This is a genomic window from Clostridium liquoris, from assembly GCF_002995785.1.
Lineage (GTDB): Bacteria > Bacillota > Clostridia > Clostridiales > Clostridiaceae > Clostridium_AO > Clostridium_AO liquoris.
Window position 1 is genome coordinate 1 of the sequence record NZ_PVXO01000058.1, and the last position, 52,346, is coordinate 52,346.

Annotated in this window: 48 protein-coding genes and 2 pseudogenes; 41 read left to right on the plus strand and 9 right to left on the minus strand. The window is 31.3% G+C overall.

What is annotated here, in order from left to right; translation table 11 throughout:
- A partial coding sequence (locus CLLI_RS10770; RefSeq protein WP_479723246.1) for a ferritin family protein occupies positions 1–223 on the plus strand: 223 nt, incomplete at its 5' end.
- Between the two features lie 484 nt (positions 224–707).
- Here the strand turns inward: CLLI_RS10770 and CLLI_RS10775 are convergent.
- Together CLLI_RS10775 and CLLI_RS15190 are read right to left on the minus strand one after the other, a co-directional pair.
- Positions 708–1,433: an RNA-guided endonuclease InsQ/TnpB family protein gene (locus tag CLLI_RS10775; protein WP_106064220.1), complete on the minus strand. Its 726-nt coding sequence runs from the start codon at positions 1,431–1,433 to the stop codon at positions 708–710.
- 614 nt (positions 1,434–2,047) lie between these two features.
- Positions 2,048–2,158: an iron-sulfur cluster assembly accessory protein gene (locus CLLI_RS15190; RefSeq protein WP_479723247.1), complete on the minus strand. Its 111-nt coding sequence runs from the start codon at positions 2,156–2,158 to the stop codon at positions 2,048–2,050.
- Between the two features lie 154 nt (positions 2,159–2,312).
- Between CLLI_RS15190 and CLLI_RS10780 the strand changes: the two genes are divergently transcribed.
- The 6 genes from CLLI_RS10780 to hypF all read left to right on the plus strand — a co-directional run bounded on the left by CLLI_RS10780 (position 2,313) and on the right by hypF (position 9,073).
- Positions 2,313–3,002: a Crp/Fnr family transcriptional regulator gene (locus CLLI_RS10780; RefSeq protein ID WP_106064221.1), complete on the plus strand. Its 690-nt coding sequence runs from the start codon at positions 2,313–2,315 to the stop codon at positions 3,000–3,002.
- 68 nt (positions 3,003–3,070) lie between these two features.
- Positions 3,071–3,844 carry a formate/nitrite transporter family protein gene (locus CLLI_RS10785; RefSeq protein WP_106064222.1) on the plus strand — a complete coding sequence of 258 codons (774 nt, stop codon included), beginning with the start codon at positions 3,071–3,073 and terminating at the stop codon, positions 3,842–3,844.
- Between the two features lie 27 nt (positions 3,845–3,871).
- Positions 3,872–4,861, plus strand: a complete 990-nt coding sequence (asrA, locus tag CLLI_RS10790) for an anaerobic sulfite reductase subunit AsrA (RefSeq protein WP_207655105.1) — start codon at positions 3,872–3,874, stop codon at positions 4,859–4,861.
- Positions 4,862–5,656, plus strand: a complete 795-nt coding sequence (gene asrB / locus CLLI_RS10795) for an anaerobic sulfite reductase subunit AsrB (RefSeq protein WP_106064224.1) — start codon at positions 4,862–4,864, stop codon at positions 5,654–5,656.
- Positions 5,657–5,667: 11 nt separating this feature from the next.
- Positions 5,668–6,618, plus strand: a complete 951-nt coding sequence (gene asrC, locus CLLI_RS10800) for a sulfite reductase subunit C (protein ID WP_106064225.1) — start codon at positions 5,668–5,670, stop codon at positions 6,616–6,618.
- A gap of 193 nt (positions 6,619–6,811) precedes the next feature.
- Positions 6,812–9,073: a carbamoyltransferase HypF gene (gene hypF / locus CLLI_RS10805; RefSeq protein ID WP_106064226.1), complete on the plus strand. Its 2,262-nt coding sequence runs from the start codon at positions 6,812–6,814 to the stop codon at positions 9,071–9,073.
- Between the two features lie 66 nt (positions 9,074–9,139).
- Here hypF and CLLI_RS14555 read toward each other — a convergent pair whose 3' ends face one another.
- A complete protein-coding gene (locus CLLI_RS14555; protein ID WP_170063710.1) occupies positions 9,140–9,310 on the minus strand; it encodes a hypothetical protein in 171 nt (56 codons plus the stop codon).
- Positions 9,311–9,561: 251 nt separating this feature from the next.
- On the opposite strand from CLLI_RS14555, the gene tnpA reads away from it, so the two are divergent.
- The 7 genes and pseudogenes from tnpA (at position 9,562) to CLLI_RS10840 (ending at position 15,702) form a co-directional block, all read left to right on the plus strand.
- Positions 9,562–9,960, plus strand: a complete 399-nt coding sequence (gene tnpA / locus CLLI_RS10810; RefSeq protein ID WP_106064227.1) for an IS200/IS605 family transposase — start codon at positions 9,562–9,564, stop codon at positions 9,958–9,960.
- 9 nt (positions 9,961–9,969) lie between these two features.
- Positions 9,970–11,055: an IS200/IS605 family element RNA-guided endonuclease TnpB gene (tnpB, locus tag CLLI_RS10815; RefSeq protein ID WP_106064228.1), complete on the plus strand. Its 1,086-nt coding sequence runs from the start codon at positions 9,970–9,972 to the stop codon at positions 11,053–11,055.
- 184 nt (positions 11,056–11,239) lie between these two features.
- Positions 11,240–12,037, plus strand: coding sequence for an inositol monophosphatase family protein (locus CLLI_RS10820; RefSeq protein ID WP_106064229.1), 798 nt, complete (start codon positions 11,240–11,242; stop codon positions 12,035–12,037).
- 14 nt (positions 12,038–12,051) lie between these two features.
- A pseudogene (locus tag CLLI_RS10825) lies at positions 12,052–12,557 on the plus strand (GAF domain-containing protein).
- Positions 12,558–12,691: 134 nt separating this feature from the next.
- Complete coding sequence (locus CLLI_RS10830) at positions 12,692–13,591, plus strand: HD domain-containing protein (protein ID WP_106064230.1); 900 nt, start codon at positions 12,692–12,694, stop codon at positions 13,589–13,591.
- A 253-nt stretch (positions 13,592–13,844) separates the two neighbouring features.
- Positions 13,845–14,465, plus strand: a complete 621-nt coding sequence (locus tag CLLI_RS10835; RefSeq protein WP_106064231.1) for a hypothetical protein — start codon at positions 13,845–13,847, stop codon at positions 14,463–14,465.
- 364 nt (positions 14,466–14,829) lie between these two features.
- Complete coding sequence (locus CLLI_RS10840; RefSeq protein WP_106064232.1) at positions 14,830–15,702, plus strand: tetratricopeptide repeat protein; 873 nt, start codon at positions 14,830–14,832, stop codon at positions 15,700–15,702.
- Positions 15,703–15,834: 132 nt separating this feature from the next.
- Here the strand turns inward: CLLI_RS10840 and CLLI_RS10845 are convergent, their stop codons facing one another.
- On the minus strand, positions 15,835–17,199 hold the full coding sequence (locus CLLI_RS10845; protein ID WP_146127092.1) for a PQQ-dependent sugar dehydrogenase: 1,365 nt from the start codon (positions 17,197–17,199) through the stop codon (positions 15,835–15,837).
- 141 nt (positions 17,200–17,340) lie between these two features.
- On the opposite strand from CLLI_RS10845, the gene CLLI_RS10850 reads away from it, so the two are divergent.
- Entirely contained in the window at positions 17,341–17,841 is a 501-nt protein-coding gene (locus CLLI_RS10850; RefSeq protein ID WP_106064233.1) for a hypothetical protein, read from the plus strand.
- A gap of 41 nt (positions 17,842–17,882) precedes the next feature.
- Here the strand turns inward: CLLI_RS10850 and CLLI_RS10855 are convergent, their stop codons facing one another.
- Both CLLI_RS10855 and CLLI_RS10860 read right to left on the minus strand, forming a co-directional pair.
- Positions 17,883–19,946: a penicillin-binding transpeptidase domain-containing protein gene (locus tag CLLI_RS10855; protein ID WP_106064234.1), complete on the minus strand. Its 2,064-nt coding sequence runs from the start codon at positions 19,944–19,946 to the stop codon at positions 17,883–17,885.
- Between the two features lie 355 nt (positions 19,947–20,301).
- A complete protein-coding gene (locus tag CLLI_RS10860; protein ID WP_242975586.1) occupies positions 20,302–21,234 on the minus strand; it encodes a transposase in 933 nt (310 codons plus the stop codon).
- 278 nt (positions 21,235–21,512) lie between these two features.
- Between CLLI_RS10860 and CLLI_RS10865 the strand changes: the two genes are divergently transcribed.
- From CLLI_RS10865 to CLLI_RS10915, 11 genes and pseudogenes are all read left to right on the plus strand, one after another.
- The gene (locus CLLI_RS10865) at positions 21,513–22,220 is read left to right on the plus strand and encodes a L,D-transpeptidase family protein (protein ID WP_106064236.1); all 708 of its coding nucleotides are present in this window, start codon (positions 21,513–21,515) and stop codon (positions 22,218–22,220) included.
- A 153-nt stretch (positions 22,221–22,373) separates the two neighbouring features.
- Positions 22,374–22,610: a hypothetical protein gene (locus CLLI_RS10870; RefSeq protein ID WP_207655103.1), complete on the plus strand. Its 237-nt coding sequence runs from the start codon at positions 22,374–22,376 to the stop codon at positions 22,608–22,610.
- Between the two features lie 26 nt (positions 22,611–22,636).
- The gene (locus CLLI_RS14735) at positions 22,637–23,017 is read left to right on the plus strand and encodes a hypothetical protein (RefSeq protein ID WP_207655104.1); all 381 of its coding nucleotides are present in this window, start codon (positions 22,637–22,639) and stop codon (positions 23,015–23,017) included.
- A 418-nt stretch (positions 23,018–23,435) separates the two neighbouring features.
- A pseudogene (locus tag CLLI_RS10880) lies at positions 23,436–25,035 on the plus strand (WG repeat-containing protein); the annotation flags it as partial.
- Between the two features lie 280 nt (positions 25,036–25,315).
- The gene (locus CLLI_RS10885) at positions 25,316–26,881 is read left to right on the plus strand and encodes a sigma 54-interacting transcriptional regulator (protein WP_106064237.1); all 1,566 of its coding nucleotides are present in this window, start codon (positions 25,316–25,318) and stop codon (positions 26,879–26,881) included.
- A gap of 239 nt (positions 26,882–27,120) precedes the next feature.
- Entirely contained in the window at positions 27,121–28,326 is a 1,206-nt protein-coding gene (gene megL / locus CLLI_RS10890) for a methionine gamma-lyase (protein ID WP_106064238.1), read from the plus strand.
- Positions 28,327–28,454: 128 nt separating this feature from the next.
- Positions 28,455–29,819, plus strand: coding sequence for a Na+/H+ antiporter NhaC family protein (locus CLLI_RS10895; protein WP_106064239.1), 1,365 nt, complete (start codon positions 28,455–28,457; stop codon positions 29,817–29,819).
- A gap of 129 nt (positions 29,820–29,948) precedes the next feature.
- The gene (locus CLLI_RS10900) at positions 29,949–30,533 is read left to right on the plus strand and encodes a 2-oxoacid:acceptor oxidoreductase family protein (RefSeq protein ID WP_106064240.1); all 585 of its coding nucleotides are present in this window, start codon (positions 29,949–29,951) and stop codon (positions 30,531–30,533) included.
- Positions 30,526–30,825 carry a 4Fe-4S binding protein gene (locus CLLI_RS10905; RefSeq protein ID WP_106064241.1) on the plus strand — a complete coding sequence of 100 codons (300 nt, stop codon included), beginning with the start codon at positions 30,526–30,528 and terminating at the stop codon, positions 30,823–30,825. The genes CLLI_RS10900 and CLLI_RS10905 overlap by 8 nt, the downstream gene beginning before the upstream one ends.
- Positions 30,826–30,840: 15 nt before the next feature.
- The gene (locus CLLI_RS10910) at positions 30,841–32,034 is read left to right on the plus strand and encodes a transketolase C-terminal domain-containing protein (RefSeq protein WP_106064242.1); all 1,194 of its coding nucleotides are present in this window, start codon (positions 30,841–30,843) and stop codon (positions 32,032–32,034) included.
- 12 nt (positions 32,035–32,046) lie between these two features.
- Positions 32,047–32,997 (plus strand): thiamine pyrophosphate-dependent enzyme, encoded by a 951-nt coding sequence (locus CLLI_RS10915; RefSeq protein ID WP_106064243.1) that lies wholly within the window; start codon positions 32,047–32,049, stop codon positions 32,995–32,997.
- A 66-nt stretch (positions 32,998–33,063) separates the two neighbouring features.
- Here CLLI_RS10915 and CLLI_RS10920 read toward each other — a convergent pair whose 3' ends face one another.
- Positions 33,064–33,792, minus strand: a complete 729-nt coding sequence (locus CLLI_RS10920) for a hypothetical protein (protein WP_106064244.1) — start codon at positions 33,790–33,792, stop codon at positions 33,064–33,066.
- Between the two features lie 142 nt (positions 33,793–33,934).
- Between CLLI_RS10920 and CLLI_RS10925 the strand changes: the two genes are divergently transcribed.
- The 8 genes from CLLI_RS10925 to CLLI_RS10960 all read left to right on the plus strand — a co-directional run bounded on the left by CLLI_RS10925 (position 33,935) and on the right by CLLI_RS10960 (position 40,257).
- Entirely contained in the window at positions 33,935–34,303 is a 369-nt protein-coding gene (locus CLLI_RS10925; protein WP_106064245.1) for a VOC family protein, read from the plus strand.
- 16 nt (positions 34,304–34,319) lie between these two features.
- Positions 34,320–34,805 carry an HD domain-containing protein gene (locus tag CLLI_RS10930; RefSeq protein ID WP_106064246.1) on the plus strand — a complete coding sequence of 162 codons (486 nt, stop codon included), beginning with the start codon at positions 34,320–34,322 and terminating at the stop codon, positions 34,803–34,805.
- 15 nt (positions 34,806–34,820) lie between these two features.
- Positions 34,821–35,630, plus strand: coding sequence for a dihydropteroate synthase (folP, locus tag CLLI_RS10935; RefSeq protein WP_106064247.1), 810 nt, complete (start codon positions 34,821–34,823; stop codon positions 35,628–35,630).
- A gap of 9 nt (positions 35,631–35,639) precedes the next feature.
- Entirely contained in the window at positions 35,640–36,503 is an 864-nt protein-coding gene (folK, locus tag CLLI_RS10940) for a 2-amino-4-hydroxy-6-hydroxymethyldihydropteridine diphosphokinase (protein ID WP_106064260.1), read from the plus strand.
- Positions 36,478–36,732 (plus strand): DUF1653 domain-containing protein, encoded by a 255-nt coding sequence (locus CLLI_RS10945; RefSeq protein WP_106064248.1) that lies wholly within the window; start codon positions 36,478–36,480, stop codon positions 36,730–36,732. Before folK ends, CLLI_RS10945 begins: the two co-directional genes overlap by 26 nt.
- A gap of 274 nt (positions 36,733–37,006) precedes the next feature.
- Positions 37,007–37,570 carry a hypothetical protein gene (locus tag CLLI_RS10950; protein ID WP_106064249.1) on the plus strand — a complete coding sequence of 188 codons (564 nt, stop codon included), beginning with the start codon at positions 37,007–37,009 and terminating at the stop codon, positions 37,568–37,570.
- A gap of 64 nt (positions 37,571–37,634) precedes the next feature.
- A complete protein-coding gene (locus CLLI_RS10955) occupies positions 37,635–38,324 on the plus strand; it encodes a response regulator transcription factor (protein ID WP_106064250.1) in 690 nt (229 codons plus the stop codon).
- Entirely contained in the window at positions 38,302–40,257 is a 1,956-nt protein-coding gene (locus CLLI_RS10960) for a sensor histidine kinase (protein ID WP_242975587.1), read from the plus strand. The genes CLLI_RS10955 and CLLI_RS10960 overlap by 23 nt, the downstream gene beginning before the upstream one ends.
- Positions 40,258–40,480: 223 nt before the next feature.
- On the opposite strand, the gene CLLI_RS10965 is transcribed toward CLLI_RS10960, so the two are convergent.
- The gene (locus CLLI_RS10965) at positions 40,481–42,040 is read right to left on the minus strand and encodes an AbgT family transporter (RefSeq protein ID WP_106064251.1); all 1,560 of its coding nucleotides are present in this window, start codon (positions 42,038–42,040) and stop codon (positions 40,481–40,483) included.
- A gap of 382 nt (positions 42,041–42,422) precedes the next feature.
- Here CLLI_RS10965 and CLLI_RS10970 point away from each other — a divergent pair, with 382 nt between their 5' ends.
- From CLLI_RS10970 to CLLI_RS10995, 6 genes are all read left to right on the plus strand, one after another.
- Positions 42,423–42,791: a DUF6483 family protein gene (locus CLLI_RS10970; protein ID WP_106064252.1), complete on the plus strand. Its 369-nt coding sequence runs from the start codon at positions 42,423–42,425 to the stop codon at positions 42,789–42,791.
- Between the two features lie 257 nt (positions 42,792–43,048).
- A complete protein-coding gene (locus tag CLLI_RS10975) occupies positions 43,049–44,059 on the plus strand; it encodes a LacI family DNA-binding transcriptional regulator (protein ID WP_106064253.1) in 1,011 nt (336 codons plus the stop codon).
- Positions 44,060–44,128: 69 nt separating this feature from the next.
- Positions 44,129–45,466: an ABC transporter substrate-binding protein gene (locus CLLI_RS10980; RefSeq protein ID WP_106064254.1), complete on the plus strand. Its 1,338-nt coding sequence runs from the start codon at positions 44,129–44,131 to the stop codon at positions 45,464–45,466.
- A 95-nt stretch (positions 45,467–45,561) separates the two neighbouring features.
- Positions 45,562–46,431, plus strand: coding sequence for a carbohydrate ABC transporter permease (locus tag CLLI_RS10985; RefSeq protein WP_106064255.1), 870 nt, complete (start codon positions 45,562–45,564; stop codon positions 46,429–46,431).
- Entirely contained in the window at positions 46,431–47,249 is an 819-nt protein-coding gene (locus CLLI_RS10990; RefSeq protein WP_106064256.1) for a carbohydrate ABC transporter permease, read from the plus strand. The genes CLLI_RS10985 and CLLI_RS10990 overlap by 1 nt, the downstream gene beginning before the upstream one ends.
- 14 nt (positions 47,250–47,263) lie before the next feature.
- Positions 47,264–49,378 (plus strand): TIM-barrel domain-containing protein, encoded by a 2,115-nt coding sequence (locus tag CLLI_RS10995; RefSeq protein ID WP_106064257.1) that lies wholly within the window; start codon positions 47,264–47,266, stop codon positions 49,376–49,378.
- An 89-nt stretch (positions 49,379–49,467) separates the two neighbouring features.
- Here CLLI_RS10995 and CLLI_RS11000 read toward each other — a convergent pair whose 3' ends face one another.
- Positions 49,468–50,991, minus strand: coding sequence for a methyl-accepting chemotaxis protein (locus tag CLLI_RS11000; protein ID WP_106064258.1), 1,524 nt, complete (start codon positions 50,989–50,991; stop codon positions 49,468–49,470).
- Positions 50,992–51,306: 315 nt separating this feature from the next.
- Here CLLI_RS11000 and CLLI_RS11005 point away from each other — a divergent pair, with 315 nt between their 5' ends.
- Positions 51,307–52,200, plus strand: coding sequence for a DMT family transporter (locus CLLI_RS11005; RefSeq protein WP_106064262.1), 894 nt, complete (start codon positions 51,307–51,309; stop codon positions 52,198–52,200).
- The last annotated feature ends 146 nt before the right edge of the window (positions 52,201–52,346 follow it).

Consider the following 52,346-nt stretch of genomic DNA (forward strand, 5'->3'; position numbering starts at 1 on the left):
ATTTGCAGAATTATTAGGAGAAGTAGTTACAGCAGATACAAAGAAGAATCTAGAAATGAGAGTAGAAGCTGAACAGGGAGCATGCCAGGGAAAGAAGGATTTAGCAACTTTAGCTAAGAAATTAAACCTAGATGCAATTCATGATACAGTACATGAAATGTGCAAAGATGAAGCAAGACATGGTGCAGCTTTCAAAGGTTTATTAAACAGATATTTCAAATAAAATATATTCCAACAAAAACACCTTCATTGGAGATTTCCAATGAAGGTGTTTTTTTATATAAATATTTTAGTGGCATCCAGAACAAGTTGAACAGCCATCTTCATCATCATTGTTTTGTATCATTGGTTGAAGTGAGAAACCACCCATACCATTTTCTTCAGCACAGGTTAAAGTGAATCCGCCATACTGTGCTATTAAGTCTTTATCTACTAGAAAAGTTGTATCTTCTATTTTAGTAACTTCATCATTAGCCTTTTGTTCATCCAGAACAAGATTAAAAACTGGGCCGCCGTTGCATAAAACTTATAAAAAGTTATAAATATATAAATTTTACTTGTGCTATTCATTGCTAAATAACATTTCCTATTCATAGAATTCTATTTCAAATAATTGCTTATTCTACTCTAGTTTGGTGTAATTCTCCAAGGACTTAAATTCCCCTACAACGCAGGGTACATATAACATAATTTTTTTAAATCACCAATTATGCTATTTTATAATTACCAAGATTAATTGAAGCATTTTTATCTCTATCTATTTCTAAACCACATTTATCACATACATAAATTCTATCTTTCAGCCTTAAATCTTCTTTTTTACTGCCACAACAGCTACAAATTTTACTTGAAGGATAAAACCTATTCGCTGTAACAAACTCTATTCCGTTAAACTCACATTTATATTTTATCTGCCTAATAAATTCGTAAAATTTTTGTTCCTGTATGCTTTCTGATAAATATTTATTTTTCATCATCCCGCTAATATTTAAATTCTCCATAATAACTCTATATGGATGTAATTTAGCTATCATATTTGTAGCTTGATGTATATGATTAAGTCTTATATTGTTTAATTTTCTATGGATAAGCTTAATTTGTTTTTCTAACTTTATTATATTTTTAGTTTTAAACTTAGGATATTTTGATAAAACTTTAAAGAAATTATTATAAGCATTATCTAAATCTTCAAAAGCATGCTGTGTAACTTGAGCAGATACCTCCTTTAACCATACATAATTGCTATCATTTTTAATTGTATTGTTAAATTCAGCTCTTATTTTTGCTTTCGAAGGCTTACCGCCCTGCTTATAGATTTCATCCCATTTTGAAAGTCCCCAGTTGTAAGCAAATCTTGCACAACCTATGGATTTAAACATTAATACTTCCTGCTCATTAGTTGGCTTTAACCTTATTTTTATTGCCTTTATCACATTCTCACCTCCCTTCCATTATCATTATCCCCTAATTACTAGAGGATATAATGAAATTGAGGTAAACTAAAAAGACTACTGAGTGTTTTATATACTTATAACTTCTTACAAGTTTTATGCCTCATTCACTTAGTATCGCTATCACTAAGCAGTTCTCAAAGTCTTGTAAAACTTATGAACTTCTCATACTTTCATATGAGCGTAGACTATATCATCACCTAATCGGTGTCCTTCACTTCCACTACCAATAGCTTGTAGTGTACTCCCATTACAGGATAGTCGTTGAAGTTTCCTCTTTTCGAGGCTTACCTGCTGATTGCCCATTATCGCAACCTAACGGTTTTTAACCATAAAGTCAGTGCACTTAGGATTTAACCTTATGCCATCTAACTAATTTTTTCTACTTTCGTAACTATCACGCTTAGGCTTATTTCATCCTTACGTTGTAGTTTAGTTAGCTTTAGGGGTTTCCAGCAATTCAAAGGATTTTGGATGTATTTCATACATCACTCCATGCTCTTTATGAACATGGGAGGCTGTCAACAATTTTCTAAGTTATAAATTTTATTAATGTTTTATAACCTTTTATAACTTATTTGTAACTGTTAGTTACCTCACCCAACACCTGCTAAATTAATTCTAATTATGTTGGTAGTAACATTGTTTTCTTTTAAGAACTTTTTAAATTCTTCATAAGCAACTGAACTCATATTTACTGCTTCCATCTAAATTTCCTCCTTTTATAAAAAATATATTTTAATTATAGTATTCTCATTTTAATATATAATATGGTTTTTTTCAAATAAATATTGAAGTAAATATGCTTATAAAGATTAAAATATGTTAATATTATTAAAAGGAATAGTTTGGGGCGAGCTAATGGATAAAATATTAAAAGGGGATATTTGTGGTTTAAGTTTATTTGAGGATTTAAAGGAAGAAGAAATAGAAGTTTTAGTGGAAAAAGGAAGTAAGGAAAAATTAAAAAAAGGGGAGAAATTATTTTCTGAAAAGGATTTGGTAAATAGAATTTATATTGTATTGCAGGGGAAAGTAACTCTTTTTAGATATTCTGAAGTTGGTCAAAAAAGAGTAATTTATATATTAAATAGAGATGAGATAATAAATGAAGTAATATTTGATGGTTTACCTGCATCCATAAATTGTGAAGCTTTTGAGGATAGTATTATATTATCTTTTAAAAAAGAAGATTTGTTAAAAGTTATGGAAAAGAATTTCTCCTTCAATAAAAGAGTATTAAACTCTATGGGAAGAAAAATTAGAAGACTTTATAGACAATTAAAAAATGTAGTACCTATAAAAGTTGATAAAAAGTTGGCAGCCAAGCTTTGGAAGCTTAGCAAAGATTATGGAGTGGAAATAGAAGAAGGTACTTTAATTGATTTAAATATAACTATAACTTATATTGCAGATATGTTAGGATCTACTAGAGAAACAGTTTCCAGATCTATGAATAAACTTCAAAAAGAAGGACTTATAGAGTATAGGAATAAAAAAATAATAGTAAAGAGTAAAGAAAAATTATCCATGTATTTTAGAGGAGTGTGATATATATCACATTCCTTTTTCATATTTTATGGTATTCTTTTTAGAGATGATTATAAGGGGGTTATATTTTGTTTAGTGAAGAAATTAACAAACTTTCAATCTTAGGTGAGAAAAAAGTATCTTTATTGAAAAGCAGTAGAGGAAAATATTTAATATCATCAATGTTGGCTGGAATATATGTTGGTTTTGGAATACTTCTTATTTTTACTATTGGTGGATTGTTTCAGGCAGTAAATTCACCGGCTACAAAAATTCTTATGGGGGTATCCTTTGGAATTGCTTTAAGTTTAGTTCTTGTAGCAGGTTCAGAATTATTTACGGGAAATAATATGATTATGACTGTAGCTTCACTAGAAAAAAAGGTTTCATGGAAAGATTCAATTAGTATTTGGGTTTATAGCTACATAGGAAATTTTATAGGATCAATTTTGCTTGGAATATTATATTTTTATTCAGGGCTTTCAAAGGGAAGTGCGGGAGAATTTATAGTAAAGACTGCAGGAAGTAAAATGACAGCACCTACTAGTGAACTTTTTATAAGAGGAATTCTTTGTAATATTCTAGTTTGTTTAGCAGTATGGTGTTTCTTTAAGCTTAAGGATGAAGCTGCAAAGCTTATAATGGTTTTCTGGTGTTTGTTTGCTTTTATAACCACTGGTTTTGAGCATAGTGTGGCTAATATGACATTATTTACTATAGCTTTATTACTCCCTCACAAAGCAGCAGTTTCAATGAGTGGACTAGCTCATAATTTAATACCAGTTACTTTAGGAAACATTATAGGAGGAGCATTGTTTGTAGGTTGGACATATTGGTATATTTCAAGTAAAAAGGAAAAATAAAAGGAGGTAATCTGGTTGGGATTTTCAATGAATACATATGATTTTAATATGGTATTAAAAGAACTTAAAAAGAAGTATAAAATATATGCACCAAAGCTCTTAAAAGGAAAAGGAACTTTTTCAGATACAGACATGGTGAGATATGGAGAAATAGGTAGAATAGAAGAAATAGAGTTTAATAAGAAATCTTATTTTTCACCCAAGGAGGTCATATTTCCAATAACCCAAACTTTATTTTACTTTACAGAAGATGAAATAATAGAGCCTAAAGTGGATGAAAAGGGTATATTAATTTTTTTGAGAAGTTGCGATATACATGCAGTAAAGAGATTAGATGAAATATATTTAAAAAATGGACAAGAAGATCCTTATTATAAAAGGCTAAGAGAAAAAGTAAAATTTGTTCTTATGGAATGTGAAAATAGTTTTGAGAATTGCTTTTGCGTAAGTATGGGCACAAATAAAACAGATAATTATTCCTTATTTGTGAAAACACGGGATGAAAATGTATTGGTTCAATGTAAGGATGAAACTTTTAAAAAGTATTTCAAAAATGAAAATAGTGAAAGAGTGTCCCCTAGATTTGTGGAGAGCAATGAAACTAAAGTAACTATACCTAAAGGATTAGATACAAGCATATTTAAATCAGAAATGTGGAAGGAATATTCCTCAAGATGTATTGCATGTGGAAGATGCAATACGGTATGCGGAACCTGTTCCTGTTTTACTATGCAAGATATATTCTATAAAGATAATAAGAACACAGGGGAAAGAAGAAGGGTTTGGGCATCCTGCCAAATAGATGGTTTTACTACTGTAGCAGGAGGTCATGAGTTTAGAGAAAATAAGGGACAAAGAATGAGATTTAAAGTAATGCACAAGGTATATGATTATAAAAAAAGATTTGGATATTATATGTGCGTAGGCTGTGGAAGATGCGATGATGCATGTCCTGAATATATTTCCTTTTCAAACTGTGTAAATAAATTAAATGATGAGGTTAAGGAGGTAAGATAAATGGAAGACAATATATATTTACCTTTTAAATCAAAAATTATGGGTATAACTCCTCAAACAGATATAGATTACACCTTTAGAATGGAATTTATAGGTGAAGTGAAACCAGGACAGTTTTTTGAAGTGTCTATTCCAAAGTATGGGGAGGCTCCAATTTCAGTATGTGAAATAGGGGACGGTTATGTAGATTTAACTATTAGAAGAGTGGGAGTAGTTACGGATGTAATTCACACATTCTTCCCTGGGGACACTCTATTTATGAGGGGACCTTATGGCAATGGTTTTGATATAAATTTATATAAAGGAAAAGAGCTTATTGTAGCAGCAGGGGGGACAGGACTTGCTCCTGTAAAGGGAATAGTGGATTACTTTTCAAGTAATGTGGATGAAGTAGAAAACTTCACACTTCTATCTGGATTTAAGTCTCCACAGGATATTTTATTTAAAGATGATTTCAAGAAATGGAGTAAAACTATAAAAACTATAGTGACTGTTGATAAGGCTGAGGAAGGCTACGGGGGGAACACAGGTCTTATAACAAACTATGTAAAAGATATCTATATTGAAAATGCAGATAATACTGACGTAATAATAGTAGGACCTCCTATAATGATGAAGTTTACTGTGGCTGAGTTTATGAAAAATGGAATAAAAGAAGAAAATATATGGGTTTCTTATGAAAGAAAGATGTGCTGCGGACTAGGAAAATGCGGGCATTGTAAAGTTAATGATACCTATATTTGCTTAGAAGGACCAGTATTTAACTATACAAAGGGAAAAGAACTTATAGATTAGGGGGTGTAAGTATGGATATAAATACAAAGTTATTAAAGAAAAATGCTTTTAGAGTAACTAAAGAAAGAGGAATAACTGCCGCTAGAGTAAGAGTACCAGGCGGACATATAGATGGAAAGTATTTAGTTTTACTTGGAGAAATTGCAGAAAAATACGGAAATGGAACATTACACATAACTACAAGACAGGGCTTTGAGATACCTGGAATATCTATGAAACTTATACCAGAGGTAAATAAAGCATTGCAGCCTATAATTGAAGGATTAGAGATAAATCAGGAAAATACTAATGGTGGATACTCAGCGTCTGGTACAAGAAACGTATCGGCTTGTATAGGAAATCAAGTATGTCCTTTTGCTAACTACAATACAACTAATTTTGCTAAAAAAATAGAAAAGGCTATATTCCCAAATGACTATCATGTAAAGGTTGCTTTAACAGGATGTCCCAATGATTGTATAAAATCAAGAATGCATGACTTTGGAATAATAGGAATGACAGAGCCACAATATGATGCTTATAGATGTATTGGATGCAAAGCCTGTGTAAATAATTGCCAAAGAAGAGTAACAGGAGCATTAACCTTTGAAAACTTTAAGGTGGTAAGAGATCATAGCAAATGCATAGGCTGTGGTGAGTGTGTAGGAAAGTGTCCAGTCTCTGCTTGGTCAAGAAGCAATGAAAAATATTATAAACTTGTTATTTTGGGTAGGACAGGAAAGAAGGATCCTAGAATAGCTAGAGATTTCATAACTTGGATAGATGAAGAGAGCATAATAAAAATAATACTCAATACTTATAAATATATAGAAGAGTATATGGATAAAGATGCCCCAGGAGGAAAAGAGCATATAGGCTATATTGTAGATAGAACAGGATATCAGGAATTTAAAAAATGGGCATTAAAGGATGTAAATTTAGGAGAGAAAGCCGTAGTAGCAGAGAACATAAATTGGTATTAAATAATAGTACAAGGTTAAGTACAGGTCATCTGGAATAGAAATTCTAGGTGACCTGATGTTTTATAGTAAAATTATATTTGTATGTTAACTTTATGTATTTGTGCGTAATAAAAGGCAATAATTATAAATATATTTACATCAAGTATAGGAATGCAGCTATGGGATAAATTTTAATTTATAAAGGAAGATAATCATGGAGAGAAAATATGTAACAGTTCATGGAATAGTTCAGGGAGTTGGCTTTAGGCCTTTTGTATATAATGAGGCGATTAGAAATAATTTAAAAGGGTGGGTAAAGAATACTTCCGAGGGAGTTTATATAGATTTGGAGGGAGAAAAAATAGGCGTGGAAAATTTCTTAATTACCCTTAAAAATAGTCCACCTCCCCTTTCTAAAATTGAAGAAATAACCATAGAGGATAAAAGCATTAAGGGATATAAGGGTTTTACTATAGAAAAGAGTAATGAAATATGCAATTCCATCACTCTTATTTCTCCAGATATGGCTATTTGCAAAGATTGTGAAAGTGATATAAAGGATTCTAATAATAGAAGATATAGATATCCATTTACCAATTGTACAAATTGTGGACCAAGATATTCTATAATAAAGAAACTTCCCTATGATAGGGCTATGACCACTATGGATGAATTTAAAATGTGTCCTATATGTAAAAAGGAATATGAAAACCCTTTGAATAGAAGGTTTCATGCTCAGCCCAATGCATGTAAGGATTGTGGACCTGAAGTTTGGCTTACAGACAATTTGGGAAATGTTATGGAAAATAAAGAGCCAATTGAAAGCTTAATAATGTTATTAAAAAAAGGCTATATTGTCGGAGTGAAAGGATTAGGCGGCTTTCATTTAGTCTGTAATGGTAAAAATGAAAAGGCCATTAAAACTTTAAGAGAAAGAAAAAATAGACCATTTAAATCACTAGCACTAATGATGAGAGATATAGATACTGTTAAAAAATACTGTAGGGTAAATACCTTGGAGGAGGAAATACTTACAGGAAGAAAAAGACCTATACTTTTACTAAATAAAAAAAATGATCTTTTGCCTAATAATATGTCTCCAGATAATAATAAATTGGGGATAATGCTACCCTATACACCTCTTCATATGCTTTTGTTTGATGAAGAGTTAGATGTGCTTATAATGACCAGTGCAAATTCTAGTGGACTTCCAATGGTATATAAAAATGAAGATGCAGTGGAAAAATTAAAAGGAATTGTGGATTATTTCTTATTTCATAATAGGGAAATACATATGCCTGTGGATGATTCCGTAGTGCAGGTGGTTATGGATAAGGAAATGGTTATAAGAAGTGCCAGAGGATATGCTCCTATGGCTTTAAAACTAGATAATATTTGTGATTCCTTATCTTGCGGTTCCCAGCTTAAAAATACCTTTGCTATATCCAAGGAACACCATGTTTTTATTAGTCCTCATATAGGAGATATGGAAAACTTAGAAGTTTATAATAGTTTTGTAAGAGGAGTAGAACATTTTAAAAATATTTACTCCATAAAACCTAAAATAATTGCATTTGATATGCATCCAGATTTTTTAGGATGGGAATATTCGGAAAATTTGGAAGGGGAAAAGATCCCAATTCAACATCATCATGCTCACATAGTCAGCTGTATGGTTGAAAATAATATAAATAAAAAAGTGATAGGAATAGCTTATGATGGAACAGGGTATGGAACTGACGGTAAGGTATGGGGAGGAGAATTTTTAATATGCAATTATAAGGATTTTGAAAGGATTGGGCATTTAGATTATACTCTCTTACCTGGAGGAGAAGCTGCCATCAAAGAACCCTATAGGATGGCATTGAGCTATCTTTATAAATGTTATGGAGATAGAGTTAAGAGTTTCATTCCATGGGGAAAATCTTTAGAAAATCATATGATAAAAAATGTACTTAGTATTCTTAAAAAAAATTTAAATTGCATAGGGACTTCCAGCATGGGAAGATTTTTTGATGCAGTATCTGCTCTTTTAGATTTAAAGAGAAAAGTTACCTATGAAGGAGAAGCGGCCATAGCTTTAGAAAGTATATGCAGTTTAGATGAAGAAGGGATCTATTCATATGATATATGTGATAATAATGGTGAACTTATCATAAATGAAGAAAAGATAATAATGGATATAATGAGTGACTTAGAGGATGGGTCAAATAAAGGTAAAATAGCCAAGAGGTTCCACAATACAGTCATAGCCTTTACCATAGATATGTGTGAAAGAATAAGAGATATGAGAGGAATAAATGAAGTAGTCTTAAGTGGAGGAGTTTTTCAAAATAATATTTTACTTAAAGGCATTGCAGTAGGTCTTGAGAAACAAGGATTTAAGGTGTATACTCATGGGAAAATACCTACTAATGATGGAGGAATCTCTTTAGGGCAGTTAGTTATAGCAAACTATCAAACAGATTACAGATAATAGAGTATAGCATCTGTGCTGTACTCTGTGATCCGTACTCTATAAAAATTATCTAGCAATTTTTATTTAGTCTTCATTGTCTTCTTTTTCATAAAAAGCTATCATATTTGTGATAACTTCAAGTCTTGCACGGACTTCAGGAAAATCCATATATCTATCACCAAATTGGTATTTAAAACTTTCTTTTAAGTCTTCCAATTCTTCTTTTAGTAAAGCTATTTGTATATTTTTATCCATGTATATCCACCTCAACTATATTAGTATATATAGTTATTATCACATAAAATAATAAATTAATTAAGACTTATTTTATAGGATACATTACTTTCCTTTTAACCGAAGGGGTGGAATTCTCCCATCTTCTATAAGTGGTAGATGGATAGCCCTTATTATTTTAGGTTCGATACCTAAAATAATAACTCCTTGACGAATTACTATAAGATGATGTATTCTAAAATCAGTAGTAAATATATAAATGAGGTAAATAAATGAATTTAGATACAAATAATCATTCAGTATTCTTACTAAATTATCATTTAGTATTGGTTATTAAATATAGGAAAAAAGTAATAAATGATGATATATCAAGCAGGCTAAGGGAAATATTTGAGTATATATGCCCTAAATATAATATTACTTTAGGTGAATGGAATCATGATAAAGACCATATACACCTTTTGTTTAGAGGTTCACCAAACACAGATATATCAATATTCCTAAATGCTTACAAAAGTGCCAGCAGTAGGCTTATAAAAAAAGAGTTTCCATCAATAAAAAACCAATTATGGAAAGAGCATTTTTGGAGCAGGAGCTATTGTCTTATAACAACTGGCGGTGCTCCAATGGATATAGTTAGAAAGTACATTGAAAATCAAGGAATGAAATGAGGTTAAAGAATGCTAAAGGCTTACAAATTCAGAATATATCCGAATGAAGAACAAAAAGTATATTTAGCCAAGACTTTTGGATGCACTAGATTTGTATATAATAAAATGTTAGCAGATAGAATTAAATCTTATGAGGAAAATAAAGAACTAGACATTAAGACAATGAAATATCCTGCACCAGCACAATATAAAAATGAATTTGAGTGGCTTAAAGAAGTTGATAGTTTAGCACTTGCTAATGCTCAAATGAACTTAGATAAAGCATATAAGAATTTTTTCAGAAATAAGTCAATTGGATTTCCAAAGTTCAAGAAGAAAACCAATACCAATAATTACACAACAAATAATCAAAATGGCACTGTATATATTGAAAATAGCCATATCAAATTACCCAAATTAAAGTCTATGATTAAGATTAAGCAGCATAGACAATTCGATGGATTGATTAAGTCTTGCACTGTATCTCAAGTGCCTAGTGGAAAATATTACATATCCATATTAGTTGATTGTGAGAACATTGAGCTGCCTAAAACAGATAAAAAGGTAGGAGTTGATTTGGGTATCAAAGAGTTTGCAATAACAAGTGATGGAGAAATTTTCAGCAATCCAAAACACTTAAAGAAATCAGAAAAAAGATTAGCTAAGCTTCAAAAGGACTTATCAAGAAAACAAAAGGGCAGTAATAATAGGAAAAAAGCTAGAATAAAAGTATCAAGATTACATGAAAAGATAGCTAATCAAAGAAAAGATATGTTACACAAAGTAAGTACTCAATTAATTAACGAAAACCAAGTTATAGTGATAGAGGACTTAAAAGTAAGTAACATGATAAAAAATCATAAATTAGCTAAGTCAATAGCTGATGTTAGCTGGTCAGAATTTAGAACAATGTTAGAATATAAATCTAAATGGTATGGTAGAGAAATAATAATAGCACCATCAAATTATGCAAGTAGTCAGCTATGTTCTAATTGTGGCAATCAATCAAATCAAACAAAAGACTTATCTTGCAGGACTTATATATGCCCAGTGTGTGGAATGATAATGGATAGGGATATAAATGCCAGTAAAAATCTACTAAAACTAGCAATGTAATAAAAGATATATTGTTAGAGAGGTCGGAGCAACCTTAATAGCGTGGGTAAACTTGCTACAGTAGTAGTATTGATCACGAAGCCATCCACATCTTAGGTGGTGGTAGTTCACATGTTTACAATATATAATGGATATTGTAAGACAAACCAAGGTTTTATTAATTTAACAAAAGAGGGTGATCTTTATGGAAATGAAAGAGGTTTTATCCAATGTAAAGACATGGGCTTTGGAAGTTGGTAAAATTCAATTAGAAAAGCTAAATGGGGATATAAAATATTCTAGTAAAAGTACAAAAGTAGATATGGTAACAGAAGTAGATATTCTTTCGGAAAAGATTATTATAGAAAGAATAAGGGAAAATTACCCGGATCATTCTATATTATCTGAAGAAAAAGGGAAATTGAAATCAAAAAGTCCTTATACCTGGGTGGTAGATCCATTAGATGGAACAAATAACTATTTACATGGATTCCCAATATTCTGTATATCTATAGCTTTAAAATATTTAGAGGAAACAGTGTTAGGAGTAGTTTATGTACCAAAGCTTAATGAGATGTTTTACTCCATAAAAGGAGAAGGTGCTTTTTTAAATGAAGAAAAAATAGAAGTAGCACAAAAAAAGGAACTTCAAGAGTGTATTCTTGCTACAGGCTTTCCTTACGATAAAAGAATTTCAGAACATAACAATGTAAATTTATTCAGCAATATAGTAAGAGATCTACAAGGAATTAGAAGAACAGGAAGTGCGGCTTTTGATCTTTGTTCTGTAGCTTGTGGCAGATTAGATGGTTATTGGGAGCTGAAATTAAGTCTTTGGGATTTGGCTGCTGGGGAACTTATTGTAGAAGAAGCTGGTGGAAAGGTAATCACCTCAAAAATAAAAAAGGAAAATGGTGAAGATGGTATAAACATCATAGCTGGCAATGAAAAAGTAGTGAATTTAGTTTATGAAAGAGTGAATAGTGTACATAAATATTTTTAAATTGGGGGAAATTTATGTTTGATATAAGTGTTTTTAATGGCTTAAGTGAAGAAGAAAAATACGAAAATATGGTTATTATGTTAGAAGGGTTAATAAGTGATGAAAAAGATGTAATAACAAATTTAAGTAATGCTTCTGCACTAATCAATGCTTTGATAGATAGGATTAACTGGGTTGGATTTTATATAATGAAAAATGGCGAATTGGTTCTTGGACCGTTTCAAGGACTACCTGCTTGCAACAGAATAAAGGTAGGTGCTGGAGTTTGTGGCACTGCAGCAAAAGATAAAAAGAGTATGAGAAAATAGATGAGGTACATAATTTTGGGGGACATATAGCCTGCGATGCGGCTTCAAATTCGGAGTTGGTTATTCCTATTGTGAAAAATAATAAAGTTTATGGAGTATTAGACTTAGATAGCCCTTATAAAGGAAGATTTACGGAAATGGAAGAAAGATACTTAGAAAGATCTGTACAAGTGTTAAATAAATATATAGATTGGGAAAAAGTAAGTTATTAGTATAATAAGGATTTAGGGTTACAACATTTGGAATCTTAAATCTTTTTATATTTTTACTTGTACTGAACATAATAAATATTAGTGAGTGTGTAGAAAATAACATATATACATTATAGGAAAGGAGATTATTATATATGAAAGAATTATACGTTAAAGATATGAAGGCTGGAACCAATGCAAAAGTCAGCTTAATGATAATGAAAAAACTCTATAGAGATAATAACAATAATACCATAGCATATGCCGGTGATAATACGGGAGATATTAAATCCACAATACCAGATAAAGAGGATATTCTTAAAATTGGAGATGTAATAATTGCAGAAGGAGTGGTAGGAAATATTTTTGATATAACCTCTCTTGAAAAAATAGAAAATTTTAATATGGAAGATTATCTTTCTACAGTTAAAAGACCTATTGATGACATAATGAAAGAGATAGAAGATATATCCAAAGAAGAATTTAAAAGTAAGGAAATATTAGCATTGAATGATTATTTTTTTAGAAATGAAGAATTTTTGGAGAAATTTAAAAAAGGTATAGGAGGGGTAAGTCAGCATCATAACTATAGAGGTGGGTTAGCAGAGCACACTTTAAATGTAATGTACATGGCAAAGAGCATGGCCTATAGATATGACTGTAGAAATAAAGAAATAGCAATACTTGGAGCTAAGCTCCACGATATAGGAAAGATATATGAGCTGTTTGCGGATGGACCCTTTTCCTATACATTAAAAGGGGAGATGGAAGGGCATATTGTTATAGGAGTGACCATGCTTATGGAAGCTTTTGATGCTCAACATGAGCTTTACAGTGAGGATTTTAAAGAAAGGATGGTAGGATGTATAGTTCAACATCATGGAAAGGTAGAGTTTGGTTCTCCAAAGCAGCCTAATACAGAAGAAGCTTATATAGTTCACTATGCTGATTATATAGATGCTTCTTTAAATAAAATATCACAGATTAAAGAAGGTATGACCCCATGTACTTGGTCAGGTTATGAAAGAAAAATAGAGGGAAAACTTTATTTTTGATAATAGTACTAAAAAACACTGTTTTGACAAAATACTAAAAATAAAGTGATTTACTATGTACAAAAGTAAATTGTACCCTTTATCAAATACATAATAAAACAGGCTGTGTTAATTTATAGGGTGCAGTTTACCTACTTTAAAGGATTTTTGGTAAAATTTTAATTGTTTTAATATTCAGCAAAAGGCTTTTTAATAAAAAAGTTAATGTATAATAGGTGTATTAAATTCAAATCGAAATAAAGGAGAATTTGTCGTGAAAATAGATAATTTTGTTTTACCAAAAAATACATTAGGTAACAGATTTAAGTGCGGCATAAAATTCATTCCAGAGAGGACTTTAAACAAATATTTAGATTACATTTTATTTGTAGTGAAAAGCGGACATAAAGGAGAGGAAGTATATAATTTATGCTTCAAAAGAGGTAATGCATTCAATAACCTTGTGTTTTCACAGAAGAGTTTAGAAGAATATATATGCTTTTTACAGAATGTATATAATAGTACATGCTCTGATAATTTAAATATAGAAGAAGAATTTTTAGTTAAAGAAGGACAGAAAATAGTTATTTCTTCTCTTAATGAGAATTACTTAAAGTTATGTTCAGTAAAAGAAGGCATTGGTGCTTCTTTTAGAGTATTTTTTGTTCTTTCAAAGGAAGAATTAGGAGAGTACTTATTGGCTTTAAATGCTTTTTGTAGAGAGAAAAAAATCATAAAGGAATTAGAAAAGCCTAACAAACCTTTTTTAAGACAAAAGGAAAAGGAAAGTCTTTATCTAAACACCATATATATACTCCTCAATGAGGCTTTAGATAGAAAAGATAAAAAAATGTTTGAAGTATTATCAGGAGAAATTAAAAAGCTGACAAAATAAGTTTTTTAATTATATAATTCACTTTTAAGCTTATCAACCTACTGGCTATTTACCTGTAGGTTTTTTATTTTTACCTTGTAGAAAAAGAAATTAGGATATATGGGATAAAATATGAGCTTTCCAGCTATAAATGAATGCTTTTTATAATATAGTGGCCATTACTCTGTGGACTTTATTTTAATAAGTGATATAATGAAAGTGTAAAATAATTTTACACTTATGGAATTATTTTATACTGGTTGGTCAATTTAAACATATAAGTATAATAAAATTAAATAAAAAATTTATTTTAATAAATATATCCCCTTATATTAGAAATAATATAGGGGGTACTTTACTAACAAAATGAAATGGAGTGGTTAAAGTGAGAATTGTGTTCTGTAACATAGGTTGGATGAAAGGTTACAGAGGTGTAAAAAAGGAAGATCCTATTACATTAGGAGGAGCATATGTAGATAAGAGCCATCAAGGGGCAGAACAGTATAATTTTTTAAATACGGATGGGCACTATTATGGATATGTATGCACAAAATCCAACGGAAGTAAAGAGAATGAATTACATATAGAGAAGATTGATTCAGCTTTTGAAGGAAAAGAATTTATAGATGAAGTATTGGTAGTATGGGTATCTAAGAGACCTAATGATAAGGTAGGAAACAGAATAATAGGTTGGTATGAAAATGCTAGGGTATATAGATATTATCAGGAAAATGCTGTAGCCTTTTATAATATAAAGGCTAATGTAGAGGATTGTGTTTTAATACCACCTATGTATAGAAGTTATGTAATATACCAAGCTAGGGTAATTGGAGCCGGCAAGGGTATGGGTCAATCGAATATATGGGTTCCTAAAGGAGAAGAAGCAGAAGAGATAGTGGAAAATTGCACAAACTATATACAGGGTTATTATTATGAAAGATATGACGAGCCTATTAGAGAAGGGCAGCTATCTTTTATAACTAAAGATGATGTAGGAGATTTGGAAAGCTATGCAAAAAGAGGGGATAAACTTCTAGAAAAAAATCCTCTAAAGGCAATTCAATACTACAATAAGGTTATTCATGAAAAAGGTGAAGATTTAAATATACTATACAATAAGGCCTTAGGACTTGCTAATTTAAGACTTTATAGTAAGTCAAGGGAAATGTTTAAGTATATATTGACCAAGGATAACAATAATAAAAAGGCTAGGGAAAAGATTGAAGAGTTAGATAAGCTATTAAAGGATGTTATATAACAAACCTATATTAGTGAATTGTCCAAAAATGTAATAATTAATTCGTAAGTGTTTGATTAATTTGATTAACACAAGGACACAGATTTAAATTCAAGCCTGTGTCCTTGTTAATTTTATATTAACTGTCCCTAGTTATTTAGTTATTTTCCATATTACTCCGGTGTTGGGAGCAAATTTGTTGGATTCATTTGGAGAACTTAATGCGAAGTCAACCACATACATAGCTCCATCTTTATCAAATACTACATCAATAGGTCTTTCGAAACCACCGCCTCCAGTATAAGAAGCGGCATAACCAGATTTATTAATTGCAAATGTGGATATTTTACCTGTATTCATATGAATTTGAGATACTCTATGACCAACCTTAGGCAATGGTTTGCCTCCAGTGGTTTCAGGAGCGTTACTGCCAAATTCGGCTATATATGCATCACCAAAATCACCAAAGTCTTTATTGTAATTAAAAGTAAAACCCATGGTAGCCGAATGATTAGGAAAATTTGCAAAGGGCTTTGGTGGTATCATAGGATGATATGCTAACAAAAATTTTGGCTGGGACATACCTTCAGGCTTGAACATGGGAAGAGTGACAGGTAATCCACCACTATAATCAGGCCATCCATACCACATTCCAGGCATAATTAACTGAAATTCATCAGGACATTTGTCTAAAGGACGGCTGCCTCTTACGTCTGCTCCATGATTAGCACAAAACAAACGGTTATTGTGATCAAATTTTATTCTAAAAGGATTTCTAAGGCCCCAAGCAACTAGCTGCAGATTTGAACCATCAGGATTTGCCCTAAGAATGCTTCCATTGGCAGGAATTATGCCTTTAACATGCTCTCCAGGTACAGTTGGAACACCAAAGGGAGAGTATGCACCGGTGTAAGCTAACTTTTTTTCATAGGGCTTAAGAAAATTCTTTGTTACATAATTTTCACCAGTTAAAACAATTGTTGAACCAGGATAGTCATGAAAATAAGGATATTTTTTTACCCAGCCGGCATTGTCAAGTCCAACTACGCCTGAATTAGTAGCAGTGCCTTGTCCAAAATACATTTTACCATCAGCACCAAATATAACTTGGTTGTTATGGTGATCTCCAAAGCTTGGAAGTCCAGATATAATATCCTGCTTAGTACCATCTGGTTTAATTATGGTTATGGAACCTCGGTGGGATACATAGATGTTTCCATTATAATAATTTATACCTGTTAATGGAGGATTAAAGCCCTCAGCAATGACTTGAAATCCTTTAGATGTAAGCTTTAAAACCTTTCCACTTCCTGAAGTAACCCCTGAATCAGCAAGTAACATGTCATTATCTTCAGTTATTATTAAATTTATGGGTGTATCTAGATCCTTTGCGAAGACCTGAATTTTATAACCTGGAGGCAGCTGTATATCTTCTGGGTTTACTTTTCTTGGGGCATATTTTGGATTTTTTAAGCCATCCTCTTCATCACGATTTTTTCTAACTTTTTTATTATTCATTAAATACATTCCTCCACAATTGAGAGTATTACCAATAACAGTATATTCAATGAATAAAGCAATAATTCTAATATATGATTTTATTAATATATTATAAGCCTTGTTAATATTAATAGATATAGAAATCATGAGAGGTGTTAAATGATTAGTACAAGGATAATTGTAATTGGAGGACTTCTTACTTGTTTGTCCGTTCTGTTTCAAAGTGTACCTATATTATTTTCAGAGGCTTTGGTGTTTATTACTATTTTAAGTGCTTTGCCCATATACATTATTGCTAAGATCAGTCCTAAAGCTGGAGCAGCAGGGTATATAATTGCTGCAATTCTCATTATGTTTTTAAGTGCACATGAAGGCTTATTCTTTTTATGCAGCAATGGAATTGTGGGGCTGTCTCTTGGAGTTTGCCACCATTATACTAATAAAAAACTCACCATATATGCTATATCATCTGCAGCTTTAACAATTGCATTAAGTGTCATGAATTTTGTAATAGGAATACCTGTATTTGGTATGAAAATGCCATATTCAATTTATATACAACTAGGTATTTTGCTATTGTTCTCATGGATATATATTATATTTTATTTTTATATAGCAAATTTTTTCTTTAAAATTATTAATAAGGTGTATAAGATATAAAGACCTCAGCTCTTTAGCTGAAGTCTTTATTGTTGAATTGATTAATGTCCGCCTCTTTGAATAAAATAATATTCTAATACTTTCTTTTGCATAGGTATAACATAATGGCTTCCACCTTTTGATCTAACATCTTCAATCATAGTAACTAGTACCATTTTAGGATTATCAGTATTCATGGACACAAGCCATCCATATTCCTCTCCACTAGTATCCTCAACACTTTTTTTCAATTCTGCTGTACCTGTTTTACCAGCTAAAGCTACTCCAGGTATTTTAACTCCATGCCCTGTACCAGATGGATTCTCTATAACTTCCGTAAGATCTTCCAACAATATATTTGCATTTTTCTCAGAAACAACACCTTTCTTCCATACCTTTGCTGCTGCCTTGTCTTTTTGGAGTTGGAGAGTAGGTGTCATTATATCCCCTTTATTTAGTACAGCACTGTACATTAAAGCCACATGCAATGGACTCATTAATACTTGCCCTTGACCATAGCCGCTATCTGCTAGTTGAATATCATTTTTTATACTATTATCAGCAGAAATTTGAGATTTTGCAATGGGATAATCTATAGGTAATGTTTCACCTATACCAAAGTCTTTTGCCTTTGCTATAAAGGTCTCTTTGCCTATTTTAAGTGCCTGTTGTGCAAAATATATATTGTCAGAGTATATGAAGGCATTTTTTAAATCAATTGGTTTTCCTGGGTCTACTACCCTTGTAACCTTATATGCCCCCCAACTACCGCTAGGCTGCCATTGATTTCCTTGTATATTAATGGCTTCAGATGGATTTATACTGCCTTTTTCTAAACCAGCTATTGCAGTAAATAACTTAAAGGCTGAGCCAGGTGCATAGGCAGCTTTAAATCTATTATCAAATTGTATATTTTTATCTTTCTCCCATTGTGTTTTAATACTTTCAGGAGCATAGGTAGTAAATAGATTTGGATCAAAGGATGGAGAACTTACCATAGCTAGAATTTCTCCAGTTTTAGGGTTTATAGCCGTAGAAGCTCCTTTTTCTCCATTCATATTCTCATATATATTCTTCTGAAGTTCTGCATCTATGGAAAGAGTTATATTCTCTCCATTTTTCGGCTCTGTTTTTGCTATTTGTATTTTTTCTGTTTCTACCCCATCCTTTTGTTTAGATATATAAATAAATTTACCATCTTTAGCCCTTAATTTATTTTCATAAACTTGCTCTAAGCCTCTTTTTCCTATGCTGCTGGTAGAGCTGTACCCTTGACCATGTAATTTTTTAAGTTCTTCCGCTGTTATAGGCCCAACATAACCTATTAATGAACCCATAGCTTCTCCACCTTGATATATTCTATTATTTGGTTTTTGGTATATTACCCCAGGTATTTTCATAGCTTCTGCGATTATATCCTTTTTATCAACGGATATATTGACAATAGGAAGAAAATGTTCAGGATTACTGTCAGCTTTTAACTTATCTTCTATTGCTGAAGGTTTTATATCTAAAATTTTAGCCAGATTTGTAGTATTAGCCTCTTTATTTGCATTAAAATCTGCAGGTTTAATGCCAATAGTTACTACAGTGCCATTTATAGCAAGTCCGTAGCCATTTCTATCATAAATTTCTCCTCTTTTAGCAGCAATAGTTTCTACTCTAACTTTGTCCTGAGATTCCATTTGAGGAAATATCATTTTTTCACTCCAATTAATAGCCCAAATCTTTTTATTATCCACCTTTTCTTTAACCATATCTGCCTCATAGCCCTTAACAGCTACTTCTCCCGCTGCAGTTGTCATAGTTAAAGAGAAAGGTATCTTTTCTGCATTTTTATCAGTACTTTCTGCATTTATAGAAATGTTATTTGCTTCTATACCACTGTAAATGTTTGAATATCTATCTATAAAATTCTTTTCACTAATCTTTGCTTTTGCTTCATTAGACAACATACTATACATGCCTTTGTAATCTTTTTTCTGCCAATAATCTTTATATGTATTAAAGGTTTCTACAGAATTTTTTTGTTTAAAGGAACAGCCGCCTAAAACAAAGGTTGATAAAATTAGTATTATCACTGCAACTAATGCAATGAAAAGTCTTTTAGAATTTGTTTTCCGCATTTATTTACACCCCTTATAATAATTTTTTTATATTATAGATATTCATATGATAATTTAATTTTACCATAAAAATTATTAAGATTTAAAGCAAAAGTATAGAACTGTTCCCAAGTAATAGATAAAATTAAAGAAATGGGGACGGTTAATAGTATTTTAGATAGAGAAATAGGAACGGTTAATAGTATTTTGGAGGTTAATTAAATACAAAAAAATGTTTGAATTATGATAGCATGTCCAAAGTTAAATAGTAAAAATTAAATGAGGATTTATTTTAGATTAAGTTTTAAAAAAGGGCGTAGTAATACCTAGGGGAATAACTGAAAATAAAAAATTAAGTATATAGTTAGTATTCTACTTAAGCACTATATGAAGATATAAAATCAGATACTATGTTTCTATAATGTTCATCATTTTCAATAATACTAACCCCCATAGCGCATAAGTCAGATACTCTGCCTTGACTTATATTCCCTAAGGTTTTGCAAATATCCTTACATCTAAAATCACATAGACACCTCATTAAAAGAACAGATAGAGCCCTAGCTTTTGTTGAAGCTCTATTATTTTTTATATGTAATTTTATTTTAGGTATAGCAAGTTTTTCAGAAATAAACTGAAGAATATCATCTGGATTAAAGTCTCTTACAAGAATAGTCCTTTCGCTTTTATAATGGGTTTTTTCATCTTTAAATTCAATTTTCTTTTCAAAATTTTTATTCTCATTGTATACAATTTTGGTATATCTTTTCCTAGCTTTTTTTACGTCAGTATCTAACAACTGCATTATAAAATCTTCATCAACTAGATCAAAAGGATCTTTTTTCAAGCCTAAATATACAGATAGACTTGAATACTGATATTTTTCTAAAGAATTTTTATATTCTCCTATGTCCACTGGATTTCTGTGAATATAAGCGGAAGCCGTAATTAAATACCTATTATTATGGATTACTTTACTTTTAAATCTATCTTGAAAAAGGTGACCCTGTCTATCATATTTTTTATTAAAGTTTATAGCAAATCGAAAATTAATACTATGCATAACCTTAGATATATCAGCTCCATTAGCATCAATTATGAAATGAGCATGATTACTCATAAAGCAATAAGCATAAATCTTAAAATTATATATTTTTTTATAGTGTTTCATAAAGTCAATATACATATTTTTATCACTATTATTTTTGAAAAAAGGCACTTCACTAATACTTTTAATCATTATATGGAATATGGCATTTTCAGGTTTAATTCTAGCACATCTAGGCATAAGAACACATCCTTTAATCATTTATTAAACATTCTTGCCTTATTTTAGAAAAATATTACTTAAATCCAGAATTTCAAGAAACATTATCTAAAATATTATTAACTGTCCCTAGGATATCATATATCCTATATTAAAAAATACTTAACTGTCCCTAAAAAACTATAAAAAACTATTCATATTAAAAGGTAGTAATATGAAAGATATTGAATTGTAAATTTTTATGATAGTATAAATCAAGCAACATTTGAAAAAATAAATATGTAACAGTTTTATTATTTAAGAAGGGTATGGAGTAAAAAATGAAGAAATGTAGATATTTTTTTGCAATAGTGATGTTTATACTAATTTTATTTTCAACTACTTCAGCTACTATAGTAAGAGCCGAAGCAGCAGAGAAAAAACCATCTAAAAGCAATAAAGATGATTACAATATTTTGGTGGATATATCGGAATTTAAACTATATTTAATAAAGAATGATACTAATGAGCCCATAAAAGTGTATCCTATAGCTGGTGGAAAGCCGGAGACACCTTCACCTTATGGAACTTGGATTATTGTAAATAAAGCTAAAGATTGGGGCACAGGATTTGGAACGAGATGGATGGAGTTAAGCGTTCCTTGGGGCAAATATGGAATACATGGTACAGATAAACCTTTAACTATTAGTAATCCAGATTCTTTAGGATGCATAAGAATGTTTAACAAAGATGTGGAGGAGTTATATAAGTATGTTGATTGCGGCACTATGGTGGTGATTTATGGTGGACCATATAATCTTTCATGGTATAAATTTAGGGTACTGAAACCAGGTGATAGAGGTGCTGATGTGATGGAAACCCAGAGGTCATTGAAGGAAAGGGGATATTACTCAGGGCAATTAGATGGGGTCTATGGAGAGAATATGAAAGCCCATGTTATAAGATTTAGAAAAGATAATAAATTAAAAACTACTCATGATATTGACGAGGAAATGTATAATGCTTTAGGTATGCAGGCTTTTGAATAAGATGGGGACAGTTATTCAATACATGTACATGGGGACAGTCATTCAGCACTTTCTTCAATAGATCCAATAAAACTACCTATAAATCTAGTAAATATTATGACGGACAGGGAAAAAATGATATTTTGGATATTTTGGAGATGTTATGATGGAGTGATGGATAAAGAGAGGTTTTATCAACTATTTCATAAGCATATGGAAAAAGAATTTAAACTCCTATTCAAAGTACTTAAAATTTTTAAAATGTCCAAAGAAAAGGATAATAAAATCCTGTTAACAGAGCTAGGAAGATTTGCCTATCATTATGTTGAAAAGCAGTATTCCATATACTACTTAAATTACTTATGGGAAGAGTCCATGAAGAAGGCCTGGATAAAAAGGTTAGAATTATAAATAAAATTTAATTTAGGAGATTAAATATGAAAAAAAGTGATTTTTTAAAGCTTGCTTTATTCGGAATAAAGGCAATTATATTCAAAGAGAAAAAGCCTATACTTGGAACTATAATTTTAACGGATTATTGCAATCTTCACTGTAAGCACTGTGCAGTAAACAATATAAATAAAGTGATGAATCCTTATGAAAATATAATAGAGGAAATGAAAAATTCTTATGATGAAGGCATGCCTATTTTTAATTTACAATGTGCTTTAGATGAATATCTTAAAAATAATTGGGAAAGGCCATGTCACCAATGTATGGAAAAAGTTAATAACTATTCCTATGATTTTTCATATAATATGTTGAAAAGTAATATAAAGGAAAGTTTTCATTATGCCATATGGAATGTGTTTAGTTAATTTCGTACAAAATTATTTACCACCTGGGTCAAAGCTTATAGAATTGGAAAAGCCTTATAAAAGGCCAGCGCTGATCATGGCAGATCTGGACGGAGACGGGATTGAAGAAATAATAGCGGTCTATAAATGGCAGGGAGAGACTTATGTTATTGTACTGAAAAACCATTGGGGCAATTGGTATGTATTAGGAAATATAAAGGGGAAGGGGTATAACGTTAGTTACTTGAATGCTGCACGGATCACCCCTAAAAATATTAATAGCTTAATTATAGGATGGCAGTTTGGGAGTATTTGGTCTGAACTGGGTATTTTGCAATGGACACCACATGGATTTAAACACATAATTCCTCAGAATATTTATTACAGCAAAATTCAAGTAGAAGACATGCCAGGAATCCATGGAAAAGATGGAGTATATGAAATAGCATTATGGGTTCATGATACAGGGGAGGCATATAAGGTTCAGGTATATAGATGGAAGGATGGAAGTTTAGTCCCATACCCTGAGGTATATCATTATTACTTTAAAAAGGTAGCAGCATATTATGAAGAAAAAGTAAAACAAATGCCAAAAGCGACCTTTTATTGGTATTATCTCGCGGATGCACAGCTAAAGGCAGGAATGTTCTATGAAGCTTTAAAATCTGTTAACATGGCAATGAGCTTAGGTTATGACTATCCAAGTAAAGAGGATTTAGCTAAATTAAAAGAAGAAATTTTGGTAAAGTTAAAGACAAGATCATCCAATTTATATCCTGCAGCTATTAAAACTGTTGAGGGAACAAAATGGGGATATATAGATAACGGGGGGACAGTTAATAAATAAGTATAATTACGCTTTTGTAGGGGATTTAAGCGATGGGCTTTTAGCCTTTCAAAAAAATGCAAAGGATAAGTATGGCTACATTGACGAAAAAGGAGTAGTAGTTATACCCCCGCAATATACAGCTGCTCAGCCCTTTGTTCAAGGAAGAGCTGTGGTTAATATTTCCGAAGATTATACAAATCAATATGGGATTATAGATAAAAAAGGTAATTATATTTTAAAGCCTCAGTATAATGAGATAAAACCTCTAGGTGAAAACATGGTGGCTATTGGAAAAATCATTGATGCAGAAAAACCTTATAGAGGTTCTAAATATGCTATTGGGGACATGAATGGAAATATCCTTACAGACTTTATTTATTATAATGTTTCAAATTATAAAAATGGCTTAGCTTCTGCTAATGATGATAAAAATACATTCTTCATTGATAAAAGTGGAAATATAGTAAAAAACTTGCCTATAGTAAAAGGTAGTGGAACTTTAGACTTAGAGGGAGATTTAATTAAGGCTTATGTGGACTTTAGAATATCCTATTTAACTAGAGATGGAAAAGTTATTTGGGAGCAAAATAAAATTATACCTCTTAATAATCAGTATAGTGTTATAGAAGAAAAATATAAACCTAATAGAGATTATTTAGTATATTATCCAGAACTCCAGGGTATGGAAGGCAAAGCAGAAGAAAAGAAGGCAAATGAAAAGCTAAAAGAACTTTCAAAAGTTAAACCTATAGATAGCAATGCAAACCTTGATTATAATTATGTAGGAGATTTTTCTGTAGAGTTTTTCAAAAAGCAATTGCTGGTTTTAAAACTCTATGGTTATGAGTATCATTTTGGTGCAGCTCATGGTATGCCTAGCGAAATTTATCCTCATATAGACCTGGTAAGTGGAACATTTTATCAGTTAAAGGATTTATTTAAACAGGGCAGCGACTATGTAAAAGTAATAAGTGAAATCATAGGGGAACAAATAAAGAATAATAAGGAATATTCTTATGTATTTCCTGATGCCTATAAAGGGATAAAGGAGGATCAGCCTTTTTATGTAAAAGAATATGCTCTGTATATTTATTTTTATCCCTATGATATTGCACCTTATGTTGCAGGATTTCCCACATTTAAAATACCTTATACAGAGATAATGAATATTATAGATACCAAGGGTGATTTTTGGGGGTCTTTTCATTAACTTATTAGCTTAAAAAGCTTAAAGGGGACGGTTAATAATTTATATAGGGACATTTATCAATTATATTATTTCTATAAAAATTGATAAATGTCCCTAAATTTTTTATTTGATAACTACCTCTACTTAGACAAGTATTTTGAGGAAAAGTTATTAACTGTCCCTATATTGTCTTCTACAGAAGGGAAAATATGGTATAATTGTATTAGGAGAGATATGACGAAGCATATGAGGTCTTAAAATCAAGGCAACATATGCTATATTTTTAAAAATAGGAGGAAGTATGGGGAAAGGCTATTTCAGATTTGAAATAATAACTAAAGATAGAATAGGGATAACCTCGGAAATACTAGATAAAATTTATAGATTAAATATAAATATTATATCTTTAGAGGTATTTCCTAAAAAAGTTTGTGTGAAAATACAGGACATAGGGGAAAAAGAAAAAATATCATTAAAAAATAGTCTTTATAGTATAGGTGGAGTGGTTACAATAAAAGACATTGAGCTTTTGGAATATGAAAAATATGAAAGAAAATTGCTAGCAATTATTGATTCTGTAGATGATGGGATAATATATATAAATAAGAATCTGAAAATTGAGATATTTAACAGTTACTGCGAGGAAATATTCCATTACACCAAAGAAGATGTACTCGGAAAAGATGTAAGAAATATAATAAAGGATGCTCCAATGGTAAAACTTCTAAAAAGCGGAGATAACTATGACAACATGGAAGTTAATATAGAAAGTAATAGAGGTAAAAGCCATTATTTAACTACAGGAAGACCTGTAAAGGATGATAATAACAATAATATAGGGGCAGTAGCTTCTATAAGAGACATGAAAAAGGCTATAGAAATTGCTAATGTAGTATCCACCACAGACAATGGAGCCTTTAAAGAAATTATAGGAAACAGTGCAGCCATTGAGAAAGTAAAAGGAATGGTTAGGGCAGTAGCTAAAAGTAATTCCACAGTTATATTAAGAGGAGAAAGCGGTACTGGTAAGGAATTATTTGCTAAGGCAATTTATAATCTTAGTGGAAGAAGAGATAAAAAATTTGTCCCTATAAATTGTGCTGCATTGCCAGAAAATTTAATCGAAAGTGAATTATTTGGTTATGAAAAAGGAAGCTTTACTGGAGCAGTTTCCACTAAAGAAGGACTTTTTAAAGAAGCACATGAGGGTACATTATTTTTAGATGAAGTTGGAGAACTGCCATTATTATTACAGGCCAAGCTTTTAAGGGTATTGCAAGAGGGAACCATTAGGAAAATAGGAAGTAATAAGGAAGAGAAGGTAGATGTGAGAATAATTTGCGCTACAAATAAAAATTTAGAGGATATGATTCAAAAGGGTGAATTTAGAGAAGATCTATACTATAGATTAAATGTAATACCAATATGTATACCGCCATTAAGAGATCATTTAGAGGACATACCAATTTTAGTTACTCATTTTATAGGCAAGTTAAATAAGAAATTAAATAAAAATATTTTAGGTGCAGAATTAGAATTTATCAATGAACTTCTAAAATACAATTGGCCAGGAAATGTGAGAGAACTTCAAAATGTAATAGAGAGAGCTATGAACTTATGTACCCGAGACCTATTAGGGAAAGATCATTTAATGATAGATATTTATGAACCACCAAAAGTAATAAATGATATTGATAAAGAAGGAGAATTAACGCTAAAAGAAGTAGTGGATATGGCTGAAAAGGAAGCAATAATAAAATCACTTAAGAAAAATAAAACTTTTAGAAAAACTGCAAAAGCTTTAGGAGTGTCCCATACTACAATAATGAATAAATTAAATAAGTATGGAATAAAACGTAAGGTATAGTTTACAAGTGTAAAGAAATATTTCCACTTATGCTCACAATATGGCTGCAAATGTTTACATATGCTTTCTCCATATTTTGAATAACCGTCCCCAGTATTTGTTTTGAATGACTGTCCCAGTATTTGGCCAGCATTGCTTAGTATTTGCATAGTATTTGGCATGAAAAATGCTAAATATAATTACTGTAATAGGAATATTTAAACATAAAAAATAATAAATTATTTAGGGGGATTGTTATTATGAATAAAGAACACATGACTAATATGGGATTTGGGACAAAGGCTATACATGGAGGACATAAAAAGGATGCACAATATGGTTCACTTGCCACACCTATATATCAGACTTCAACATTTATATTTGATTCAGCAGAACAAGGTGGAAGAAGATTTGCATTAGAAGAAGGGGGGTATATATACACAAGACTTGGAAATCCAACTAGCAATGAAGCTGAAGAAAAAATAGCTTTATTAGAAGGGGGAGAAGCAGCTGTTGCAACATCTTCAGGTATGGGAGCTATATCAGCAGCACTATGGACAGCCTTAAAAGCAGGAGATCATGTGATTGCGTCAGATACACTTTATGGCTGTACATTTTCACTATTAAACCATGGCTTAACTAGGTTTGGAGTAGATGTTACTTTTGTAGATATATCTAATTTAGAGCAGGTTAAAAATGCTATGAGACCTAACACTAAAGTTGTTTACTTAGAAACTCCAGCAAATCCAACTTTAAAAGTTACAGACATTGAAGGGATTTCTAAAATAGCTCATAGTGTTGAGGGATGTATGGTTTTTGTAGACAATACATTTAGCACTCCATATATACAAAGACCTTTGGAATTTGGAGCAGATGTAGTTGTTCATTCTGCAACTAAATATCTAAATGGACATGGTGACGTGCTTGCAGGATTTGCTATAGGTAAAAGGGATTTTATAAATCAGGTTAAATTATTTGGATTAAAAGATATGACTGGAGCAGTTATAAGTCCATTTGATGCTTATCTAGTTATAAGAGGTATGAAAACTTTAGAAGTTAGAATGGAGAAACATTCAGAAAATGCAATGAAGGTAGCTAGGTTCTTAGAATCCCATCCAGCAGTTAAAAAGGTATATTATCCAGGACTTGAAAGCTTTGAATACTATAAATTAGCTAAAAAGCAGATGAAACTTCCAGGAGCTATGATTTCTTTTGAACTAAAAGGTGGAGTTGAAGAAGGAAGAATAGTTATGAACAATGTGAAACTAGCTAGTTTAGCAGTAAGTCTAGGGGATACAGAAACATTAATTCAGCACCCAGCGTCAATGACTCATTCACCATACACTCCTGAGGAAAGAGCAGAAGCAGGCATTAGTGATGGCTTAGTTAGATTATCCGTTGGACTTGAAACAGCTGAAGATATAATTGAAGATTTGAAAGGAGCTTTAGATTTAATAATAAAGTAACTTCATATCATATAAAAATTAATCAGTAATATAATTACATGGCGCCATGGTTATTAAAAATAAATATATCTTCACAGGTTAAGGGGAATATAAAAATAGCCATTTAAATAATAGGGGGGGATAAAATTATGGAGGATAAATCGAAAATTTCAAATGGGAAGGCCTTAATACCTTTTTTGATATTTGTAGCTATCTACCTGGGAAGCGGATTAATATTGCAAGCTCAAGGAGTTGAGATGGCCTTTTATCAACTTCCTGCACCAGTAGCTATATTTTGTGGAATTATTAGTGCGTTTTTTATACTAAAAGGCAGTATAGAAGAAAAATTTAATGCACTAATTGAGGGCTGTGGTAATCAAGATATAATTATAATGTGTACAATTTACTTATTAGCTGGTGCTTTTGCATCTGTAGCAAAGGCCATGGGAGGAGTAGATTCTACAGTAAATCTAGGGCTTACTTATATACCAGCTCAATATATAACTGTAGGATTATTTATAATATCCTGTTTCATATCTATATCCACTGGAACATCTGTTGGAACCATAGTAGCTGTAGGACCTATCGCTGTAGGACTTGCTCAAAAATCAGGCTTATCCATGCCTTTTACTTTAGCAGCAGTAATGGGTGGAGCTATGTTTGGAGATAACTTGTCTGTAATATCTGATACCACAATTGCGGCTACAAGAACTCAGGGCTGCGAAATGAAGGATAAATTCAATGTAAATATATATATGGCAGCACCAGCAGCTATAATAACTATAATTTTATTGTTGATATTTGGTCGCCCTGGAGTAGCTCCAGTTATGCAAACCTATGATTATAGCATAATAAAAGTTATACCATATCTTTTTGTATTAATTTTATCTTTAGCAGGCATGAATGTGTTTGTAGTGCTGACCGTAGGAATAATACTTGCAGGTGTAATAGGGATATCCTATGGAGATTTAACTATATTATCATTCACTCAAGAGATATTTAATGGATTCCTAAGTATGATAGATATTTTCCTTTTATCCATGTTTACCGGTGGACTTGCCAATATGATTACAAAAGCTGGAGGAATACAATTCTTACTAGATAAGATTCAAAAAATGATAAAAGGCAGAAAATCTGCAGAATTTGGCATTGCAGCTCTTGTATCCCTCACAGATGCAGCAGTGGCTAACAATACAGTGGCTATAATTATAAATGGGCCTATTGCCAAGGAAATGTGTAATAAATACAAAGTAGATCCTAGACGAAGTGCCTCAATACTGGATGTTTTCTCATGTATAATGCAAGGAATTATTCCCTATGGCGCACAAATGTTAACTTTATTAAGTTTTACTAAAGGAACTGTTACTCCATTCCAGGTAATACCGCTGCTATGGTATCAGCAACTACTTTTAGTATCAGTTATAGTATCAATATTTATTCCATTTACAGATAGGACTATAAGGAAAAAGCCTTGGAATTGGAGCAAAAAAGAAGATTCTAATGTACAGGTATAAGCAATAGATTAAATAGCGCCACTAATATCACCTATATAAATGGATGAATAAGTGGCGCTAAATTATATGATAGCTAAGAGTAGCTTTATGGTAGGAAGGTAGTAGTTGTGAAAATGAGGAGGGAAATATATGGAGAAGAAATTAATTGAAATTCGTTGGCATGGCAGAGGAGGACAAGGGGCGAAAACAGCTTCATTGCTTTTAGCAGAAGTTGCTTTCAACACTGGAATGTATATTCAAGGTTTTCCAGAATACGGTCCGGAAAGAATGGGAGCTCCTATAACTGCTTACAATAGAATGGCAAATTATCCGCTAAGGGTCCACAGTAACATTTATGAACCTGATTATGTTATGGTTGTCGACGAAACTTTATTAAAAACTGTAGATTGTACAGCTGGATTAAAGAGGGACGGGGCTATAGTTATTAATACTAAAAAAAGCCCAGAAGAAATTAGAAAAGAATTAAGAGGATATGAAGGTAAGTTATATACTATAGATGCTAGAACCATTTCGGAACAGACTTTAGGAGCAAATTTTCCTAACACTCCAATGTTAGCGGCTATAGTAAAAATACTTGGAATAATGGATAAAGAAGAGTTTATAAAGGATATGGAAAAATCATTCAAACATAAATTTGCTACAAAACCAAATGTTATTCCTAAAAACATAGAAGCATTGAAAAGAGGATTGCAGGAGGTGAAAGGACTTGAGTAAGAGAATGAATGTAAACTCAGATACAACATGGCAGGATCTTCCCAGAGGCGGCGCAATTTTAGATGCAGGAAATGCAGCAGATTTTAAAACTGGTGATTGGAGAGCAATGAGACCTATATGGTACAAGGACAAATGTAAGCATTGCTTATTTTGCTGGGCAGTTTGTCCTGATATGTCTATAATGGCAAAGGACGGAAAAGTAATAGAGTTTGACTATGACCACTGTAAGGGCTGTGGAGTTTGTGTGGATCAATGTAAATTTGAAGCACTAGAGCTTATAGCCGAAGAATAGGAGGGAGAAACAGGTATGGTAAAAGCAGAGCAGTTAAGAAGAAGTTTAAGTGGTAATGAGGCAGTTGCCACAGCAATGATGCAAATAAATCCAGATGTGGTAGCGGCATTCCCAATAACTCCATCTACAGAGGTACCACAATATTTTTCATCCTTTGTAGCAAATGGAAAATGCACAACAAAATTTGTGCCAGTAGAATCTGAACACAGTGCTATGAGTGCTTGCATAGGAGCTTCTGCTGCTGGAGGAAGAGTTATGACAGCAACTTCTGCTAATGGATTGGCCCTTATGTGGGAGATGCTTCATATAGCGGCGGGGGATAGGTGCCCTATAGTAGTAGCTTTGGTAAATAGGTCTATGTCACCACCACTTAACATACACAATGATCATTCAGATTCCATGGGGGCAAGGGATACAGGCTGGATACAATTATATTCTGAAAATGTTCAAGAGGCTTATGATAATTTTATTCAAGGAGTGAAAATAGCAGAAAATGAAGAAGTTATGATTCCAACCATGGTTTGTTATGATGGATTTATTACAAGTCATTCTGTAGAAAATGTATTTTTAATGGAAGATGAAGTGGTTAGAGACTTTGTTGGCCCAAATAAAAGAGCCAATAGTGGATTGTTAGGAGATAAAAACATAGCTATGGGACCAATGGTTCTAACTAATTTTAGTATAGAAATGAAAAGACAGCAACTTCAAGGAGTATTGAATGCTAAAGAAGTTACACTTAAAGTTGCTAAGGAATATGAAGAATTAACAGGAAGAAAATATGGATTGTTTGAAGAATATAGGTTAGATGATGCAGACATTGCTATGATAATTATAGGTTCATCAGCAGGAACAGCTAAAAAGGCTGCAGATGATTTAAGGGAAAAAGGAATTAAAGCAGGAGTTCTGAAAATTAGATTATTTAGGCCATTCCCAGGTGAGGAAATAGCTGAGGTATTAAAAAATGTAAAAGCAATAGCTGTAATGGATAAAGCAGAGGGAATGTCAGGAAATGGAGGACCATTATTTACGGATACTTGTGCTTCTTTGTATGGAAAATTAAATGACAAGATATTAATTAGTTATATTTATGGATTAGGTGGAAGAGACGTTAGGGTCGAAGATTTGGAAGAAGTATATGATGTGTTACAGAATGCATTGGATACTACAGGTAATTATAAAAAATATAATTACTTATCTGTAAGAGAATAGGGGGTGGATTACATGGCAACATTAAAAGAATTAACTAACATTCCTGACAGAATAACTAGCGGACATAGGATGTGTGCAGGCTGCGGAGCCCCAATGGTAGTGAAATGGGTTATGAAGGCTATAAAGCCAGAACATAAAGCAGTTGTATGTAATGCTACAGGATGTCTTGAAGTTTCAACAACTTTATATCCTTATTCTGCATGGACAGATTCCTATATTCATACGGCTTTTGAAAATGCAGCTGCCACTTTAAGTGGTGTGGAATCTTCATACAGAGCTATGAAAGAGAGAGGGACGGTTAATGAGAAATATAAATTTGTAGCCTTTGGCGGAGATGGCGGTACTTATGATATAGGGCTGCAATCATTGTCTGGTGCTATGGAAAGAGGACATGATATGCTCTATGTTTGCTATAATAATGGAGCTTATATGAATACAGGAATTCAAAGATCCTCAGCTACACCAGCAGGAGCTGATACTACAACTACACCACAGGGGAAGGAATCCCTTGGTAAACCCCAATTTGGCAAAGACTTGACTTCTATAATGGCAGCACATAATCTTCCCTTTGTGGCCCAAACTGTTCCTGTAATGCCAGGGAATAAATATATGATGGATCTTTATAATAAAGCAAATAGAGCTATAAATGAATTTTATGGAGCAAAGTTTATAAATGTACTGACACCATGTTCAAGAGGTTGGAGATGTGATACCCAATCAGAATTGGATTTAATAAAGTTAGCAGTGGAAACCTGTTATTGGCCGCTTTATGAAGTAGTTAATGGAGAATACAAATTAAATTATAAGCCAAAGCAAAAACTACCAGTAGAGGAGTGGCTAAAACCTCAGGGTAGGTTTAAACACCTATTCAAATCAAAAGAAGGAATAAATACAATTGCTGAAGTTCAAGAAGAGATAGACAGAAGATGGAAAAGGCTTTTGTTTCTCTGTGGAGAAGAATAGAAATATAAAAATAGTAAGAATAGGGGACAGTTAATAATAAAGATGAGTTTTAAGGAGTAATTCTAATTACTCCTTATTTCTATATATTTCTTTAAATCCATCTTTAAACCAAGAAGGTATGCCTTTATATAAAGCTTTAAATTCACTGCCGTTTGGTACACTAAGTTTTTTATATCTAGTTATATTCATAGACAACATACTTATGCTGTACATGCCAATATTATTAATAGATGGATTAAGTTTTACCACATGAGTACCATTGGCACACTCTTCATTAGGTGTAATAGTTAAAAATTTTCTACAGTTAAATGTTCTTACAGGATATATAAGACAAGTCCCTTCTTCACATAAAAAAGCGCATGGAATTTTTTCTTTTAGATAATTTAGAGCATGAGCTGAATTTTCATTTATTTCACTGCTAGTAGGCAGCAATGGTAGTATTTTATCTATTTTATCTTTAAAAACATCTTTTTCTTCTTCAGTAAAATTATTTTCTACATACTCCCTTATTAACTCAGCTTCTACCGCAGTACAGTCCACATAAAGACAGCAGCAATGTGAACAGCCCTTTTTACATGAAGCATACTGTTCAAATTCTTTGTTACCCTCATCATACAGTTCATAGATTTTTTTTAATAAATATTTTCCTTTAGAAACTCCTAAATCGCCTACAGCAATTTCTTTCAGGAGAAGATTTGAAATTTCATCATAAATTTTATTTGTCTTAGTCTCATTGTAGACCATATCTACACCCAAATAGTTTTTACCAAGACTTTTAAATTTCTCTTTACCCAATAACATCACCGCCTGCATTGATTATATTATAAATAAGTTTTGTGGACAAGTTTAATAAAAATTCAATTCAGAAAATTAATATAACAACCTTTTATTATATGTTACAATTAATATAAATAATTTAAGTGGTGAGGTGTTTTAAATGAAGTTTAAATTTGATCACAATAATATTAATGTATTGGATTTGGAGAGAAGTGTTAATTTTTATAAGGAAGCTCTTGGTTTTCAGGAAGTAAAAAGACATCATTCATCAGATGGCAGCTTTATTTTAGCCTTTCTAAAAGGTAGTGAAGCTGAACATATGATTGAGCTTACATGGCTTAGGGATAGAAAAGAACCTTATAATTTAGGAGATAATGAAATCCACATGGCAGTAAAAACTGATGATTTTAATGGTGCCTATAAAAAACATAAGGATATGGGATGCATATGCTATGAAAACAAAGAAATGGGTCTTTATTTTATAGCTGATCCTGATGGATATTGGACTGAAATATTACCTGTAAAGTAAGCAACAAGGAGTAGATATGGACAATAATTTATACAAAGTTAATAAAATACTTAACAGTGAAAAATACAAAGAATATCTTAAGAAGAATAATGAATGTGAAATGGACAGAGAGTTTTGCAAACATGATATAGATCATTTTTTAGATGTGGCTAGAATTGCTTATATAATTTGCTTAGAAAAAGGATTAAATTATTCTAAGGAAGTTATATATGCCATAGCTATTTTACATGACATAGGAAGATGGATGGAATATGAAAAAGGTATTCCTCATGAAGAAGCAAGCGAAATTCTAGCCAAGGAACTATTGAGGGAGGCAGGGTTTTCTGAGTATGAAGAAAATTTGATATTGCAGGCTATACTTTCTCATAGAAAACATGGAGAAGGAGAATTAAATTTTATAATATATAAAAGTGACAAGCTTTCAAGAAAATGTTTTACTTGTGGTGCAGAGCAAAAATGCAATTGGAATAAGGATAAGAAAAACTTTAACATATTATATTAGGCAGGAGGCGGCAAAATGAAAATAGGAAATAAAGAATTTAAGTTTGGTGAAAGAACTTACATAATGGGAATATTAAATGTAACTCCAGATTCCTTTTCAGATGGCGGGAAGTTTAATGATTTAGAAAGAGCAGTGCAGCATGCAAAAGAGATGATAGATGACGGAGCAGATATAATTGATGTTGGAGGGGAATCCACAAGGCCAAATCATACCCCAGTAAGTGAAGAAGAGGAAATAAACAGGGTAATTCCTATAATAAAAGAGCTTAGAAAGCATTTTGATATACCTATTTCTATAGATACATATAAGGGAAAAGTAGCTGAGCTTTCAATAGAGGCTGGAGCAAACCTTATTAATGATGTCTGGGGATTTAAGAAAGATCCATATATTGCTGAGGTAGCTGCAAAGTATGATGTATCTTGTTGTTTAATGCACAATAGAGATAATACTGAATATAAAAATTTTATTGAGGATATGCTTAAAGATTTACAGGAATCTGTAGACATAGCATTAAGGGCAGGGGTTAAAAAAGAAAATATAATTTTGGATCCAGGCATAGGTTTTGCAAAAACTTATGAACAAAATCTTGAAGCTATGAATAACTTAGAAAGATTATCAGAGTTAGGTTATCCAGTTCTTTTAGGAACTTCAAGAAAATCTATGATAGGCAATGCCTTAAATTTACCTTCAAATGAAAGAGTGGAAGGAACTGTGGCAACTACAGTTATAGGAATTATGAAAAATTGTGATTTTGTAAGAGTACATGATGTATTGGAAAATAAAAGAGCAGCAATGATGACTGATGCTATAATAAGAAGAAAATAGGTGATATTTTTGGATAAGATAATAGTAAAAGACTTTGAAATATTTGCAAATCATGGAGTTTTTCAAGAGGAAAAGGTGTTAGGACAAAAATTTATAGTTTCTTTAGAATTGGATATATCCACCAGAGAAGCAGCACTAACTGGAGATTTAACTAGATCTGTAAACTATGGAGAGCTATGTCATAAAATAGAAAATGAAATACAAAAGGAAAGCTATGACTTAATAGAAACTGTGGCAGAAAAAATAGCAGAGTTTATTTTATTGGAATACCCTTTAGTTAAAGGGGTTAAGGTAAATTTAAAAAAGCCTTGGGCACCTATTTTAAGACATTTAGAATATGTAGCTGTAGAGATATATAGAAAAAGAAGTAGAGCATTTATAGCATTAGGTTCTAACATGGGTGATAAGCAGAAAAATCTTTTGGATGCCATAGATAAAATTAAAGCTTCTAAGCATACTAAGGTCGAAAAAGTATCATCTTTCATAACCACGGAACCTTGGGGATATCTTGACCAAGATAAGTTTTTAAATGGAGTTATTGAAGTGGATACTATATTGCCTCCAAAGGAACTTGTAAGATTTTTATTAAATATAGAAAAAGAGTTAAAAAGAGAGAGAATAATAAAATGGGGACCTAGAACTATAGATTTAGATGTTATTCTCTATGATGATTTAATAACAGAAGATGAGGAAATTTTACTTCCACATCCAAGAATGCAGGATAGAATGTTTGTACTAGAACCATTGGCAGAAATAGCTCCTTATTTGATGCATCCAGTATTACATAAAAGAATAATTCAGCTTAAAGAAGAGCTGGAAAATAGAGAAAAAAATATGGAGGGCTATAATGGAAAGAAACCTAGAGGAATATAAAGGGAAAATATTTAGGCATTTCAAGGGAGATCTATATTTATTGCTGGATATTGCCATTCATTCTGAAACAAGAGAAAAATTAGTTATATATAAAGCACTTTATGGTTCCTGTGGTGTTTTTGCAAGACCTTATGATATGTTTAATGAAGAAGTTCCAGCCGAGAAAGAAAATCCAACAGGTCAAAAGTATAGATTTGAATATATAAAAGTAGAAAGTATAAAAAAGTAAAATACGTAAATTAACAACACCGATGGGTTAAATTAAAACCATCGGTGTTATTTTTATTGGTTTGTTGGGGACAGGTATCAACTTTTAAGCTTTTAGGCAAGCAATTTAATAGAAAGATATTAACCGTCCCTATTAATATCTTTATGAAAAATACTTACGTCTTAAGAAATTTGTAAGAATTGTTAGTACATTTGTAAGAAATATAGACAATAATTTTTAAAATCCATGTTATACAATTATACATATGAAATCATTGTAGGGATGGGGATAGCTAATGAAAAAAGTGGGATTAACAATAACAACTATAATGGTAGCTATTTTAGCAATTATGGTAATTAATAAAACTCTAATGTTTAAACATGGGGATTCAGATATATCCAATAGAATATATAGATATATGAAAAGTGGGAGAAATCAAAGGAAAGTATTTAAAGATGCAATTGCTTTAAATGACAACAATTCTTCAAATGCATGTGTTTATTTTGTGGCTGAAGTTTTAAGAAAGAATGATATATCAGTTGCAAAGGAAACAGCCAATACAACTCAACTTATAAATGTTTTAAAAAATAGAGGTTGGAAGAAAGATAATAATTATAAAAATTTAAATCCGGGAGATATAGTTTTTACAACAGATAGCTTAGGAAATAAAAATGGTGTCCCAAGTCATGCTTATGTGTTTATGGGCTGGGTAAATGAAGGCAGCTATGATTATGCTTATATATGTGATAATCAGGCGAGAGATTATAAAAACAAAATTTATCATATTAGGAATATTAAAAATAGGGATACCGTAAATGGAATATCAAAAGATGCTTTTAGTTTCTTCATGAAGTTTTAACATAATTAGGCATTTAGACTAGCTAATTAGAAGATGGTATAATGTTTAAAAGGGAGTGAGGGAAGTGCAAGAATATAATGTTTTAGTAGTTGATGATGACAATGAAATAAGAGAATCAATTGAAATATATTTAAAAAATGAAGGAATTAGAGTAATTGGAGCCTGTGATGGGGTAGAGGCTTTAGCAGCACTAGAAAAGCAAGAAATTCATCTTATTATAATGGATATTATGATGCCAAAAATGGATGGTATAAAGGCAACCTTTAAGATTAGAGAAAGCAAAAATATTCCTATTATAATGCTTTCAGCCAAATCAGAAGATACAGATAAAATACTTGGGCTTAACATAGGTGCTGATGATTATGTAACCAAACCTTTTAATCCATTAGAGCTTGTAGCAAGAGTGAAATCCCAATTAAGAAGATATACAAACTTTGGGCACTTTAAGGAAGAAGATGAAATACAAATAAGAGGCATCAGCTTGAATAAAGGTACAAAAACAATAAATGTAAATGGAGAAGAAGTAAGTTTAACTCCTACTGAATATAAGATATTGGAGCTGCTTATGGAGAATAAAGGAAGGGTTTTTTCCATAGCAGAAATTTACACAAAAGTGTGGAATGAGCCTTTTTATAATGGCGAAAATACAGTAGCTGTACATATAAGAAGATTAAGAGAGAAGATTGAAATTAATCCTAAAGAACCTGAATATCTGAAGGTGGTGTGGGGGATTGGCTACAAAATCGAAAAATAGATATGTATATAAATTACTTTTTATAATATGCATATATATGTTTGGAATAGCAATGCTTTCAGGGTTTGATATTATTAAAAATAAGGGGTTTATTCAAAAGGACCCTTATTTTAAAAGTCATTCTTTCAAAGGAGACTTATTAGAGTATTTTGAGAATGTTCAAATTTTAACTACTGAAATTAAAGAAGATTTACAAAAGGTAGAAGACAAGAATGATACTTCAAAAATTAACTCATACTATGATAAGGTTAAGGCTCAAGTGGATTCAAAACAATCATTAAGGTATTATATTAAAAATAAAAACAGTGGTGAAATATATACTAATATTAAAAATTTAAATAATGTAGATGACTATATAAATAATAATGCTATGTATGTTGAAAAGTTTCCAAAGGTTTCTGATAATATGGGTGAACTGCAGAGTATTAACAATTGGTTTCAAAGAAATAATTTTGAAGGCAGTTTCATATTTATTAAAACTACAGAAGTATATAGTCAAATGCAGAAAAATTACATATATTACAATTCTATAAGAGAAAGAGTTATTAAAGAAGTAATTTTAGGAAGTATATCATTGGTCATAGCAATATGCTTATTTGTGTTTTTATGGTTAAGTTTAAGGAATGAAAGTAACTATGTAAATATAGAAGGTAGATATGAAAAAATACCATTGGATTTAAGAGCATTTATGTTTCTAATATGTAGCTTTATTATGTTAATTTATTTAAAAAATGTGAGCTTTTTTTATAAACCTATTGATATTAGACAATTCATAATACTTACCATGGTGACTATATATTGCCTATACCTTATGGTCAATATCCATTCTGCCTTCAGGTTATTAACTCATAAAGAAGAGTTATCAGAACAATTAGGGAGAAGCATAGCTGGTCAAATTATTTTATTAACTCATGAGGGATTTGCTGTTAAAGTAGCTTTGCTTAAGGAAATTTCACTATTTGTGGCTACTGCTCTATTTGGGATGTTCTTTATACTTGGAATAATTGGAGTGGTTACTAATAACAAGCTGGCTTTATTTTTTTCATTTGTCTATGGGGTGATTTATTTTATGATTGTTCCTCTACATACATTAAAAAAAGTATCAGCCTTAAATAAAATAATAGAGGGAACAGATGCTATAGTTTCAGGTGATTTAGATTATGTTATAGAGGAGACTGGAGACAGCAATTTTATAAAGATATCTCAAAATATCAATAATATGAAGGAAAGCTTTAAAAAATCTGTTGAAAGTCAAATAAAGAGTGAAAGATTCAAAACTGAACTTATAACTAATGTATCACATGATCTCAAAACACCTCTAACCTCCATAATAAATTATGTAAGTTTGTTAAAAAAAGATGATATATCTCAGGAAGATAGAAAAAAGTATATAGATGTTTTAGAGCAAAAATCTCAAAGACTTAAAGTGCTTATAGAGGATCTTTTTGAAGCTTCTAAAGTTTCAAGCGGTGCTGTTGAACTTAATATTGAAAAAGTTGATATTGCATCATTATTAAGGCAGGCTTTGGGAGAATTCGATAACAAGATAACTAGTTCTTCTTTAATTTTTAAAACTAATATTCCTGTAGAAGAAGTGCATTTAAATCTGGACGGCAAAAGAACTTGGAGAGTATTTGAAAACTTAATAGGCAATGCACTGAAATATTCTCAACCTAATTCAAGGGTATATATTGATCTCATTGAACAAGATGAAAAAGTAATAATAACTATAAAAAATATGTCTTCCTATGAAATGAATTTTGATGTTAGCGAGATTTTTGAAAGATTTAAAAGAGGGGATAAAGCTAGAAGCACTGAAGGATCTGGTTTAGGGTTATCCATTGCAAAAAGTATAGTGGAATTACAAGGCGGTAAGATGAGAATTGATATTGACGGTGATTTATTTAAAGTTACAGTAGAGTTTAAGAAATAATAGTACATATTTAGGAGAGATTATGTGGAATAAAACTTGATAGTATTCTTATTTATATTTTTGATAAACAATCAGATAAGATTTTTTTCGTTAGATAAAAGTCTTCATAAAAATATCTCCAACCACACACTTATGGCTGGAGATATAAAAATTTTTCATTTTTTCATCTGTCTATTTGATAGGGGGCAGCTCAGTTCATTGAGACAGCCACCTTATATTTATGCTACATAAAAATTCCTGCTCCAGGTCCTAATGGTAATCCTAGACAAAACCATAATATTAATAAACAACTCCATCCTATTAAAAATAGAACTGAATATGGTAACATTGTGGATATTAACGTACCTATACCGGCATCTTCATCATATTTCTCAGCAAAAGAAACTATCAATGCAAAATATGACATAAGAGGAGTTATAATATTAGTACATGAATCTCCTACTCTAAAAGCTGCTTGAGTAAATTCAGGTGAAAACCCTATAGCCATAAACATTGGAACAAATACTGGTGCCATTATTGCCCATTTTGCTGAAGCTGAACCCATAAATAAATTAATAAATGCAGAAACTAAAATAAATAATATTATAAGTGGTATACCAGTTAAGCCTGTAGATTTCAAGAAATCTGCTCCTTTTACTGCTAATATAGTACCTAAATTTGTATGACCAAAATATGCTACGAATTGAGATGCAAAGAATACTAAAACAAGATATCCTCCCATTTTACTCATGGACTTACTTAGTGAATTAGCAACATCCTTATTATTTTTAATGCCGCCAGATGCAATTCCGTAAAAAACTCCTGGTATAAAAAAGAATAATGATATAATTGGAACAATTCCATCCATAAATGGAGTATGCCCTATAATTTTATGATTAGCATCTCTAAGTATACCATTATATGGTACAACTAATGCTAATATAAAAATTAAAAATATTAAAAAACCTATACCAGAATATTTTAACCCTTTCTTTTCTTCATCAGTTAATTGAGTCATATCTTCAGATGATGCATTTTTATAAGCTCCAAGCCTAGGCTCTACTATTTTATCTGTTACAAATGTTCCTATAGCTGTTATTAAAAAAGTTGAAACAAACATAAAATACCAATTTGCTGTAGGCTCTACCTTATAACTTGCATCTATAAGTTTAGCGGCTTCAGTAGTAATACCTCCAAGTAGTGGATCTGTGGTTCCTATAAGTAAATTTGCACTAAATCCACCAGATACGCCTGCAAATGCTGCAGCCATACCTGCAATTGGATGCCTTCCAAAACCCAAAAACACCAAGGCACCAAGCGGAATTAAAACTATATATCCTGCATCTGATGCTATATTAGACATAACACCAAGCAATACAACTATTGCCGTTATTAGTTGTTTAGGTGTACTCATTACTGTTTTTCTAAGTAAGGCTTGTATAAGTCCAGTTTCTTCTGCCATGCCTACTCCAAGCATAGCAACTAACACTGTTCCTAATGGTGCAAAAGAGGTAAAGTTTTTAACTGCGTTGGTAAAGATATATCTTATACCATCTGCTGTAAGCAAACTTACTGCTTTAACATCTGTTAATTTTGTTTCTAGATTAACCTTATCCACCATAGTGAACTGAACATGTACCCCTGTTCTTGCACAAATATCAGATATAAATATTATTATAATACTTAATATAACAAAAATTGCGGCTGGATGAGGCATTCTATTACCAACCCTTTCTACCCAATCCAAAAAGCCACCTAACCCTTTTTTATTTTCTTTTTTTGTTTTAATACTAGATTCAACCATACTTTTGCTCCCCTCATCATAAATTTAATAACACACTATTGTTACATTTTTTTATTCATTTTATATTAGTGTGCCATTTATGTAATATATTAACAATTATGAAAATATTTTAACATATAAATAAAATTATTTCAATATGGTAAATTTTAGAATATTTAAAATCATTTATTATTATATTTAATCAAAATGCTTATGCAAAATATTTCAAAGAGTAAAATGTAAGTGTGCTTGCGATTGAATTACTATAAAAGTTACTTAAGTCACTTTTATAGTTACTCCTAGGACTTGAAATGTCCCCTTGATTTTTTTAAAATATAATTAAAAGGGTTAAGGGGGTTAATTTTTATGATGTTGAAAAATTAATGAAGGGACTTGGGGACAAATGTTTGAAAAGGATTATATTATTAGACTTATAAAAGGCGGAGCAAAAATGGCAGTGGCTCTTTTTGCAGGAAAAGATACTGTGGAAAGTGATATTGATATAGATAATTATGATACCAAACTTTCAGAAGACCAATTGTTAGAGTTTATGATAAGAAAATATATAAGTGAAGGTAAAATTAACGAAGCAGAAAATATTTTATTTGAAGTTATAGGATTTCAGAAAACCAAAAAAAATTTAGAAACTGCATTATCCTTTTATGAAGAACTTAATAAGTGGGATGAGGCTAAACTTATTAAATGTAATTTTTCAAAATCTGAAATTGAACAAGGATTAAAGGATGTAAAGAAGTTATATAAAAAAGATTAGTTATTTCGATTTAAAAATAGGGGGCATTTATCAACTTTTAATCTTTTATACAAGCATTTTAGTGAAAAGTTGATAACTGTCCCTCAATAATTTCTTAACTGTCCCGAAAATGGTACCCTATAAAATAGAAAAAGTTTTAAAATGTATTGAAAATATTTAACAAAAGAGTTAATATAAATTATATGAGGTATATATTACAAAACATTTTATTTTATAAAAAGAATTGGAAACGGTACCGAGAAAATGGAGGAGTTTTTATGGATATAAAGGATATAGCAAAGTTATCACAAGTAAGTGTCAGTACGGTATCTAGAGTTATAAATAATCATCCTGATGTAAAGTATGAAACTAGGGAAAGAATATTAGAAGTTATTAAACAGACTAATTATATACCTAATAATAGTGCTAGAATTCTTAAGAAAAATAATGATAAGAGTATAGGCATATTGGTAAAAGGAGTGTATAATCCGTTCTTTTCAGAGATGGTTAAAATTATGAGCGACAAAATAAAACAAGCTAATTATACTATGATACTCCAATATTATGATCAAAAAAGTAAAGAAGATGTAAACGCTTTGATAACCTTTATAAAAGAAAAAAAGTTACAGGGAGTTATATGTTTGGGAGGAGACTTTACTGATATAAGTGATGACAATTTTAAGGGATTAGATGTATCTGTTGTGCTTACTTCAGTAACTAATATTTCAAAGACAGCTTTTAATAAATTTTCATCTATAGGAATTGAAGATGAAAAGTCAGCTTATAAAGCTACTGAGTACCTTATTAAAAATGGACATAGAACAATTCTACTTATAATAGGAAGTTATGAGGATATAGGAGCTGGCAAGCTCAGAGTAGATGGCTACAGACAAGCTTTAAATAATTATGGGTTGTGTTATGATGAAGAACTTGTAGCAATAGGAGATTACAGTTTTGATAAGGCATATAATGCTACTATAGATATATTAAAAAATAGAAAAGACATAACAGCTATATTTGCGATTTCAGACATAATGGCCATAGGTGCTGCCAAGGCGGTTATAAATAGTGGATATAGAATAGGTGATGATATTTCTATTATGGGTTTTGATGGTATGGAAATGGGCAAATATTATAATCCATCTATCACTACTATATATCAACCCAAAACTAAAATGGCAAATATGAGTGTTGAGTTGTTACTATCATTAATGAATAAAAAAGGAAAGAACAAACATATAACATTGGATACTAAATTGGTTGAGGGGGAATCCTGCAAACCGATTTAATATATATTTAAGTATTTTGGAAACGGTTCCAAATATCTAAATTAAAATAAATTGAAAGGTGTGATTTTTATGAAACGAAGAAAACTTTTGGCATTAACATTAGCAATGACAAGTATGCTTACATTTACAATGACAGGATGTGGAAAGTCTAGTGAGGTTTCAAGCAATGATAAGAGCGAAAAAAATGGGAAGACAGAAGTAAACATATTTCAATTTAAGGTTGAGGTAGCAAAAGAACTTGAAAATGCTGCTAATGAATACATGAAGGAAAAGCCAGATGTAAAAATAAACATAGAAACTGTTGGTGGAGGAGAAGACTACGGTGCAGCACTAAAGGCTAAGTTCAAATCAGGAAAAGAACCAACCATATTCAACGTTGGGGGACCACAGGATGTAGAGGATTGGAAGGGCAAGTTGGAAGATTTAACAAATGAACCTTGGGTAGGTAAAGTATTACCAGGAATGCTTGATGGTGTTACTATGGATGGAAAAGTATATGGTCTCCCATTTAGTGTTGAAGGATATGGATTAATATATAATAAGAGAATTTTCCAGGCTGCTGGTATTGATGGATCAAAAATAGATAGTTATGCAAAATTAGAGGAAGCTGTTAAGACCATAGATTCAAAAATAAAATCAGGTGCATTAAAGAAAGACTTCCCTAAATTAGAAGCTGTATTTGAATTCCCAGCAAAAGAAAAATGGGTTACAGGACTTCATACTTCTAATGCAGCATTAGGACAAGAATTCAAAAGCTCAATAGATTCATATAAATCAAAAACTGTAGATTTTAAATATAGTGAAGGATATAAAAAGCTTATAGATCTTCAAGCTAATTATTCACCTAATGGAAAGTCAAAAGAAAAATTAAATGCTGTTGACTATTCTACACAGGTAGACCAAGGAATAGCTATTGAAAGAGTTGCTATTGTTCAACAGGGTAACTGGATTTATGGTGGAGTTAAAGCTATAGATGAAAAAGTTGCAAATAACTTAGATATATTACCAATGTCAATACAAGGCGGAAAAGAAGATTGCATACCAGTTGGAATACCAATGCATTGGGCTATAAATAAAAATCAGAGCGACAAATCAAAAGCTGCAGCAAAAGATTTCTTGAATTGGCTATATACATCAGACAAAGGAAAAGATTTTGTAGTTAATAAATTCTTTTTTATACCAGCATTAAAAGGATATGAAAACTATAAGCCTCAAGATTCATTAGGAAAAGCAATACAGAGATATATAGAAGCAGGAAAAACAACTCCATGGGTATTTATGGGTTATCCAACAGCATGGGGCGAAAATGTTTTAGGTGCAAATATTCAAAAATATTTATCAGGCAAAATGACTTGGGATGAATTAGTAAAAGACTCAAAGGCACAGTGGGAAAGTAAAAGAAAGTAGTGTTTGAAGGTGGAGGTGGGAAGCCTTCACCTTTGTTTCTCTATTATCGATTGTCAACTAAAAAAGTGCAGGCACTTTTTTAAGGGGGTGTAAAAATGAATAAGGATTCTAGAAAATGGTTTATTATATTTGTAGCACCTGCATTATTTGCTTTTATAGTGGTAGTTTTGATACCTGTTATTATGGGAATAATATACTCTTTTACTTCATGGAATGGAATAGAGGACAAAGCAAATTGGATAGGACTTTCAAATTATATAGAAATAATAAAGGACGATAAAACCTTCTTCTCATCATTTTTATTTACCGCTAAATTTGCCATTGTATCAGTTATAACAATAAATGTTATGGGATTTGTATTAGCCTTGCTAGTAACAAGAGGATTGAAAATTTCAAATGGTTTAAGAGGAATATTCTTTTTACCAAACCTTATAGGAGGACTAATTTTAGGATTTATATGGCAATTTATATTCACTAAAGGTTTTGATTTTATAGGAGCTGCTTTGGGAATAGATTTTTTGAGAGGATGGTTAGCAGATCCTACAACTGGTTTTTGGGGACTTGTTATTCTCATGTCTTGGCAAATGTCAGGATATATGATGGTAATATATATATCTGGATTGCAAAATATACCTGACGATATAATAGAAGCTGCTAAAATAGACGGAGCAAGTGATGGACAAATATTAAGACGTATAATAATTCCTTTAGTGTCTCCAGCATTTACAATAGGAATATTTCTAACTTTATCTAATTCATTTAAACTATACGACCAAAACCTGTCACTTACAGCAGGAGGGCCTTATAATTCTACTGAAATGATAGCTATGAATATATATAATTCTGCCTTTAAATATAATGAATTTGGAATAGCTCAAGCAAAGGCCGTAATATTTTTAATTATAATAGCAGCTATTACCTTAACCCAGATGTATTACAGTAAGAAAAGGGAGGTAGAAATGTAATGAAAAAGAAAAACAAAATTTGTACAGCTATAGTATCTATAATATTAGCCATATTATTTATATCTCCTTTCTACTTAGTGCTTGTAAACTCATTCAAAACTCAAAAGGGCATATTTTCAGATGTAATAGGATTACCTGGGGAAAGTTTTACTTTAAATAATTATGTAGAAGCTTTTAAACACTTAGATTTTATAAAATCATTTACTAACTCTCTTTTAATAACAGTATTTTCAGTAGTCATTATAATAATATTTACATCCATGGCAGCTTGGATGCTAGTAAGGACAAAGAGCAAAGTAAGTACTTTTATATTTTTGATGTTTTCAGCATCTATGCTTATACCATTTCAAGCGGTTATGCTTCCTTTAGTTGCAATGGCAGGAAAGATACATCTTTTAAATCCTGTTGGATTGGTGTTTATGTATTTGGGATTTGGAACATCATTATCTGTAATTTTATATCATGGATTTATCAAAAGTATACCAAAGGAAATTGAAGAAGCAGCAGCAATAGATGGTTGTAATAAATTTCAAACCTTTTGGATTATAGTATTTCCGCTTTTAAAGCCAACAACAGTAACAGTATCTATATTAAATTCTATGTGGATTTGGAATGATTTTTTATTGCCACAATTAGTAATTAATAGACCTGAGTGGCAGACGATACCATTGAAGATGTTTTATTTCTTTGGAGAATATTCAAAGAGATGGAATTTAGCTTTAGCAGGATTAGTTATAGCTATGATACCTATTGTAGTATTCTATTTGGCTATGCAAAAATATATAATAAAAGGTATTGTACAAGGGTCAGTTAAGTAGGGGGACAGAGATTTATGGATATAAAAAAATTTTGCTTTGGCTCAGTTATGAATACTGAGGCTGTAGTATTAGATATAAAAGAAAGTAATAAAAATGATATGCCCTATTTAAAAATAGGGTTTCAAAATGAACTCACTTATGAACTTAAGAAAAAGGATATTATATATGGACTAGGTGAAAATGTTAGAGGAATAAATAAAAAAGGATGGATATATGAAAGTTTTTGTAGCGATGAATTTGAACATACTGAGGACAGAAAATCCATTTATGCAGCACACAACTTTTTAATCCTACAGGGTAGTGAAATCTTTGGAGTATTTATTGATTGCCCGGGAAAAGTAATTTTTGATTTAGGATATACAAAGGGGGACTTAATGTGCATAAAAGTTCCAGAAAACAATTTTGATTTGTATATTATTCAAGGAAATAGTTTAAAGGAAATAGCTAAAAATTTTAGGGAATTGGTAGGTAAAAGCTATATTGCACCTAAATGGGCATTTGGATATCAGCAGAGCAGATGGGGATATAAGAATAAGGAAGATATTTTAAATGTAGTGGAAGGCTTTAAAAAGAATGATATACCAATAGATGGGGTTTGCTTAGATATTGATTATATGGAGAGATTTAAGGATTTTACCATAGATAAAGAAAAGTTTGGTGACTTTGAAAACTTTGTAAAAAACTTAAAATCACAGGGAATAAGATTAATCCCAATAATCGATGCTGGGGTAAAGATCGAAAAAGGATATGATGTTTATGATGAAGGCGTAGAGAATGGATATTTTTGTGTAGATAAAAATAATAAACCCTTTGTAGCAGCTGTATGGCCTGGAAAAGTACATTTCCCAGATTTTTTAAATGAGGATGTAAGAGCTTGGTTTGGAGAAAAATATAAATACTTAATAGACAAAGGGATAGAGGGATTTTGGAACGATATGAATGAGCCTGCTATTTTTTATACAGAAAAATCCCTAAAACAGGTTGTGGATAAAGCTTATGAATCAAAAGATAAGAATTTAGATGTGCATAGTTTTTTTGAATTAAATGATAGTTTTTTAAGCATTAGCAATAGAATGGAAGATTACAAAAGTTTTTATCATAGGGTACATGGAAAGATTATAAGACATGATAAAGTGCATAATCTATATGGGTATAATATGACAAGAGCTGCTGCAGAAGCTTTCGAAAAAATAGCTCCAAATAAACGATTTTTAATATTCTCCAGGTCTTCAGCTATAGGCATGCATAGATATGGTGGAATATGGACAGGAGATAATAAAGCTTGGTGGAGCAGTTTAGAGCTGAATATAAAAATGATGCCTAATTTAAATATATGTGGTTTTATTTATTCGGGAGCGGATACAGGGGGCTTTGCCTGCGATTGTACAGAGGATTTATTGATTAGATGGAACGAATTTAGTATGTTTACTCCACTTTATAGGAACCATTCTGCAAATGACACTAGAAATCAAGAACCTTATAGTTTTAGTCCAAGTACCACAAGTGCTTTAAGAACTATTATAGAAAATAGATATGCTTATATACCTTATATATACAGTGAATACATGAAGGCATGCATGGAAAATGAGTGCTATTTTAAACCCATGACTTTTGAATATGAAGACGATAATTTAATAGAGGATCAGCTTTTAGTGGGAGATTCTTTAATGATTGCACCAGTATATAAGCAAAATGCTTTTGGAAGATATGTTTACTTACCAGAAGAAATGGTGTTTTGGAATATGGTATCTTATCAAAATAGAAGCTTTCAAGTTTTACCTAAGGGACATCATTATATTGAGGTTGAATTAGAAGCTACTCCTATTTTTATAAGAAAAGATAAAATACTGGTTTTAGGAAAACATAGCAGTTGTGTAGATTATCTTGATAATAAAGAATTAGATTTAATAGCTTTTGTAGATGAAAGGGCATGCTATAACTATTATGATGATGATGGAATTACAAAAGAATATAATAACCAAGACTTTCAATTTAAGATTTCTATTGAAAAGAAAGATAATGATTATGAAATAGATTTATATGCTATAGAAAATTGCATTGTTAAGAAGTTAAACTTAACTATAATAGATACTCAAGGTAAGGAATTTAAAAAAGAATTATTTATTTAAAGTTAGTAAAGTTAGGGGACAGTTATCAACTTTTAAGCCTTTACACAAGTATTATAGTGAAAAGTTGTTAACTGTCCCTATGCAGAAATTTAACATGAACCACAGTCAGTGCAGCTTTCACGGCTATGTTCTGTATGCTCTGTGGCATTAAATATTTTTCCACCTGCTGAATCAATATTTTTAACATCTTCTATAATGCTATTTAATAATTTGAATATTTTAGAAGATATTTGTTCAGCTTGTCTATAAAAGTTATTTGCAGCTTCAGAATCATTCTTTTCAATAGAATCTAGTGCTTTTTTACCAAGTTTATGAAAGTCTAAATGGATACTTCCCAGCTCTTTCCAACTTGGAAGTATTTTTGGATGTTCAACATTAATTGAATAATAAAAATGTCCAAAGGCACACTTAGTCCCATCTAATTGAAGGGGATATACTTTCATTTCATCTATAGATCTTTTTAAATTAGCTAACCAATCTTTATGGGATTTTATTGCTTTTTCTAAATAAGTAATAAACTCTTTATTGGTTAATGAATGAGAGCTATTCTTTAAATGAGACATCATACTTTTAACTATTTCTGATAGATTAGCATCAATTTTAGAAATTTTTGATGCTTCTTCTGAACTTTCTACAGCACTATTATATATTTCTTCTGTCATGTTATTGAGTTTTTCAGCATCTGCAGTGGAGAGCTCCATTGCTTTATTAATTTCATTTGTGGAAACGCTAATACCACTAATGGAATTATTTAAAACTTTTATATCCTCTACGGTATGTCCTAAAAGATTAACATTTTCTTGTATAGTAGTTTTAACTGTATCTATTTTTTCACTCATTTTATTTGTTTCAGATATTGTTTTGTCCATACTATTTTTACCGTCATTGGTGGCTTTATGTATATCTGACATTACTGATTTCATACCATCAAGGTTTACCTTTGTATCATCTGCAAGTTTTCTAATCTCTTCGGCAACCACTGCAAACCCCTTACCATGTTCTCCTGCTCTAGCAGCTTCTATGGAAGCATTAAGTGCCAAGAGATTTGTTTTTTCAGCTATTGAATTTACAACGCCTACAATGTCGCTAACCTTATTAGACATTTCAACCAAATTATCCATATTACTACTCATTACATTTGCATTATTTACAACATTTCCTTTAATTGTACCAAGTTCCTCTATTTGATTTAGTCCTTCAGCATTACTTTGCATAAGATCTGTTGATGAACTTGAAATAGTGTTAAGGGTATTTGTTGCCTTAGTAATAGTTTCATTAACCCCATTCATACTGGCAGTGGTTTGTTCAACAATAGCCAAATTAGATTGACTAACATCAGACATTCCTTTAGAAAAATTGGTTAGTACATTAGATATATGGCTCATTTCAGAATCAAAATTACTTATGTTAGAACCTATTTCAATAATTTTTTTTGCTGATTCAGCCAGACTAGCCTCGTTATCAAAAAGTTTGTCAAAATAATCAGATATTTTTATATGAATACCATACTTAATATCGGGTTTTTTAATAATTTGCCCCTTCATACGTTTGTCAACATAATCTATGATTTGTTCAGCTTCATAACAGGGCGCTTTTTTTGATCTAGTTAGCATTAATTGGTTCCTCCTTAGAAGGTATTTTCTTTAGAATAATATTTACTAGTAAATCATACCATATGTCTTTAAGTAGTTCCAGTTATAAATTTCACAAGTTTCATGATTATGTAAAAAGGGGTAGGGACAGTTATTAACTTTCAATTAACTTTCAGATTTTTAGACAAGCATTTTAGCAAAAAATTAATAACTGTCCCTTAGTTTCTTTAATTACTGCCGTATTATTTACATCTATCATTAATTGATAGTATACTTATTACTTGGAGAGTACTAGTAGTATTTGAATAGATTATGGAGAAAGCGAGTGAAAACACAGTGAAGTTTGAACCAAGGGTAAAAGGAATAGTACTTGCAATAACAGGAGCCATGCTATGGGGAGTATCAGGTACTGTTGCTCAATATTTATTTCAGGAAAAAGGATTTAGCGCGGAATGGCTTGTTGTTATTCGCCTTTTAGTATCAGGAATTATTTTGTTAGTATATTCTCTTATTAAAGGTGATAAAAATATATGGAAGGTATGGAAAACTAAACATGATCGCTTCAGTCTTGTATTCTATGGAATTGTAGGAATGATAGGTGTGCAGTATGCATATTTTGCTGCTATCAAATATGGAAATGCGGCAACAGCAACTATACTTCAATATTTATCACCAGTAATAATCACCTGCTATTTAGCTATTCGTACTAGAAAGATGCCAAATTTTCGAGAGATTACGGCTATTGCCTTAGCTATGTTAGGTACATTTTTTATAATTACCAAAGGAGATATTAATAGCATATCCATTTCTAAATTAACATTATTTTGGGGCATTATTTCTGCTTTTGCAGCAGCTTTTTATACATTGTATCCACGATATTTACTTGCTAGATGGGGATCAATACTGACAGCTGGATGGGGGATGCTTATTGGCGGAATAGCTTTCAGTTTTATACATCAGCCTTGGGATTTTACAGGTGAGTGGAGTATTGGCTCCATAGCTGCTGTTATATTTGTAGTATTATTTGGAACCATAATTGCCTTTTGCTGTTATCTTCAAAGTTTAAAATATATAAAACCAACGGAAGCGAGTGTGTTAGATTCTATGGAACCTTTATCTGCAGCTTTTCTATCAATAGTATGGCTAAAAGTTCCACTGAGTATAGCAGAATGGTTTGGAACTATATGCATTATATCTACGGTTATAATTTTGTCTCGAGCAAAAGAATAGGAATTGATAACCGTCCCCTACTTAGAGTATAATTTTAGTAGGCAAAAGTAGTAATAATTACTGCTTAAAAAATTAAAAGGAGATACAAAAAGTATCTCCCACATACATAAAAAATCCATTATAATGTAAGTTGATATTACTATACA

Coding starts and splice junctions, on each gene's coding strand:
- CLLI_RS15190 (WP_479723247.1), bottom strand. CDS start 2,158: ATGGAAGCAGTAAATATGAGTTCAGTTGCTTATGAAGAATTTAAAAAG.
- CLLI_RS10780 (WP_106064221.1), top strand. CDS start 2,313: ATGGATAAAATATTAAAAGGGGATATTTGTGGTTTAAGTTTATTTGAG.
- asrA (WP_207655105.1), top strand. CDS start 3,872: ATGAATACATATGATTTTAATATGGTATTAAAAGAACTTAAAAAGAAG.
- asrB (WP_106064224.1), top strand. CDS start 4,862: ATGGAAGACAATATATATTTACCTTTTAAATCAAAAATTATGGGTATA.
- asrC (WP_106064225.1), top strand. CDS start 5,668: ATGGATATAAATACAAAGTTATTAAAGAAAAATGCTTTTAGAGTAACT.
- hypF (WP_106064226.1), top strand. CDS start 6,812: ATGGAGAGAAAATATGTAACAGTTCATGGAATAGTTCAGGGAGTTGGC.
- CLLI_RS14555 (WP_170063710.1), bottom strand. CDS start 9,310: ATGGATAAAAATATACAAATAGCTTTACTAAAAGAAGAATTGGAAGAC.
- tnpA (WP_106064227.1), top strand. CDS start 9,562: ATGAATTTAGATACAAATAATCATTCAGTATTCTTACTAAATTATCAT.
- tnpB (WP_106064228.1), top strand. CDS start 9,970: ATGCTAAAGGCTTACAAATTCAGAATATATCCGAATGAAGAACAAAAA.
- CLLI_RS10820 (WP_106064229.1), top strand. CDS start 11,240: ATGGAAATGAAAGAGGTTTTATCCAATGTAAAGACATGGGCTTTGGAA.
- CLLI_RS10830 (WP_106064230.1), top strand. CDS start 12,692: ATGAAAGAATTATACGTTAAAGATATGAAGGCTGGAACCAATGCAAAA.
- CLLI_RS10845 (WP_146127092.1), bottom strand. CDS start 17,199: ATGAATAATAAAAAAGTTAGAAAAAATCGTGATGAAGAGGATGGCTTA.
- CLLI_RS10850 (WP_106064233.1), top strand. CDS start 17,341: ATGATTAGTACAAGGATAATTGTAATTGGAGGACTTCTTACTTGTTTG.
- CLLI_RS10855 (WP_106064234.1), bottom strand. CDS start 19,946: ATGCGGAAAACAAATTCTAAAAGACTTTTCATTGCATTAGTTGCAGTG.
- CLLI_RS10860 (WP_242975586.1), bottom strand. CDS start 21,234: ATGATTAAAGGATGTGTTCTTATGCCTAGATGTGCTAGAATTAAACCT.
- CLLI_RS10865 (WP_106064236.1), top strand. CDS start 21,513: ATGAAGAAATGTAGATATTTTTTTGCAATAGTGATGTTTATACTAATT.
- CLLI_RS10870 (WP_207655103.1), top strand. CDS start 22,374: ATGGATAAAGAGAGGTTTTATCAACTATTTCATAAGCATATGGAAAAA.
- CLLI_RS14735 (WP_207655104.1), top strand. CDS start 22,637: ATGAAAAAAAGTGATTTTTTAAAGCTTGCTTTATTCGGAATAAAGGCA.
- CLLI_RS10885 (WP_106064237.1), top strand. CDS start 25,316: ATGGGGAAAGGCTATTTCAGATTTGAAATAATAACTAAAGATAGAATA.
- megL (WP_106064238.1), top strand. CDS start 27,121: ATGAATAAAGAACACATGACTAATATGGGATTTGGGACAAAGGCTATA.
- CLLI_RS10895 (WP_106064239.1), top strand. CDS start 28,455: ATGGAGGATAAATCGAAAATTTCAAATGGGAAGGCCTTAATACCTTTT.
- CLLI_RS10900 (WP_106064240.1), top strand. CDS start 29,949: ATGGAGAAGAAATTAATTGAAATTCGTTGGCATGGCAGAGGAGGACAA.
- CLLI_RS10910 (WP_106064242.1), top strand. CDS start 30,841: ATGGTAAAAGCAGAGCAGTTAAGAAGAAGTTTAAGTGGTAATGAGGCA.
- CLLI_RS10915 (WP_106064243.1), top strand. CDS start 32,047: ATGGCAACATTAAAAGAATTAACTAACATTCCTGACAGAATAACTAGC.
- CLLI_RS10925 (WP_106064245.1), top strand. CDS start 33,935: ATGAAGTTTAAATTTGATCACAATAATATTAATGTATTGGATTTGGAG.
- CLLI_RS10930 (WP_106064246.1), top strand. CDS start 34,320: ATGGACAATAATTTATACAAAGTTAATAAAATACTTAACAGTGAAAAA.
- folP (WP_106064247.1), top strand. CDS start 34,821: ATGAAAATAGGAAATAAAGAATTTAAGTTTGGTGAAAGAACTTACATA.
- CLLI_RS10945 (WP_106064248.1), top strand. CDS start 36,478: ATGGAAAGAAACCTAGAGGAATATAAAGGGAAAATATTTAGGCATTTC.
- CLLI_RS10950 (WP_106064249.1), top strand. CDS start 37,007: ATGAAAAAAGTGGGATTAACAATAACAACTATAATGGTAGCTATTTTA.
- CLLI_RS10965 (WP_106064251.1), bottom strand. CDS start 42,040: ATGGTTGAATCTAGTATTAAAACAAAAAAAGAAAATAAAAAAGGGTTA.
- CLLI_RS10970 (WP_106064252.1), top strand. CDS start 42,423: ATGTTTGAAAAGGATTATATTATTAGACTTATAAAAGGCGGAGCAAAA.
- CLLI_RS10975 (WP_106064253.1), top strand. CDS start 43,049: ATGGATATAAAGGATATAGCAAAGTTATCACAAGTAAGTGTCAGTACG.
- CLLI_RS10980 (WP_106064254.1), top strand. CDS start 44,129: ATGAAACGAAGAAAACTTTTGGCATTAACATTAGCAATGACAAGTATG.
- CLLI_RS10985 (WP_106064255.1), top strand. CDS start 45,562: ATGAATAAGGATTCTAGAAAATGGTTTATTATATTTGTAGCACCTGCA.
- CLLI_RS10990 (WP_106064256.1), top strand. CDS start 46,431: ATGAAAAAGAAAAACAAAATTTGTACAGCTATAGTATCTATAATATTA.
- CLLI_RS10995 (WP_106064257.1), top strand. CDS start 47,264: ATGGATATAAAAAAATTTTGCTTTGGCTCAGTTATGAATACTGAGGCT.
- CLLI_RS11000 (WP_106064258.1), bottom strand. CDS start 50,991: ATGCTAACTAGATCAAAAAAAGCGCCCTGTTATGAAGCTGAACAAATC.